We start from the raw sequence: 57,671 nt of genomic DNA, 5'->3' as shown, positions 1-57,671 counted from the left end.
TGGCTATTTTTTGTAACAGGTCAATATCTTTTTGTCCAATCACCAGGCCCATACGCTCCTGCGATTCGTTGCCGATGATCTCTTTTGCCGAAAGGGTAGGATCACCTACAGGCAGTTTATCCAGCTGAATCTTACCGCCATTGTCTTCTACCAGCTCGCTCAGGCAGTTCAGGTGTCCGCCTGCGCCGTGGTCGTGGATAGATACAATCGGGTTGTGATCGCTTTCCACCAAACCGCGCACGGTGTTGGCTGCTCTTTTCTGCATTTCGGGGTTAGAACGTTGTATCGCGTTTAACTCAATGCCCGAACCAAAAGCACCAGTATCCGCACTGGATACTGCTGCGCCACCCATACCAATACGGTAGTTGTCGCCACCCAGTATCACAATCTTATCGCCTTCAGCAGGCTTTTGCTTTTTAGCCTGGTCTGCCTTGCCGTAGCCTACGCCACCGGCCAGCATAATTACTTTATCATAACCCAGTATCCTGCCAGCTTCTTCATGCTCGAAAGTGAGTACAGAACCTGTGATTAAAGGCTGACCAAACTTGTTACCAAAATCGGTAGCGCCATTTGATGCCTTAATCAGGATATCCATAGGCGTTTGGTATAACCATTTGCGCGCAGTGGTAGCTTGTTCCCAGGCGCGGTCTTTTTCCAGTCGGGAAAGTGCAGTCATATATACTGCGGTACCTGCCAGTGGGATAGAACCTTGTCCGCCCGCCAGCCTGTCGCGTATTTCACCACCCGAACCGGTAGCAGCACCGTTAAAAGGCTCTACGGTAGTAGGGAAGTTGTGGGTTTCGGCTTTTACCGAAATCACCGAATCAAACTCTTTTACCTGGTAAAAAGAAGGCTCGTCTGCTCTTTGCGGGGCAAACTGCTGCACTCTCGGACCCTGTAAAAAGGCCACGTTATCTTTATAAGCACTTACAATGCTGTTGGGGTTGGCTTCTGATGTTTTGCGAATGAGTTTGAACAGGGAAGTAGGTTGTGCTTCACCATCAATAACAAAAGTGCCATTGAATATTTTGTGACGGCAGTGTTCGCTGTTCACCTGCGAAAAGCCAAATACTTCCGAATCGGTAAGCTTACGGCCCAGTTTTTCGCTCAGCTGGTTCAGGTAAGCCACTTCGTCATCGCTCAGGGCTAAACCTTCCTGTTTGTTATAAGCGGCAATGTCGCTTATTTCCAGCACCGGCTCCGGCTGTATGTTGATGGTAAAAATGTCCTGGCTCAGTTCAGGGTACTTCTGAAGCAACATGTGGTCGTAGCCATTAGCATCGGCTGTAACCGGTTCAAATTCCTCAATACGGATAATACCCTCAATACCCATGTTCTGTGTAATTTCTACGGCATTGGTACTCCAGGGAGTTATCATAGTGGCGCGTGGGCCTACAAAGGAACCTGCTAAGGTTGTTTCGGTTTTCACTTGTGCGCCTCCGAATAACCAGCTTAATTTATCGGTATCAGCTGCGGAAAGGCTACGGTTTACTTGTACAGCATAAATCCGCGATGGGATTTCGAAGAAGTAGATCCTGTTCATATATGGCCGCAAAGGTACCAAAAAGTAATAGTTAAGAAAATGGCAAACATGGATTTTGTAATAATCTTCCTGCCAGCCGCTTGCAGTGGAAAAAAAGCCAGCTTTCGGAGGGACGGAGCATATCAGCACATGGGGAGTTTTGAAAAAGCTTTTTTAGTATTAAGTGGTTAATTATTAGCTGATTACATCTTTTTATTGTAATTGTTGTATATGTGGTAAGGCGAAAACAAAATGAAGTAGCTGCTGTTAGAAAGTCGGTTCTTGGGGTGACAGTTATGGCATTATTGAGGGTGATTTACTCCAGAGGCGGCGCAAAAAATGCTGTTTTTCGGCTAAGGCCGCGAGAGGTGTGCTGTATACTGTTGATTACCAGTCGATGATAAAAAGGATAGGAGAGTCTGTAACGTTTGTCCGCTTCGCCGTGCTTTTTGGCCACTTCATACAGATTGCAAAAATCACACAGGTAGCCTGGGGTAGGTTTGTGTTGTTGAATAACAATATGAAGTCACAATACATTATCCTGGTTTTGTTTACCGCCGCCTTTACTGCCCGGGGGCAGGCCTTGAACACTACAGATACCAGTACTATTCATTACCTGGGGCAGGTGTGGGAGCAGGCCATACAGCACAACCCCACGCAGGCTATTTACCAGCAGCAGTTACAGCAGGCTGTTTACAACAGCAAAGCGGCTAAGGGTGTTTTTTACCCCAATGCTTCCGCTGCTTTTAACGCTACCGATAACCTGCATCTGGGTGTAACGCCTATTCCCGGCGAAATCATTGACAAACCCGGCACTACCTATTATGCCCAGTTTGGAAAAACGTATAACTACAACACGGGGGTGACTGTTACGCAAAACCTGTTTAACTGGACTAGTGTAATGCAGTCTAAAATTGCGCAAAGCAATGTGGAGTTGAGTCGTTTACAGCAGCAGCAGTACCAGCAAACATTGAAAGAGCAGGCAGCGCGATTGTATTTTACCGCGCTTATAGCACAGAATGCCTTGCAGATAAACAAGGCGGATAAGGCGTTGGCGGATAGTTTGCAGGTATTGGCCTGGCACAAACTACAGGAAGGAACGTCCGATTTACTGGCCAGTAACCAGGCTACTATTAATGTCAATAACATTATCCAGAACCAGGCGCAAAGCCAGCAGTTATATCACCAGAGTATTGCTAACCTGAAAGTGTTGCTGGGACAACAACCGGCATCCGAACTGGTGCTTACCGAAGCGCTGAGTATTGATTCTCTGGTGGCATTGCCCGTGCCCCAGGCGGGTCCCGACCATACCCTGGATGTGTTTAGCCAACAGATACAGATTGCCAATATGCAACGCCGGCAGCAAAGGGCGGCTGCTTACCCGGTAATAGGAGCCACCGGTTATTTTGGAAGCCAGCAATACCGTAACGATTTTGGGTTAACGTTTGGAAAAGACGACTGGCATGGCTACCGCTATATAGGCTTGAATGTGTCGGTGCCTTTATTCACCGGCTTTACCAACAGCAATAAATATAAAAGCGCGCAGGTACAGCAGCAGATAGCACAGTTGCAATATGATACTGCCCGGCTGCGCAGCGAAACCAACGATCTGTTGCAGGTGAAAAACTATAACGATTACCTGCAAATGGTAAAAAGTGCGGCGGATAATTTTCATTTGTATGGCGATAACCTGCAACTGAACCAGCAAAAATACCTGGAGGGTGTTATTGCTATGGATGTATATATCAAAGCATTCCAGGATTATCTCACTGCCGAAAACACCTATTTAAATAATTTATCCTTATTGCTGTCTACTAGGGCAACACTTTTATCACGACAATAATTGACCATTTATACCCGGTTATCATGAAATATATTCCTTTCTTATGTATAGCAGTCATCGTCACCGCTACCGGCTGCGCCAATAAAAACGAAACAAAGCCCGAACGCAAAACCATCGTGGATGCGGTATTTGGCAGCGGGCACCTGGAAAATGCCAGCCAGTATACGGTAATGGCCAATGCCGAAGGGTTTATTGCCAGCTCGTATGTGGTGGAGGGCGATACGGTGCGTGCCGGCCAGCCTTTGTTTCGCTTGTCTAACGAAGTGCAGCAAACACAGGTGGCTAATGCGCGGGTAAACCTGGAATACGCCCAGGGCAATGCTGCGCAAAGCAGTCCGCAAATACAGCAGCTACAGGCGCAGATTGTTCAGGCGCAGCATAAGGTGCAGGTAGATTCTACCAATTACGCCCGTTACAGCCGTTTGGTAAAAACACAGGCGGTATCGGCCAGCGATTACGAAAATGCCCGGTTAAATTACCAGAGCGCTTCCTCCAGCCTGGAGGTGCTGCAAAAGAACCTGGCCGATTTACAGCGTACCCTGCATTTGAATGTAGACAATGCCGCATCGCAATACCGTATTCAGCAGGAGAATAATAATTACTATACGTTGCAAAGCACCGGTGCAGGTGTGGTAATGAACATTGCTAAAAAAACGGGCGACTTTGTAAAGAAGGGAGAGCAACTGGCTTTGCTGGGGGCAGGCAACATTATTATGAAGCTGGATATTGCAGAGGAAGATATTGAGCGGGTAAAGCCCGGTCAGCGTGTGCTGGTATCTTTAAACAGCGATAAAAACAAAATCTATGACGCCCGCATCACTAAAATATACCCGGCCTTCAACGCTACCGATCAAAGCTTTATAGCCGAAGCGGTTTTTGTACACCTGCCTTTTCAGCCTTTAAATGGTACGCAGCTACAGGCTAATATTATCATTGGCGAAAAGCAACAGGCACTGGTAATACCTTCTTATAGTTTGCAGGATGGCGATTATGTGTATGTAGGCAAAGAAAAGAAGAAGGTGACGGTGGGCATACGCACACTGGAATATACCGAAATAACGGCTGGGCTTAACGACAATGATATCATCACCTTACCTAAAAAGAAATAACCATGGCTTCTGTTAACTTTTCTATAGCCAGGGTGCATTTAACTTCTAAAGTAAAGCAAACGATTGTGGCATTGCTGGGGGTAACGTTTGGCATATCCATGTACATTTTTATGAACAGCTTTATGGCAGGGGTAAACAATACACAAACCGACCTGGCTTTTACCTCTATGGCCCATATTAGAATTTATAACGATGGCCCGGCCGATAATACCAACCTGGTAAATAAAGTATATCCTGCCGGCACGTTAGCGCATATCAGCAATGCCAAGGTGATACAATATACCACGGGTATTAAAAACAGCGCCGCCATACAGGCGCTGGTGCAAAAGCAGCCCGAGGTAACAGGTGTAGCGCCACAGGTAAATATTAATGTATTCTTTCGCAACAGTGGTAATAAGCTAAATGGCACGTTAAGCGGGGTAGATGTAGAAAGTGAGGAGCGGTTGTTTCATATATCCCAATACATGTTACAGGGAAAATGGGACGATTTGAAGTACCGGCCCGATGGGGTGTTGCTGGGTGAAGATCTGGCGCAAAGCCTGAGTGTGAACATGGGGGATAATATCAATGTGCTTACTTCAGATGGCATCAGCCATAACTATAAACTTATTGGCACTTTCCGCACCAATGTAAAGCAAACCGATAAGGCTAAGGCTTATATCAACATCACGGCTGCCCGCCAGTTGCTTTCCGAAAACCAGCAGTATGTAACCGATGTGCAGATGAATGTGCAGGATTATGAGAAAACAGAAGCCCTGGTGCAACGCATAGCGCCGGTAGTGCCTTATAAGGTAGAAAGCTGGCAAACGGCTAACGAGCAATTGCAGGCTGGTTCCAAGCTGCGTAATATTATTGCTATGGCTGTTTCGTTAACTATTCTGTTGGTAGCCGGTTTTGGTATTTATAATATCATGAACATGACCATTAACGAAAAAATACGTGAAATCGCTATTCTCAAGGCCATGGGCTTTTCGGGTAAAGATGTTACGGAAATATTTTTAACCCAGGCTATTGTAATAGGCGTGGCGGGTGGCGCAGTAGGCATGACGCTGGGTTTTACCATTGCTAAAATAGTCAATCATATTCCTTTCCGTATTGCGGGGCTTAATACCCTGCCTATGACCTATCAGCCTAAAGTGTATATAATGGCTTTTGTGTTTGGGTTGATCACCACGTTTATAGCTGGCTACCTGCCGGCGCGCAAGGCTTCTAAAATTGATCCGGTAGAAATTATAAGAGGATAATCATGAGTAGTGAAACCGCCTTACAGGCACAACATATAGTCAAGTACTTTACCCAGCCCGAAAAGTTTCAGGTGTTAAAAGACATCAGCTTCGAGGTGAAGAAAGGGGAATTTTTATCGCTTACCGGTAAGTCGGGTTCTGGTAAATCCACCTTGTTGTATGTGTTGTCTACTATGGACACCGATTACCAGGGGCAGTTGATTATTAACGGTGAAAAACTTACCGGCTGCACACAAAATCAGCTGGCGGCTTTTCGCAACGAGCATATTGGTTTTGTGTTCCAGTTTCATTACCTGCTTACCGATTTTTCGGTGCTGGAAAATGTAATGCTGCCGGCATTAAAGCTGAACAAAAAAAGCAGGCAGGAAATAGAGTCTAAAGCCTATGCTAATTTGGAATTGCTGGGCCTGAAAGATCAGGCCCTTAAAATGGCTGGTAAATTATCGGGCGGGCAACAGCAGCGGGTGGCCATAGCGCGGGCCTTGATTAACGATCCATCCATTATTATGGGGGATGAGCCTACCGGCAACCTCGATTCAAAGAACACACAGGTGGTATTTGATATATTTAAACAGCTTACGCGCGAGCAGGGACAAACGATCATTGCCGTTACGCACGATGAAGATTTTGCCCGTAACAGCGACCGGGTTATTGATTTAAGTGATGGAAAAATACTGTAGTCCGTTATATTTACGAAGTGAAGAAGTACAATCTCGCCATAGGGATACCGGTTAGCCTGCTGATAGCAGCGTTGGTGAATTTGCCCCGTATATTTATAACAGGAAATACGGGGGAGTTTGTGCAATATACGCTGGCATACTTTGCATTCGCCTGTTTGTCGTGGATGGCTAATCAGTGGTTTATCCGCGCCGCCTGGTTTAAAAAGCCGGTATATGGCAAACTATTGTATTTTCTCATCCCGCTTATCACGGGTGTTTCGTTCTGTTATGTGTTCGACTATTCTTTCATACACAATTTTCATACTGTTTTTCATAACCCGCTTCTCGACAAAACCCGTAAGTTTTTAATTATTGTGTTACGGGGTACGTTATTTAATATGTTGAATGCTTTCCTGGTATTGCATATTCATAAGATGAAAGAGCATGAGCAGAGCAGGTTGGAGCTGGAGCAATTAAAGCGGGCACAACTACAGGCAAATATGGTGTTGCTGAAAGAGCAGTTAAGTCCGCATTTTATGTTTAACACCTTAAACACACTTACTACCCTTACAAAGGAACAAAAGGTGATTGATTTTGTAGAACAACTAAGCAATGTATACCGTTACCTGCTCAGTCATCAAAAGCACGACTGGGTGCCATTAAAAGAAGAACTGGAGTTTTTACAGTCGTACCTCTATATCATTAAAACACGGCTGGAAAATGCTATAGACATTTCTATAGAAGTGGGGCAGGAGGTGTGGGATTGCAAGATACCGCCGCTTACCCTGCAACTACTCATCGAAAATGCTGTTAAGCATAATATTACCGCCAGTTCGCGGCCTTTGCACATTCGTATATACACCACTGCGGAAGGATTAGTGGTGATTAATAACCTGCAGCTGAAGCAATCCGTGGCATCCTCCTCCGGTATTGGATTAAATAATATAGCACAGCGTTATCAGTTATTGTATAATGCTACTATCCAGATAGAACATACATCCGATCACCAGTTTAAGGTAACATTGCCTTTACTACTATGAAAGTATTGATTATAGAAGACGAATCGAGGTTGGCCCGGCAGCTGGCCGATATACTAATAGCCATCAATCCAGCTATAGAAGTGGTGGCTATGCTGGAATCGGTAGAGCAATCGGTACACTGGTTACAAACGCATACACAGCCGCAATTGATATTTTCTGATATTCAACTGGCGGATGGGATAAGCTTTGATATTTACCAGCAGGTGCGTTTGCAATGTCCCATTGTGTTTTGTACGGCATTTGATGAATACCTGATGAATGCTTTTGACACCAATGCTATCAGTTACCTGTTAAAGCCTATTACGGCAGCTAAGGTAAAGGGGGCGTTAGACAAGTTTACGGCCTTGCAGCAATCGTTTCAGCAAGAAAAGGCGGGACATGCCTTGCAGCAGGCGCTACAGCAAATAAAGCCGGCTTATAAAACCAGCTTGCTGGTAAACCTGCGCGAAAAAATTATCCCTGTTCAAATAAAAGACATCGCCTATTGTTACCTGGATAATACAGTGATAGAGTTATGCACCTTACAGCAGCAAAAGTATTTTACTACCAACAGCCTGGATGAACTGGAAAAATCGGTAAACCCGCAACAGTTTTACCGGGCCAACCGGCAGTTTCTCATCAACCGGCAGGCGGTGAGTAATGTAGAACGGTTGTTTTCGCGCAAACTGGCGGTGCAGCTGGTAGTAGATACGCCGGAAGAGGTGATGGTAAGCAAAATAAAGGCGGTTGAGTTTTTGCAATGGCTGGAAGGTGGCGAATAAAATAGGGCTGCCTGAACAGGCAGCCCGCACTTCCCGGCACATGAGAAAAGCCGGCGAAGCAAGATGTTTTAATTAGGATTAGTAACGGCTGCGCTGGTTGCGTCAGGTGCATTTAATTCTGTTTCATCGGCAGGCACATCCCAATAACTAAGAAAGTTATAGTTGATAATGGCGTGGGTGTTGAGTACACCGGCAGAGGTTAATACAACGGCATTACTACGGCCGCCTCCTGCAGACACGTCTTTAATCACGCCCCATCTTCTGGCATCATAAAAGGCCGTGCCTCTGAACACCAGGGCTACGCGTCTTTCCCGGCGCAGCTCTTCCTTAGCGGCGTCCAGGCTTAAACCGGTTCCGGCTACAGCGGGCAAATCTGCGCCCTGGTAGGCTCTTACGGCATCAATCAGGGCTAGCCCTTGTTCAATGCTGCCTGTGTATATCAGCGCTTCTGCCCTTGTTAAGGCATTTTCTTCATAGCTGCCGTTAATGTACAGTTCAAAGTTGCCTGGGGTAAGGTCGCTTAAAGTAACCGTACCCGAAATACCATTGCCTGCATCTTTTAAGTACCAGCGTGTGCTGAAGGTAAAACCACCTACCTGGTTGAGCACCGGGGTGCTGCGTTGCACATAGTTATTACTTAACCTTTGGTCGCCGGTTTTATATTCCTGTATCAGGCGTTCACTGATGGTAAAGGTTTTAGAAGGGCCGGTGCTCATAGCGGTAGCAGAGCCACTCGAGGCACTCATAAAGCCATTGGTGCTGGTGGTACGTGCGGTAAACACATAGTCGCCTTCTTCTATGCCATTGCTGGTAAGGGTAAGAAGGGTATTCCAGTCAGCACTGGTCATAGCGCTTACTTCTTTATTGGTGATCAGGTTTCTTGCTTTCAGTGTATTTATGTTGTGTAGCCACATGGTGGGTGTTAATACGCCGCCGTGATCAGCTATGGTAAACTCCGGAATCAGCTGTGTTAACAAAGCTTCATAATCATCAGTGTTGCTAATGCCTGATAGAATTGTAGCGGCCGCATCTAGGTTTCTGTTGGCCTCTGCAACAATGCTGTCATGCACTACATAGTGATTATTGGTAAGCAGGGCGGTGTTGTTGATAAGACCAGCATAGTACAGTGAGCCAATGCGGGAATAGGCATATCCTTTCCACCAGTAAGCCCATGCTTTCAGCGTATTGCTTTTGGTGGCAGCATCACCTGAAAAAGTAACATTGGGTATTACGGTGAGCAGGTTATTACAGGCATTGTTCAGGCTGTACATATAACCCCATTCGTAATAAAACGCGTTAGAAGGGCGCGCGCTTCTGGCGTTGGAGGTGCGCAGCAGGGTGCGTTGGTTGGAGGTATTGGTAATTTTAGTGTTATCGTCCAGTTGCACATAGGCAGGTAAGTTAATGGTATTAATGCTTTGGTTACTGGCGGTAGCGGCAATATTATCCGCCAGTAACTCCTGGTAGCCATAACACAGCGAGAAAAAGCTGCTGCCTAACCAGTTAAGTCCGCTAAGCGATACGCCATTAAAACCATTCTGGTATATCGCCCCTTTAGCCAGCAGGGTAATGCCGCTTTCTGTTTGTGCATCGCCCAGAGTGGGATTGTTGGGATTTTCTATATTCAACTGTTTTTTACAGGAAGTGCCTGCTGCAATAGCGCCCGAAGCCAGAAGTACAAAAAGATATTTATACGGTTTCATATTGTTGTTTTTGACTGTTAGAAAATTAGAACCCGATGTTTAAGGCAACCTGGTACGATCTTACGTTAGGCATAGAGTTATGATCTATCCCCCTGTCCCATGCCGAATTAGTACTGGAAGAAGAGTTGATCTCAGGATCGAAGCCACTGTATTTGGTAACAGTCAACAGGTTCCTGCCAGATAACACCAGTTGTAATTTTCTGAACGTTTTGATAGGAAACACCTGGGCAAGATCAAAGCCAAGAGCAATGTTTCTCAGTCGTAAAAAAGAAGAGCCTTCAAAGTAGTAGTCCTTAGTACCGTTACGTGCAGCACCGTTCAAATCGCCAAAATAGGCGGCATAGGCGCTTCTGTAAAAAGCTGTATAGGCTTGTGTTTGGCCGTTAATGGTAATAGGCTTGTCAAAGTCGCCATGAATACCATCCCTGTACATCCATTCTTTGGTTTGGTTATACAGGTGTGCGCCGTAAATCCAGTCAAACTGGAATGAAAAAGTCAGGAAATTTTTATAGGTAAAGCTGTTGATGAATGACATGTTGAATTTAGGAGTCGTGTTGCCTAAAGAAAACTTGTCGTTGGTAAACTGGATCGCTTTGGTGGTGGTGTCTACTAACATGCCATCTACAAAACCGTATTTGCCATAATCTTCCTTAGCGAGGTAAGATGTTCCATTCAATCTTTTTTCATCCAGGCTTCTGATCGCTTTATAGCCATAGATCTGGCCTATATTCTGACCTGGTGTTAACACCAGGCTGGTAGCGCCGGCGCTGGTAGTAAGTATAATGTCGCCACCTTTAATAGCATCTACTTTTGAAACCTGCTTATTAAAGTTGGTGGTGAAGTTCCAGGTAAAGTTTCTTGATTCAAATGCAGTTACATTTAAAGAAGCCTGCAAGCCATGTGAGACTAAAGTAATAGCGTTGTCTTTTACGGTATTGGCACCGGTAGAAGGGGCGGCACTTACATTGTAAATGGCATTATCTGTTTTTCTTTTCCAGTAAGTAGCGCTTACGTTCACCTGGTTCAGCCATCTGCCGGCAAGTCCTTTAATAGCAACGTCTGTACCCAATTCCAGCTCTGTAGATACTTCCACATCCAGGTTGGGGTTTTTTTGTGCCGTTGGTAAATAGAATGCGAGGCCGTTTCCTATGTTAGTGGTGCTCAGGGTTACATATCTGTCAAAAGGCTGTGGTTGAATACCTGCCTTGCCATAGGCACCACGCAGCTTAAATTCGGAAATAGTGTTTTTGATACCGCCATTTTGCCAGAAGTTAAAAGATGATAAGCGCACATAAGCATCACCACGCGGGAAAGTGAATAGTTTGGAACCTTGACCAAAAGCACTGGAATAGTCTCTCCTTACACCGCCCGAAAATCCACCATAGTCGCCGATGTCTACTTTTTGGTTAATCAGGTAACCGTATGTAATGAAAGGCGTGGTAAGATCGGATACTACCTGCTGCGAAGCAGTGGATCCCATATTGTATTTTTCATAGGTAGGAAGGCTATAGCCATAGGTGATGTATTCGGTAGAACGTGTTCTGCGGTGGTCAAAGGTTAACTGTGTACTGGTAGTGATAGGAACGTTCCAGCCAAAGTCTTTTCTGAAATCTGTTCGTATGTAAGCAGTGGCCAGGAAGTTCTGAAACAGGTCTCTGTAGTTGAAATTGTCAATCTCACCGGTATTGTCGCTACCGTTATAGTAGCCTGCCCATGAACTTTCATAGTTGGAGTTAATATTTCCTGTCTGGTTCTTGTAAATATAGTTAATGTCCTGTACCGTATAGTTCACGCCATATTTAGCATCCAGTTCCAGAAACTTATTCACTACATAGTTGGCCTGCAGGTTTTGAACAATGTCTATTTTGTTATCCCTGCTTTGGGTATATTGAAAGTCATAAAAAGGGTTATATCCGTTTACACTGGTAACGGCATTGTCAGGATAGTAGGCATAAGGATAGTTGCCGTCATCCAGCTTTTTAGTCAGGTCCACAAACGGCGCCACGTTCATCACGTTAAAGATGTTGCTGTTACCTGTGCCATAACCTGGGTGCAGTGTGTTGCGGGTATAGATCAGTTGTGTAATAGAGCGTAATTTAAATCCTTTGAAAAGTTCTATACCAATGTTAGAAGAGAGGTTGGTGCGGTCAACAAAACCATTTTGCGTTATAGCGCTGGTTTGATGGCTGTGTGACATACCAAAAGAATAGTCTACTTTATCACCACCACCCGTAATGATCACATTGTTGTTGATGGAATTGGCGTTGGCAAAAAGCTGCTTGAAGTGATCGTAATATTTCAGGTTATGATCATACGATTTATTATAAACGTTCAACGGGTTGGCCATCGCATGTGCATAGCTGCCTGCTGCATAAGCCCAGGTAACCCCCTGGTATACGCCGTTTTCATCCAGTTCTACAATGTTGCCCGCATTATCTATTACATTGCCGGAGGCATCTGTTTTAAAGCTATGTTTGGTAGCTTTATGAACTTTGCCTTTGTTAATGTAAGCATCAAAGCTAACGCTGTTATTTACATCAATGGTAAGAATACCTTTTTTCCCCTTTTTACTAAACAGTTGAATTACACCGTTGGCGCCCTGCGCTCCATAGATGGTGGCTGCACCTGCGCCCTGTACTACTTCCACGCGGTCAATGGCACTCGCGTCCAGGGTATTCAGGTCGGTAGAGTTTACCTGTATGCCATCCAGTAATATCAGCGGCTTTGTACCATTCTGAATGGTGTTAATACCACGTAACAAAATACTGGCTGGTGCGCCGGGTGTACCGGTTGTAGAAGAGATCTGTGCACCGGCTATCTTACCTACCAAAGCCTGGTCTAAAGAGTTGGTAGGTATTTGCGGTAGCTTGTCTGAGGATACCGTTTCTACTGATATGCCCAGCTTCTTTTTACTGGTGGCCACACCAATACCAGTTACTACTATTTCACCCAGTGTTTTAGTGTCTGATACCAGCGATATAGATCCTAATGAAGCAGTGGCGCTTACCTGTTTGTTCTCAAAGCCAACAGCCGAAATGATAATGGTGGCGCCTGGTTTAGCGCTAATGCTGAATGAGCCGTCGTTGCCGGTAGCAGTGCCTCCTTTCACGCCTTTTATCTGGATGCTGGCTGCAGGTATTGCAGCTCCTTTGTCGTCAGTAACAGTACCAGTTACCTTAATAGTATTCTGTGCAAGGGCATAAAGGTATAGCCCGAATAGTGCCACCAGGCACGAAATGAACCTTGTTCTCATGATTGTGCAGTTTTAATATATCAGGAATAATGAAAATGAGTGCATGTCCTGACAGCGGATGTGCAGTAGTTGTTGGTTGTGAGCATAAAATGGCCTCACAGGTGGCGTATGTAATAAGCCGCTGTTTTCTCATGTGCTTTAGTATGTGCATTACAGTATAAGATTCAGGATCTTATACGTGTTATAGTATCAATAGTGAATATGGCAGGAAAATCGAAGCAGTTAATTTGTATGCAGTGTCGGTTATAGGATAAACTTAATAAATGTTTTTAGTAAATAAAATAATTTAAAAAAAATATTATTTTATTTATTTCCTGATATTAGTGCTGCTGTGTAAAAACAGGAGTGCTTGCGTTTTGAAAGTAGTTGATTAGTAGAAGATGTGTTGGTTTATGGTTGTAACATCTATATTTTTGTGATGTTATATAATAGACCCCTAAACTTTTTAAATAAAAAAGCATGGACATACATAAAGATGATATCAGGTTTAGACTGATGGGCGAAGAGGTAATGGTAAGCCTTAAGTGGATGCGGGGAGCATCCCGCTATAATAACGGAGCCACCCGCTATGGCCGTAAATACCATTTACGACTGGTATTGGGTAGGGAAAAAGAAAGGCTCTATTTTAAAAAAATGCAGGGGAGTGAACAGTCCTAATAAGTTCACTCGCTTTTTTTACACAAGATAGTGCTGACTCAATAGGCATTGCGATTTCTATTCTTTTGAATGAGGGGTTTGAAAAATAAAATAAGCAAAGGGGGTAGCTTCAATAGTAGGAAGCTGGCCCCTTTGAGTTTTGATCACTGCTTACTGTTTTCGAATGGTCTGCTTTCGGTTGGGGCCTGTTGATATATAAGTAACAGAGACATTCAGTTCTCTTTCCAGAAAATGGATGTACTGTAATAAAGCCTTAGGCAACTGCTCCAGTTGGGTAGCCGCTGTCAGTTCTTCCTGCCAGCCTTCCAGTTCTTGTAAAACAGGGGTAGCTTTTGTGGTGATGATTTCGTAAGGCATATAATCAATAAGGGAACCATTATGCCGGTAGTGGGTACAGGCATATATTTTGTCTAGTCCACTAAGTACATCAGCCTTCGTTAGAACCAGTTGGGTTACACCGTTGAGTTGGATAGCATATTTCAGCGCTGGCAAGTCAATCCAGCCTGTACGGCGTGGTCGTCCGCTTACAGCACCAAACTCCCGGCCTTTACGGCGTAGCTCCTCACCGGTTTCATTCATCAGCTCCGTAGGGAAGGGGCCTTCTCCCACACGTGTGCTATAAGCTTTTGCAATGCCTATTACCTGTCCTATACTATGTGGCGACACACCTAAGCCGGTACAGGCGCCTGCTGTGGTGGTATTGGAAGAGGTGACGTAAGGGTAAGAGCCAAAATCAACATCCAGCATGGTGCCTTGTGCGCCTTCTGCCAGTATCTTTTTGCCCTGTTTCAGATAGTTGTTCACCAGGTGTTCGGCATCTATCAATGGAAACTGCTTTATCAGTTCCACCGCTTCAAAAAACGCTTGTTCTCTTTCACTAAAATCGGTAACCTCTCCATACAAAGCCTGTAGCAGGGAAGTATGTCTTTGAACCAGTTGCTGATAACGTTGTGTAAAATCGGGCAAATGTATATCGCCAATACGCAAACCATTACGGCCTGTTTTATCCGTATAGGCGGGGCCAATGCCTTTTAATGTAGAACCTATTTTGCGGTCGCCCATCTTTTTTTCGGCTGCCATATCCAGCAGCTGGTGGGTAGGCAGGATCATGTGTGCTTTCCGGGCTATCACCAGGTTCTTTTTGGCCAGCAGGTCGTGGCCTGCTTCGCGTAGCCTGGTAAGTTCCTGTTGCAGAGCTACAGGATCAATCACTACGCCATTTCCTATTACATTGATGGTGTTGGGGAAGAAGATGCCGGAAGGGATGGTGTTGAGTACAAACTTCTTTCCCTCAAACTCCAGTGTATGCCCTGCATTAGGGCCACCCTGAAAACGGGCCACCATATCATAGCCGGCACTCAGCACATCTACTATTTTGCCTTTGCCTTCATCTCCCCATTGGAGTCCTAATAAAACGTCAATAGCCATATGTATGTTTATTTTTTATTGCGGAATGGGCATGGCGTTGCCAGCCCGCTCTATCAGCAGGAATGTCTTTTTATGTAATAATGGTAAGAGGTATTTACAGAATGCTTTTCCGGATGCGGCTAAGCGAAGAAGGGGTAATACCTAAATAAGACGCCAGCATGGTAAGCGGAACACGATTGGCCAGGCCGGGATAGTATTCCAGAAAATGCAGGTAACGTGTTTGCGCATCTTGTACCAGCATGTTACTGGTAGCTCTTAACTTATTTTCCAGCACATAGGAAGTGATTTTGTAAAAAATGTCGCGCCAGCCGGGAATGGTATTAGAGAGTTCGGTAAAGTCTTCCCTGGAAAAGGCCACAACTTCACAATCGGTTATCGCTTCAATATATTCAGCAGAAGGCATATCGTCGCGAAAGCTGTTGATATCTACCACAAACCTGTTTTCATACACAAAATACCGTGTAAAGCTTTCCCCCGCTTTATCATAATAACAAACGCGGAATACTCCGTTGGTAACATAACCTATTTGCCGGGCCACCTTACCGGCTTCTGAAAAATAGCAGCCCCTGCCCACCGCTTTCAAATGCGCCCTGGAAAGTATCAGGTCGCACTGCTGCTGGTTCAGGTGCCCAAATTGCAATAAATAGGCAATCAGCTCTTTCATTACCCAAAATTATCACAATAGCGGGTACGGTAAATTGTCATTTGGCAAGTTCATGAACGGGAAAAGGAAATCGCTTAGGTATATGAAACGAAAGCGCCTCATGGGGGGGATGAGGCTGCTTTCTGCTCTAGTATCAATTGATTAACAAATCGATACGACAAAAATACGCGGCTGCCCTATGCTGCACAATCACTGTTTTCTGGTAATTTATAATGGTGTGTGTACAAGTGCCGGGGGATGTGGAAGTTTATACGGAAGAAATTGTAGTTGTGCAATATGCCGGTGTACCTGTGCATTATGGCCGGGAAGTTTGTACGGAGAATAATGTACTTGTGCAGTATGGTCCGGCACCTTTGCATAATTGTGCGTACAATGTTCCGCGTCGAGCGTACAATGTTACGGATGACCGGGAGGTTTGTACGGAAGAAATTGTACGGGTGTAATATGATTATGCACCTTTGCATAATTGCGTGTACAAAGTTACGCGTGGTGCGTACAATGTGCCGGATGACCGGATACTTTGTACGGGTAATATTGTACAGGTGTAAAATGATGCTGCACCTTTACATAGTGATGGGTACAAAGCACCGCGTCGTGCGTGCAATGTTACGTATCATGCGGAGGATGTTACGCGTGGTACGTCAGATGTGCAATGCGGTGCTGCACATCTGCATTATGGCGCGTACAAAGTATCCGGTCATACGGGAGTTTGTACGGGTAATATTGTACGGGTGTAAAATGGTGCTGCACCTGTGCATAATGATGGGTACAAAGTACCGCGTCATGCGTACCATGTTACGTATCATACAAAAGATGTGTAGTGGTATGCGGCATTTTTATTTTAGGGTATTGCACATCTTCCGTGTTATACGGCAACTATGCTACCGGCTCAACAAATTCCAGGCGCTCAAAGTGGCATTTTAAAAGTGAAGATGCCCGCGCGAATCCATACTGCCATGAATGCCTGAGATGACCTTCAGGTCTTCCAGAAAGATGCTGATAGGCTCATTATTTTAGCTGATTTGGTATATAATTGTACTATATTTAGTGTAAATATGTACTTTTATTCTCTAAAGATGTCTATAAGTGAACTATAATCTCCTTAAGCAAGTCATTTCTATGATAGAAGCCTTTGAATTGCAGAATATTCATGGGCAGCATTCTGGTGATATAGAAGGATGGGTATCCTGGCTGGTCAGCAATCACTTTCCTGGCAGTAAGCCAGTTTCCGAACCCAATTGGGAGGGGAAAGAAAGAGGTCGTAGTGCAGAAAGCATCATTAATACCTTGATAGTGCACTTAAACCGGTATGCGAGAACTTATTCCCGTTCGGCCATTGCAGATTCTGAATTTTCTACGCAGGAAGAGTTCATCTATCTTATTAACCTGAATGCATTCGGAGCTATGAGTAAAATGCAACTTATTAAAAAGAATATCCAGGAAAAGCCTGTGGGGATGCAGATTATCAACCGCTTGCTGGAGAAAAACTGGATTGAACAGGTGGATTCTGCAACAGACAAGCGAAGCAAGGTTATTTCTATCAATGAAAAGGGGAAAATGGTGTTAGCTATGCAGATGGAAAAAATAAAAAAGGCTTCCCGCATAGTAGCGGGCGACCTCAGCCACGCTGAAAAAATGGAGTTGATACGCCTGCTGGGTAAGCTGGAAGCATTTCACCAACCTATTTATCAGCAGAACCTTCCTGCCGAAACACTATTAGATACGGTAGCAGCACAACATGCCTTTCTTCAAAATTAAGCTACCATGAGAAAAAAGATAGCGGTTATTGGTTCTGGCTTTTCTGGCATTGCCGCTGCTGCGTACGCAGCGCAGGCCGGTAATGAAGTACATGTTTTTGAAAAAAACAGTACGTTAGGAGGAAGGGCCAGGCAGTTTACAACAGATAACGGGTATACGTTTGATATGGGGCCCAGCTGGTATTGGATGCCGGATATTATTGAAAACTTTTTTACAGATTTTAATACCAGTGCTGCCAGCTATTACCAGTTGGTAGCACTGAATCCCCAGTTTGAAATGGTGTTTGATGGCGAAGCTATGGCCATTCCGGAGCGCTACGAAGATTTACAGCTGTTGTTTGAATCTATTGAACCTGGTGCCGCTTTGCAGCTGGACAGGTTTATGAAAGAAGCGCAATACAAGTATGAAGTAGGCATGCGCGATTTTGTAAATAAACCCTGTCATTCCTGGTTTGAATTTGTATCGTTAAAAATTGCCAGAAGTGCGCTTAAGCTGGACTTGCTTACTAGCTTTCGTAAGCATGTAAGGCGCTTTTTCAGCGAACCGAAGCTGATTGCATTGATGGAGTTTCCTGTGTTATTTCTGGGGGCTATGCCCGAAGATATACCCGCGCTGTATAGCCTGATGAACTATGGAGGGTTGAAATTAGGCACCTGGTATCCATTGGGTGGATTCATCAAAATAATAGATGCCATGGCGGCTATTGCCCGGCAACAAGGTGTTACCTTTCACGTAAATGCTACGGTAGAAAAGGTGAATGTGCAAAATAATCGGGCGGTATCGGTAACGGTCAATAGCCGTGAAATTCCTTTTGATGCTATTATTGCCTCATCCGACTACCATCATACCGAGCAGCAATTGCTGGAAAAGCCCTACCGGAATTATGACGAAGCATATTGGGAAAAGAAAACCTTTGCACCTTCCTGCCTTATTTATTATGTAGGGGTAAAGGAGAGGGTTCCTGGCCTTACACACCATACCTTGTTTTTTGAAAACGACCTGCAGCTGCATGCGAATGAAATATACAAGGATAAAAAATGGCCTACGCAACCGCTTTTTTATGTGTGCTGTCCTTCTAAAACAGATAAGATGGTAGCGCCCGCCAACCACGAAAACCTGTTTTTGCTTATGCCCATAGCAACCGGTATTGAGGACAGGGAAGCCATCAGGGAAAAGTATTTTTTACAAATGCTGCAACGCATTGAAAAGCATACCGGGGCAAGGGATTTGTTGCAGAAGATTGATTATAAAAAAAGTTATTGCATTTATGATTTTACACATGATTACAATGCCTATAAGGGTAATGCCTATGGGCTGGCAAATACCTTACGGCAAACGGCGGTGCTTAAACCAGCCATCCGTAATAAAAAAATTAAAAACTTGTATTACACCGGCCAATTAACTGTTCCCGGTCCGGGTGTGCCGCCTTCCCTTATCTCTGGAAAAATTGCAGCAACAGCCATCAATAAACTAAAGATTTAACCGCATGAAGCAGCTTTTTGATGAATTGTCTTTTTGTATCAGCAAAGAAACCACTAAAAAGTACAGTACCAGCTTTTCGTTGGGCATACTGGCATTAAGTAGAGAAATAAGGCCGGCCATTTACGCCATTTACGGTTATGTTCGTTTGGCCGATGAAATAGTAGATAGTTTTCATGCTTACGATAAAACGGCCCTGATGAATCGGCTTCGTATGCAAACCGTTCAGGCTTTGGAAGAAAAAATTTCTATTAATCCCATCCTGCATGCTTTTCAGCAAACGGTGCATCAATACCAGATTGAATGGGAGCTGATAGATTTGTTTTTGAAAAGTATGGAAATGGATTTGCAAAAGATGGAATACAATCCCGAATTGTATAATCAATATATACTTGGGTCGGCCGAAGTGGTAGGGTTGATGTGCCTGCAGGTATTTGTGTATGGCAACAAAGCAGAGTATCTGCGACTGAAGCCTTTTGCTATGAAGCTGGGTTCAGCTTTTCAGAAGGTGAACTTCCTTCGCGACTTGAAAGATGATTACCAGGTGTTAGGAAGAACCTATTTTCCCAATGTAAACATGCAGCATTTTAACAGGGATGCAAAGGCTGCCATTGAAAAAGAGATCGCCCAGGAGTTTTCCGAAGCTTTGGCTGGCATTCGGCTATTACCCCGGTCGTCCCGTTTTGGCGTGTATCTTGCTTATTCCTACTATCTCTCTCTTTTCAGGAAAATACAGAAAACTCCTGCAAAAGCCATCATTCACCAGCGCATCCGTATTAATAACGGAAGAAAAATTTCGTTGATGATGAGCAGCTATTTGCAGTTTAAAATGGCATGGATATGAAACCGGTATTCCTCATTTTATTATTGCATAGCTTATCTGCCTTTCGCAGTAATCCGCCGTTGGATGAAATAAGGAGTCAGTATGCTTTATCTGTTACAGATAAGCAGGTATGCAAAAGAATGATAGTCATGTTACAGTCAACGACCCAGCAACCCGTGTCGCTTGCTTACCTGGGTGCTTTTCAGGCCATTTGGGCCAACCATACCTGGAATCCGTTAGAAAAACTGAGTTCTTTTAAAAAAGGAAAAAGGAATATTGAAAAGGCGGTGGCAACAGGTGGCAATGAGGTAGAAATACACTTTGTCCGTTTGTCTATTCAATACAACGTTCCTAAAATGCTCCGTTATCATTCAGAAATTAATGCCGATAAAAATTTTATACTCTCCCATTATGCAAGTATTCCCAACAGTAGTCTGCGACTATTAATTCTGCAATTCTTTCAAAAAACAGATTTGTTAACCGAAGCAGAGCTGTCCAGGCTTAGCCAACAGCAATCTGTGAAGCCGGTTCCCCTAACTACGGTAAAATAGCAGCAATATGAATATACTTATTATCATAATAACCTTTTTCTCCATGGAGGCACTTACCTGGGTAATACACAGATATGTGATGCATGGCTTTTTATGGTCGTTACATAAAGATCATCACGATAAAAGCAACGACAGTAAAGTGGAGCGTAACGATTACTTTTTTATAATATTTGCCATACCTGCCATTGTTATGATGTATTATGGTAAAACACATGGCTTTAATGGCTGGTTTTACATTGGTTTGGGTGTAACACTTTATGGTATGGCTTATTTTTTTGTGCATGACATATTCATTCATCAGCGCATTCCCTTTTTACGCAATACCCAAAATCCTTATTTGTTAGCATTGAGAAGGGCACACAAACAGCATCACAAGCACCTGGGTAAAGAAGAGGGCGAGTGTTTCGGCTTCCTGTGGGTGCCTTATAAATATTTCAAAATGTATTTTAAAAAGGCATAAAGAATGGCGCATTATACGTACCTGCTGGTTAATTTTTTAACAGTAATCTTTTGCTTTATTTTTTCTTTTCATCCTAAAATACATTTTAATCATTATTTTCTTCCCTATATTAAGTCAAGTATTATAGTAGCTATTCCCTTTATTATATGGGATGCCTGGTTTACCAAAGCGGGCGTATGGTGGTTCAATGATCGTTATCTTTTAGGCATTCGTTTGCTGGGGTTGCCCATAGAAGAATGGCTTTTTTTTATATGTATTCCTTTTTCGTGCCTGTTCACCTGGTTTGTTATTCAAAAGCACTGGCGGTTGCCTAAGTATACGGCCAGGTTTCAGCAATATTTCACCCTCATCGGGATATTTGCATGCCTGGTGATAACTGCCAGCTGTACAGGTAAAATATATCCTTTTGTTACCTTCCTGGTAGCTGCTGCCAGCCTGTTTTACCTGCAGTTTATAGCAAGGGTAAGCTGGATTGTTGAAATATCCTGCGTATACACCCTTTTATTGATTCCCTTTTTTATCGTAAACGGGGTGTTAACAGGCACCGGTTTGGAAGAGCCCATTGTAAATTATAATCCAGCTACTTTTTTCAATATCCGCATACTTACGGTGCCCATAGAAGATGCGGTATATGGCTACACACTGATTATATGGAATATCTATTTCTTTAAGCGAACTGCACAAATGCCTCATGGTAATATACACGCTGGATAAGGGTTTGAGCAAAAATAAAAACTGGACAAACGAAAGTGATTTCCATTTGTCCAGTGAGGTGGGCAGGAGAGGATTCGAACCTCTGAAGTCGAAAGACAGCGGATTTACAGTCCGCCCCATTTGGCCGCTCTGGAACCTGCCCTTTTGCAAGGCTTTACTACCTAAGCGGGGCGCGAAAATAGGGGATTCGATTTACAAACCAATAATTTCCTAAAAAAATATTAGCGTATCAGCACCACGGTGCCATAAGTGGTTTTGGTTTCACCCATACAATCGGTATAGATCACCACATACACATACGATGCTGGTAGCATATTGCCTTTATAATAGCCATCCCAGCCACATTGCGCATCGGTGGTATAAAACACCTGTTCGCCCCAGCGGTTATATACCCGGAAACTTTTTATGGTTACTTTATGGCTTATAATCCTGAACACATCGTTCAGGCCATCTTTATTAGGCGTAAAGGCACTGGGCAGGTAAATAGAAGCATCCTGGCAATACATGCTTTGCGTAAGCACGGTAATAAACACCGAATCGGTAAGCGTGCAACTATCTGGCCGGCTCAGCGCTTGTACGTATATCCATCCCGATGAGTCCAGCACGGCGGTGGTGCTGGCTTGAGTGGGTTGTTGTATCATGGCTTTGTTGCTGGTCCACAGCCAGGCTACTGCGTCACTGGCCTGTAGCTGCACACTGCCGCCTGTGGTAATAGTGGTGGGCGTAGCGCTCATCTGTATAGTGGGGGCAACGGTGGTAATGGTTAACACAACAATGCTGTCGCAGGTGGCGGTGGGCAATGTATCGGTATAGGTGCCTGCTGCGCTGATTTCCTGCCCGTTAAAGGTGATGGTTTCTTCCGGACATAAAGTAACCTGCACTGCACTGTGTTTAATGGGTAATACGCTTAAATGTAAGGTTACAATACTGTCGCAGGTGGCGGTGGGCAGGGTGTCGTGATAAATGTCTGCCTGGGTGAGTGCTTTACCGTGGAAATTATAGAAGCTATTCTCACATATCTGCCCGTAAATGTCTTTAGTGATCAGGTTTGCCGAAAGCACCAGGGTGGCTATGCTGTCGCAGGTGGCAGTAGGTAGTGTATCACTATATGTGCCGGCAACGCTGTAAGTTTTTCCATTGAACAGATAGCTGCTTCCCGGGCAAATGTTTTGGTGCAGCGTATCCCGTTGGGTGGGTAGCATGCTCAGGTGTAGTATTACAATACTGTCGCAGCCTGTGCTACCTGTTAGCGTATCGTAATAAGTGCCTGCGCTGGTATAAGTGTGGCTGCCTATTGTAATGGAATGGCCGTTGCAAATACTTTGTGATTGTTCGTATCTATTACCTGCCTGCAGGTGGTAGGTGGTATTGGCGGTGTCGGTACAGCCATTAATGTTGGTGATTCTTTGTATGGTATATGTGCCGGTGTCTGCTGGTGTTACCGGGCTAATAGTGAGCGTGTCTGTATTGTAAATAGTGCCGTCAGGGGCTTTCCAGTAATAGTTGTAATAAGCCGATGCGCCTAGGGTAAGTCGGGTGCTGTTGCAGGATGCAGGCAATAGGGTAACAGGTGGAAAGCTGATAGCGCTTACGGTAAACTGTGCAGCAGAAGCATTGCCACATACATCATATATTCTTACCGTATAGGTGCCGGGCAGGGAAGTGGTAAATACATTATCGTTCTGCAACGGAAAAAGCTGTGGCCCGTTAATCACTTCATAAGAAAAAGGAGGTACCCCTTTACTGCTGTCGGCTATTATTTCCAGGTAGGTATTGGTTTTGCATTGTATGTAATTGCGGGCATGGATAGCCGGTGTCTGATAGCCTTCAATAGTAATGGTGTCTGTTATTACCTGGCAGGGAATAGTGCTGCCGTTGGCTGGCCATCCTGAGCCAAAATATCCCTGGTAAGTAAATTGTACTTCATATTGTCCCGAAGCAAGATTCATCATGGAATCATGAATGGGATGGTCAAAGTCCTGCGAGTTGTAGTATTGTATTTGTTCAGCCCCGGTAGAGAGGTTACGTATATGCATCATGCCGCTGGTAAAAGAAATGTCATAATGTATTTCGTTCTTTCCCAGGCAGCCCTTTTTATAGGTGAAGTGATGACTAAAATGTGTAACATCAGCGGGGTGTATTACCAGGCTGTCAAACACTTCCGATCCGCAACTGTCTATTACTTTAAACTGGTACGTGCCTACCGTTAAATTACTGATATCAAACCGGTAATAAGGATCGCCGCCAGCGCTGATAGCAAAGGTGTCGGGATAGGAGTAGGGGCTACTGTAAGCATATCCTGGCTTGCTGCTACCTATAAAAGCCGGACCAGATAACAACACCAGTCTCGGCTGATTCTTGAAATTGTCGGCCGATATCAGCACAAAGGCGCTGGAATCGTTACAGCCGCTGGGGTAAAGGCTTTTAGAGTTGATAACGGGCTGGGGCGTTACCGGAACCGGTACATAAAACTGCTGCGTTGTAGTATTGCCGCAACTGTCTTTTATAACAATAGAATAGTTTTTGCCGGTAGCTAAATCATGGGTGACAAAGCCACTGGTATACGAAAAACCGTGCGTATCATATACGCCTTTAACCGTGTCTTTATCTGCTACAGTATTAGTGGCCATATCTGTAACTACATAAGTGAGCGGTGGCTGCACCGATGTGCTGGCCATGCTTCCATTATCGCAGGGCAGATTGTTAAGGTCAAAGCTGATGTTGATGTTATAATTACAGTTGTTGAAATGATACGTAGGAAAGGTGCAAAATGTAAAAGATTTGGAATGATAAGTGGGCGATGTTAACACATTGCCACAGTAATCGGTAATAGTAACCTGTACATCATCGCCATAGGTAAATGGGGTTAGTATCTGCTCTACTGTAAAATAACCGCAACAGCCGGATGTGCTGTCTATATAAGTAGGGGTAGTGGTGGTAAAACTACCCGCATTGGTGGTGAAGGTGAAGGTATACGGAAAGCGCATCACATCTGCATGCATACTAAGTGTTACCAATGCCGAATCGCACCCCTTCATTTTAATTCTCGGTGGAGCGTATATGGTAATATTGCTGGGTTGTGGATTGGTAAGCGTAGCTACCTGTGTGCGAAAACCACCACAGCCATCGGATAGACGTATGGTATAATTGCCGGCTGGTAACTGAGAAAAGGTATCGGATGCCTGCGGGGCAGTGGTTACAGGTGAAGGTGCAATCAATTGCCAGGTAAATGGTGCATTGCCGGTATTCCATATTCTGTTGCCAATGATGATGCCATCACTGCTTCCGATACAATAGGGATGGATAACAACAGGTCGAAAGTCGGGCTGCAAATAGTTGCCGGGTACCGTAATGCTTTGTGTTTGTGTTTGCAAAGCGCCATCTGAAACCTGCACCATATAAGTACCTGCCGGTAACGAGCTGAATGTGGCGGTAGTTTGTGTGGGGGAGGTAAACGGGCCGCTGATAAGGCTATACAACAACGGAGGTGCTGTTGTGGTAGCGTTTACGGTAATAGTGCCGTTATTGGCGCAGGTGCTAACAGTGCTATTTACCTGAACAATTTGTAATTGGGCGGCTGCATACAGCGGAAATAGAATAACTGCTATGAAAATCAGCGCATAAGGGTTGAGTGATGTCCGGGACATGGGAGGGAAGGTAACGAATTATATTTTGATATAATAAGTTTTTGATATTACACATGTGTTTAAGGGAAGCATTGGTACGGAAATTTATACATTAAAAAAGTGTTATGAATAATATGTATTCATAACACTTTAGGGGCGGGTTGCTTTATCCGTGAATGTTTACATGCCGTCCGAAACCATGGCGGCTACTATCTTCACATGCCGGTAACCATTGGTTTCGCTCCACTCTGTTTCGTAGTTTAAGCCGTATGGCCAGAAATGTCCGCCACCTGTGTAAATAATAGCGCCGGGGCCATCAAAAGTAGCCAGCATATCCACGGCATTGGTGCCTACAAAATAGCCGCCCGAAATGTTGGCGGTCCAGCCACTGGAAATCCCTACGCCATAGGTGTGCCCGATTTCATGCATGGCCGTGCGTATGGTTTGATAGCTGGAGCTGGCGCCAAAGCGGATATTGCCACTGGTGCTGCCATCGGCGGTGGCCACACCGGTGTTGTACTCCACGGTAAGCGTGCGTGCAGGCCAGTTGGCATTGGCGTTGTAGCGTGCTACTGCCCCGTTCATAGCCGCGGTGATACGGGTTTGTACATCTGATGGTACGCCGGTGGTAGTAAGTGTCCAGCCAAGCTGGCCGCTGAAAGTGGCTTGTAGTAATGCCCATTGCTGACTTTCAACGCCCAGGTAATCATACTGTTGAATGCTGTCGCCGTCATTGACTGACTGGCCCGCTACAGTCAGGTCTTTGCCACTGTTGCGGTTAATGATACGGTAATAGCCATTACCAAGACTGGTAAACTGCCACTGTTGGTGGGTGCCGCTGCTATAAGTCCATATGTCCGTGTTGGCATTGTTGGTAGTTAAGGCAGAAGCTATTTCCAGGGCCTTACTGCTTTGTACGCCAACAATAGAGTAATATCCACCGGTAAGTTGTGTTAATGTCCATCGCTGATTGGTACCGCCATTGCCGCTCCATTGCAATACTTTGGCGCCATTGGCGGTAGATTGCCCTGACACATCCAGTGGTTTGCCGCTTTTGCGGTTTACAATAATAAAAGTGCCATTGCCGGCGGTGAGTAACGTTTCGTTACCAGGTACTTTAGCTGCCGAATGCGGAACAGTTGTGCTGGCAGGCGTTGTTGTAGCTGTAGGGCTGGTGTCTTCTTTCTTACAGGAGGTGTTGCTGGTGATAATAACAATACAGAAAAGTGCAAAGATGCGTGTAGTGCCTGTTTTGTTTTTCATAAAAGGTTTTTGTTTAAATGGATTATATGCTGGTATTAGCCCGTTGAAGATAGCGTGCAGCCAGCAGTAGCTGCATGGGTAAATTCTTACAATGTAGGGGTTAAATTAAGCGAGAGGATAAAAAAACATCAGCGGCACGCCGCTGATGTTTTACCTGCCTATAAGCAGGATGAGGGATGTATCTGGTTATAATAATGCCATTATAAAAAATGATACGTGGCACCGGCAAAAAACACCCTTCCGGGTTGTGAAGGCACTTTGGGATCAATAAAGTTTAACAGGTTTTCCGCTGTAAACCTTAGAGATAAACGGCGGTGTATCAGTTTCTTTTCCACGCCGGCGTTGAGCAGATAGTAGCCTTTTACAAACGTATCAAATCGATCGATATAGCCATTGTTGTTCTTGTCACTGAAAGGATATTTGCCACGGTAGTTCACCCTTACGTTTACGCTGGCATCCCAGGGACGGTAAGTATAAAATACATGCGTGTTGAACATGTGACGGGAACGGTTTTCAATGCCCCAGTAATCTTTAGCAGTAGGGTGGTAGTTCACGTACCCGGTGGCAGGATCGAACAGCGGTGTATAATACTTTCCGCCTTCTTTTATTTCCTGCTCTACGGTTTTGTCTTTAGCCACCAGGTATTGATAGCCACCGCTGATGGTAAGGGCGGTAACAGGCGTAAACCGCACCGAAGCTTCCACACCTTTATAATACGCTTTAGCGTTGTTGCGGTAAGAGTATAATGCACGGTTGTTGATGTCGGTGCCAATTAAAACCGGGTTTATCTGGTTGGTGATGTTGTGGTAAAACACGCCGCCTTCCAGCTGCAGGCGTTGTTGCAGTGTTTCCCAGTGTATGCTCAGGTTGTACGATTTGCTCATTTCTGCCAGCAGCATTTTACCTTTAATTTCATCATACACAGGCTCCAGTTCATATTTGCCAATTTGCCCGGCAGCCAGCATCTGGTTAATAATGTTGCGTATTACAGAACTGCCCACCACCATATAGTTGTAAGAGGGATTGTAAAACACCTGGTACAGCTTTTTCATATCAGGCGCTTTAAAGCCTGTTCCATAGGCTGCTTTCAGGCTAAGGCCGGGAAGCACTTTGTATTGTAGGGCCATGCTGGGGTCCAGCCGCCAGCCGTAGGCAACAATATGGTCATAACGCAACCCCGCAGTAAGCTCCAGTTGCTGTAGCGGACGCCAGTTGGCTTGTGTGTAGCCGAAGTAAGATTTAATGCTGTTGATATTGGTAAGCAGGTTCTGATCTATATGTTCCAGGTTGCCGCCAATACCGCCTACTACATCCAGTTGTTTATTGAGTGTGTAAGAAACCTGTTGCTCTGCCCGGTGCAGGGTTTGCCCAAATACGGTTTGGCTCACACTGTCGCCCTGGGTAATGGCAATACTCATGTCAGCAGTGTAACGGGTAAAATAATACCGTGTCATGCTGCGCCAGCGGCTGTTGAAGTGATGGTCGAATGCTGCACTTAGGTTCAGGTCTTTTTCGTCCAGCACATCTTTGGTAATGTAGCTGGCGCCATAATCTTTGGTCATAAAGCTGCGGCGCAAACCAAAACGGCCGCTGATGCTAAGCAGGTTGTTATCGTTAAAACGGTAGCGAAAGCGTCCCTGTGCAGCATAGTTGTTGTAAGGAGGAGCGGTTGTGCCTTTGATGGTGCCTGTGCTGGTGTTAAAGCCACCGGTATGGTAATAGTTGGTGCTTAACGCAAGGCTTCCTTTCTTTTGCAGCACCGGGGTTTCGGCTTCTGCCGAAATATCAGCTGTCTGGTTACTGCCATAGCTTACGGCTGCCATAGCCTGAGTGCTGGTAACATTGTGCTTGGTAATGATATTGATAGTGCCGCCCAATGCATCGCCGCCATAGAGGTTAGAAGCTGCACCCTTGGTAATTTCTACCCTTTCTATATTGGCCACACTAATGCGCGATAAATCAAAGTTGCCGCTATTGCGTCCAATCATAGGCTGCCCGTCAATCAGCACCATCACATACTCGCTGCCAAAGCCCTGCATTTGTACGCCTATCGATCGCGAGCCGCCGCCAATATCATTTACAATAGCCACGCCGGTTTGTTCTTTCAGCACCTCGTCTAATCGCCGGCTGCCCATCAGTTCAATCGTGCGCTTATCTACAATAGTCACCGGCATAATGCTGTTCTCTATTTTAATAAGGCTTTCGGCATTTGCGTTTCCTTTGGCGTTGCCGGTTACGGCTACCCGTTGCAGGTTGTTACTGCTGGTGCGCAATTGCATATGATGTATATAGCTGCCAGCTTTAACATTGACTGTATCGGTATAAACAGCGTAGCCCATCATATGGGCGGTGATCATAACGGTGCCGGGTGCAACGCCTGTAAACACATATACACCCCTGTTATTGGTAGTGGTGGTTTTACCGGATGGCTGTAGTGTTACCGTTACACCAGGTAACCTGTTGCCTTCTGCATCGGTAATGTTGCCTTGCAGGGTGGTGGTTTGTGCCTGTATGCGTGTAAGGGCGGTGAAGCAAAGCATCAGCACTATGGTCACTTTCATCAATCGGGATATCATGGTTCGGGCTTACTGTTTTGTTTTCAAATTGCGGCTGCCATCCGGCTGTATATAGTAGCGGAAAGTAAAATAAGGCGAAGGCCAGTTGTAATCGGTTACCACTTCCGGCGCGCCTTTATATATGCTGATGAGTTGCAGCTTGCCATACTTATAAGTGCTTTGGCCGGTAGCCGGGTTTATTTCCTGTAAACGCAGGTAGTAGGCCCGGTAGGGATAAGGTTGCGCCAGGTGGGTGGTGGTACTGTATTCGTACCAGGCATTGACGCCTGTTCCAAACTCCGAAGCAAAACCTATTTGCATATTACTGGCCGGTACGGCATCAAATACACTGTCGGCCGGGGCTTCGCTCATAAAGTCATAACCGTATTCATACATCACCAGCGATGTTTTGGTAAGCGGACTGCCATACCCGGGATTTTTGGCGTAGCCTGCATTATTCAGCCAGATGATGCTGTTGAAATTATCGGTAAAGGCAATGTCCCAGTCGCTGGTTTTCAGGTAGCGCGCGCTATCCGCTCCGTCGCGTATGAATTGCTGCTTTTTATCGCTGAAGCGATACAGGAATATATTGTACTTGCCGCTTTCTTTACCGCTACGGCTGTATTGTACCTGTATGAATTTTGTATTGCTGCGGTAGTTGGCCATGTTCACCATCATTACCCAGGCTTTCCCATTATAGCGGTATACCCGTTGGTTATCGCTATCACCATATGCCCAGTCAACAACCGGACTGGCCGGTGGGGTTTTAGCATAGCCCACCCAGTTGATGAAAAGACTATCGTTCTCTTTGCGGTAAGGTTCTATACTCAACTGGTACCAGGCACCGCTGCGGTAAATATAGTCTCTGTTATCTGCTGTGTTGCTATAGGCTTCGTTTTCATGCGGGGTAGCAGGGTGCGTAGTGGCAGCAGGTAGCCAGGTAATGGCTGCTTCCGTATTGCCATCCACATGCAATGCTGCGTTTATTTTTTCGTTACCCCAGGGAGTAATGCGTATTGAGTCGGTCCAGGTAGCATTGTAATAATGTTGCCTGATATAGGTGTCGCCCGTTTCGTAGGTGTTTTCCCAACCATCACTGGCCAGCGTGTCGCCGGCCAGGTTGTAAATAACGGTACTGTGCTGGTCTTCGTAATTTACGCTGTTGTCTTCCTGTTTGTAACAAGCCGTAAGCATTATACAAATGCTTACGGCTATATAAAATTTATGTTGCATCAACTTCTGTTACTGTTTAACCGACAGAATAGGTAATTGGTCTGCGGTGGGAAATACGCTTATATTATAAAGGCCGAAGAAAGGAGTGATATAATAAATAGTGGGATAGAATGGCCATCTGTTAATGGGAGTCTCCGGCAGTTTAAATCTGATGGTGCTGTCTGTTTGTGCCAGATCTTCAAAATTAAACACCAGGTTTTCCAGCAATATTTTCTGGAATTTTTTAGCATACCACTTGGTAACGTTTCCATTATAGTCGTCCCAGAATTTAATGGTCATACTATCTCCGGCAGCTAAATGCTGTCCTGCTTGCGGAAATGAAAAGTGTATCATGCCATTGAAATTGATATCGGGAAAACGGATGTTGATGGTCTTTTCTTCCGATACCCGGTTGCCAATCTTTACACGAATTCTATGCAATCCTGTATCCTGCATATTGTTGTAAGCGGGCAGGCTGGCTGTTATGCCGGTCATAGTAATGGTGCTGTAGTCAATAGGCATATCAAATTCATAACCATCGCTTATGCGTTGGGCATAAACATGCACATCCGAAGTGTCACCTGCCAGGAAGTATTCACCGGTTACGGTTAATGTGGCATCAGCGATCCATTGAAGACTGGTGGTGTTGATGGATATAATCACCGGAACAGGTTGATGGAGCACCGGTTTCAGGTAGTACTTGTGTTGCGATCCGTCTTCGGCCGTTACGGTATAGATGGTTTTTTCGCTGAAGGCTACTTCTGCGCCAGACGCAGGTGAAATAGTAGCGCGTTCCGATACGGCAATCACTGGTTTGATAGTAGCAGGTTGTGGTGCTTCTGCTGTCCAGTAAACAATCAAGGTGTCTTTGTTAATGGCAGCGTTGATGCTATCACCTGTATAACCTACCAGCTTAAAGGATGCTATATCCTTATAAGGCATTTTCTCGTAATTGTATTCCTTTTTAGAGCAAGCCGTAAGCAGGGTGGCCACTGCTACAGCTAGCGCCAGCGCTTGTTTTTGTATATGTGTAGTAAATTTCATTATTGCTTAGGTTTAACGGTGAAATAGAGTCCGGTGTTAGAAAGCGGGTTGTCAATGCCCCATCCGGTGCTGTCATCAAAATCAAAATAGAACCCGATACCTGGTTTATCCAGTTTTACTGCCCATTGGTAAGAGCCTACGGCGCCTGCGGGTATTTCCGGAAACACCACTTTTACCTGGGTGCGGTTCCAGCTGATGATTTTCATTTCCAGCTTCTGCCCCCATAAACTGTCGGGGAAGGTGGCAGGGTAAACGCCGCTATAAGTAAACCCGCTTTTCCAGAACATCATATAGGCCCTTTTTAAACCGGTGATAACACCGTTGCTTTTATCTGTAGTGCTTAATCCGTTTGCGGTAAACGTAAGCGTATCGCCGGCAGCATAGGCCGATAATGATTTTACATTGGCAAACAGGGGTTTGTTATACACCAGGTGAATACCAGGCAACTGGGTGGTACGGCCCTGGTGCTTCATAGTTACTTTGTAGTAGCCACTGTCTGCATTGGCATCAATATCCACCAGCATGGTGTAATAATTGGCGCCAGGGGTAACGTTGTAAGGTTTAAATATATTAGTGTATTCTTTACCGGTAGCCTGGTTGGTAAAGGTGAACTTTACATTGGTGCTGGTGCTGCCAAAGTTGCCATAGATGGCCATACGGCCATTGATATTGCGTTGAACAGCAGTTGCGGTGTCAATAGTGCTTGTGCCGCTCACTAATCCAAAGCCTGCTTTCAGGTTTTCAGCACTGGGTGCTATTTCTATTACCAGTGTGTAAGTACGCTTTACACTATCGCTGCTCCTAACGGTGTAGGTATACCCTGTGGTGTCTACAGGCACAGGGGCAATGCCGCCATCCAGGTTAATAACTTTTCCCGAAGCATCTAACAGTTGGGAAGTTTTGTCAATGGTTATGGCCGGAACTATATAGTCTATGCCTACATAGTAAGGGATATATAAGGTAATGGTGTTTTTAATGTTGTCAATAGCGCCGTATACGGTGTCGGGAATGTTGGTAACCTTATATTCCTGTATCGTATTATTGGATAGGCGATCGTAGGGGATGTTTTCTGTTTTTTTGCAGGAAAACACGAATCCCAGCAGGGGAAGTAGCAGCATAAGCAGTAACCATGATGCAAACCCGGTTGATTGTTGTTTCATTAGTATATATGTTGTAGAATGATTTACAGTTTAACAGTAAGCTTAGGCCTGGTAATCTGGAAACCAAAGCGGCGTTCAGATGCCGGTATGATTACGTAACGGAAACTATATACAGGATAATGTACATCGTTGCCCCGGTGCATATCCATAGGATTCATAATGTCCTGGTATATACTTTGGGTTTCCAGTTTGGCAAAATTGCCTTTTGCTGTTTTAATGATCAATGTGCGTGGTTTTAAGGGATACACATCTTTAAACATATTTACCAGTTCCTGCGACAGGCAATACATCATATGCTTGTACGAGTCTACTTTAGCCTGAACAGCAGGGTCGGCGCTATTGTCGTCTTTCATAATATCCGGGCGTAGCTGGTTGCCAAAGAAGGTATATAAAATATGGCCGCCTGGCTTGCCAAAAGCTCCCTGGTCATCCAGGCCGGATAAGCCGGGATAAGTAAACTGGCTGTCGTCAGGTATATCTGTCACCTCATCAAAGCCTGCATCCAGCCACGCTATTCCGCCTATAGCAGAGGTGCCATAGCCAAAGCCTTGTTTAGTGCCATTGTTGGCGGAAATTTCAGTGCGGTAATACCCGCTGAAAGCAATATCCCAGCGGTCGGTGCTTCGGTAACCGATAGCCACAGAGTTGAATTTCTCCAGGCTAAAGAACATCGGGTCTTCATCATCAGCAGGCACATGCCCTTCCGGCAAATGCGCACCCAGGTTCAATATCTGAATCTCCCGGTTAAAAACAGAATCACTGGGCGGCGTGTCAGGCTGCCAGTCCATGCCGTTTACATCATATATTTTACCACACGAGCTGCTCAGCAATACTGCTGCTGCAATGCCCATTGCCGTTTTAAATTTCATAGTTGTAATGAAATCGTTTATTGTTTACTTATATACACGCGTGCTTGCCTGCGTTGCATACAATGTTTGTTGTGTTTTAATAACTGCTGAAGAAAGCCTGTTGATGACACAGGCCAAAGCGGAGTAAATGGAGGTGCAAGATTAGTGCATTACGGGATGCTACACTTTACGAGAAGAGAAAATGCATTATTAATTTTTTGTATAAAAAAACTGCTGTTAAAATTGACTTTTTGTGTTGTTTCGATAGGGGAATTTAGCGGGTGTTGTACTTTTGTGGATTTCTGTTATACTTTTCCTGCAATGAATATTTCCTGATTTCGTAACAGGTAGTAGAGGGCATAAAAAAGCTGCGCCTGTTTACTGGCGCAGCTGGTAAGTAGGGTGTTTTTATGAGCCTAACAGTCGCTTAAAAAAAGGTTTCAGCTCATTAGCCATTATCTGGTGGTCGGCCACATCGGGGTGCCCTGTACAGCCATGCGGCTCCAGGGGAGTAAAAAAGAACACGGCTACTTTTTTACCGGAAGGGTATAAAGCGTCTACCTGGTTTTTAATAGCAGTAAGGCAGCGTTGTAAAAGTGCCCCTTCGGCGTTCTTCACCATCGGGCTTGATAGCAAAGCTATCTGTGCATCCGGGTGATATTGTTTAATGTGTTGTATAAACTGTACATAAGCGGAAATAAAACGGGTGCTGTCAAAAGCTTCCCGCGCCGATCCATCGCCATGGCTCAAGTCGTTTGTACCAAGGGCTATGCTGATGATCTTAGGTTGGTAAGTGGCATGGTTCCATTTACGGGTACTGTTCACCTGAAAATCGAGGTTGTCATATACCTGTGGCATATTGGGGCTTTCCCGGTTCCAGGTGCGGTAGATGCCTATACCACTTACACTGGAAACAATATAGTTGCAATAGAGCATGCGGGCTACAGATGGGCCATAGGCTTTGTAAGCATTATGCTGATCGTGATACTGCCCGCTGCCGCAGGGTATTTCGGATGCGTCAGCCGCTGCGCCGCAGGTAATGCTGTTGCCAATGAATTCAATAAGGGGCTGCAGTGGCACCGTAAGCGCTTTGATGTTGCCGGCTACTATTTTACTAAATACCAGCGCTCCGGTATGTGCTTCTGTGGCCTTATATATCCATACCTGGTGCTTGCCACCTATGGGGGCGTTAATAATAATAGGAGCTGTAGGCTTGCCTTCTACACGTATGCGTTTCTGATACACACCATCCAGCTCGTATTGCAGGTAGTTGTAACCGTCCGGATTATCCGCTTTCACATACACGGTACAGGTGCTACCGGTAAAACTAACACCGAAATGCGCGGCAGAGGTAACCAGTTCTAACTGTTTGCTTGTATTTAACAAGGTACGGCCTATGGGGTGTAGCTGCCTGGCTAACAAAGTATCATTGGCAGGGATACGGGCTGCACCAGGATTACTGTATAGCAGGCATCCCAGTAAAGCAATCGACTTAGTAATTCTCACATTGGAAGATTTAGAAGCTCAAAATGCACCGGTTTGCAACCAAAACCAAGCTTCGGATAATTTAATTCAAGGAATGGATAAGAAAATACACCTATTAGCAGGTATTGGGGCTGTTATGTATATAAAAGAGCCGCTCTGTTATATACAAGGCGGCTCTTTTATGATGTGTAACAAAAATACTGTTATACAAACTTTTTAAACACCACAATGCTATTATGTCCTCCAAAGCCAAATGTATCACTCATTGCTACTGACACCGGCGTTTCTATTGCTTCTCCCGTTACAATACGCATATTGCCAGGTATGGCGGGGTCTAATACGGTGGTATTAATAGTAGGTGGAATTACCTGGTGCTGAATAGCCATAATAGAAGCGATAGCTTCAATAGCGCCTGCAGCGCCCAGCAGGTGACCGGTCATGGATTTGGTAGAGCTGATAAAAGGGGAAGGGGCCGTTCCGGTAATGCGGGATATGGCATTGATTTCAGACAAATCACCTACCGGGGTAGAAGTAGCATGTACGTTTATATAATCTACATCCTGTATCGTAATGCCGGCTTCCTGTAACGCCAGTTCTATCGCTTTGGCTGCACCCAGGCCTTCCGGGTGGGTGGCTGTCATATGATAGGCGTCGGCAGTCATAGAGGCGCCAGTTACTTCTGCATAAATGCGTGCTCCTCTTTTAACGGCATGTTCATATTCTTCTAATATCAAAGCACCAGCGCCTTCGCCAATAACAAAGCCATCTCGGTCTATATCAAAAGGACGGGAAGCTTCGGCAGGAGCGTTGTTGCGGGCCGACATCGCCTTCATGGCGCTGAAACCACCTACTGATGCAGGGGTAACCGGGGCTTCAGAACCACCTGTTACGGCTATTTTCATCTTGCCAAGGCGGATGTAGTTAAACGCATCCATGATGGCCGTATTGGAGGTGGCGCAGGCCGATACCGTGGTATAGTTAATACCCATGAAACCATAGCGGATAGAGATCATACCCGAAGCCATGTTAGGGATCATCTTAGGCACAAAGAACGGGCTAAACCGGGGTTGCCCGTTGCCGGTGGCATATTCAGTAACCTGTTGCTCAAAAGTTTCCATACCGCCTTGTCCCGAGCCCCAGATAACGCCCACATCAAACGGGTCCATCTGTTTCACGTCAAAGCCGGAGTCTTTAATGGCTTCTTCTGCCGCAGCCAGTGCATATTGGGTAAATGTGTCTGTTCGTTTTACCTCGGCTTTGTCCAGCAGGGTCGAAGCGTCAAAACCTTTCACCTCACAGGCAAATTGAGTGCGAAACAGCGATGCATCAAAATGTGTAATAGGGGCTGCTCCGCTTTTGCCTGCTACCAGGGCCGTCCAGAAGGTATTTACATTGTTGCCCAGTGGAGTGATGGCCCCCATACCGGTGATTACTACCCTTTTCATAAAGATTGTGTTTGCCTGTGGTTGTTTTTAAGAATAAAGTTGTTGCTGTTTGAAAGTTCAAAGGTAGGGTGGTTGTTGCAAATTGCAATAGCTTTTATCTTTTCACTAACAGCAGGGGGAGTTATAGTGCTGTATATTTCTTCAGCTCTTTTTTCAGTTGTGACTGGTAATATAGAATACTGGCGGCTTTGTCTTTCAATAAGGGTTTTAGCTGGTAGGTATCGCCTACAGTGTTATGTTTTAAGCCAAATGAGATCATTTCTATCAGTATGGGCACCAGGTCTATGGCTTTGGCGGTGGCAATATACAGATAGCTGGATTTATTGTCGGGAGACACCTGTTTGGTTACAAAATCATACTGTTCCAGGGTGGCAAGCCGGTTGGCCAGTATATTACTGGCAATTTTTTCGTTGCAGGCCAGGAATTCAGAATATGTTTTCTTGCCAAACAACAGCAGATCACGCAGCACAATCAGCGTCCATTTATCGCCCAGGAAATCCAGGGAGAAGCTAATAGGACAATCTGAGCGTGGTTGAATGGTCTTCATGTCCGCAAAAATAAAAATTCCTTTATTTATAGGAAAGGGCAGACGTTTTTTATTTGTATAAATTACTTATATTCACTTCAAAGATTTACTGGCAATTCAATTGGATTAAGTTTTTGTCCGTTTTTAGTCCGAAAGAAAAGGTGAATTGGAAGGGCTGGCCGCTGAACCAGCCCTTTTACTTTTCTTCTAATAAAGACAGTATATTGCCCGCCGGATCTTTAAACCAGGCTATTTTAGGGCCGCCGCCGTGGAAAATGCCCTTCTCATCTGTTACAAATCCTTCTTCCTGGTATTTTTCGGTTTCAATGCCCAGTTGGCTCAACTGATCTACCGCCTGCTCAACATTGGCTACCACAAAGTTTAATACGGTATGGGTGGCAGGCACATGGTTTTGTTTAGGGTAAATAATTACCCGGTGGCCGCCCACCAGGTTTAGCTCCAGGATTCCCTCCATGCCATCGTGCACGTTCAGGCCCAGCAAATGGCCATAAAAGTGCTTGGCTTCAGTAATATTTCCGGTACTGAAACTACTGAACGCTTTACTGCTTGTTAACATCATCGCCTCCTTGTTTTTATGGTTCACCGGGTATGCTGCAAATCGGCTGCCATGTATGGTCATGCTTTTATTTGGGGATTAATATAAAATGTATTATTTATGCAAAGTGTAACCGATTGCACAAAGAGTTGTCTCACTGCACAACGCTTTGAAAATGAAGTCATGCCATATGACCTTTCCGGATGAAAAAATATTGCTGGAGCAACTGGCGCAGGGTAGCGAACCTGCTTTTGCCATGCTGCTGGATAAATATGGAAATAATATTTATTCACAGGCGCTGGTGTACGTTAAAAACACCCAGGAAGCACAGGATATTGTGCAGGAAGTGTTTATGAAAATATGGGAGAAAAGAGCCGATTTAACAGCGGTTACCCATTTCCGTTCCTATCTGTTTATTGTTGCCCGAAATCATATTATCAGTGCGCTGCGCAAAAAATTACAGGTGAGTATGGCTACCGATACCCTGGAGCTGGAAGATGTGGGGTATGTTCCGGATTATACCTGCCGGCATCGCGATTTGTCGCGTATGGTAACGGCAGCTGTGCAAATGTTACCGCAACAGCAACAAAAAGCTTACCTGCTTAGCAGGGAGCAGGGGTTGAGCCATGACGAAGTGGCTGCGCGCATGCAGGTTACACGGGAAGCGGCTAAAAAAAACATCTCCCGGGCTTTGCATTTTGTACGCACCTTTTTGCGTTCGCATTACGACGTACCATTATTATGCATCTCTCTATTGTGCTATTAAAAAAATATTTTTCAAAGCTTGTCCCTCTTGAAACATTCGTTGCGTCTTTAATAGCAGACGAATTATTACAAGGCTGTTATTGTTTACCATATGAGTGGAAATACATTCCGGCAATTATTAAATAAATACCTGGAAGGAACGTTACAGGAGAACGAACGGCAACAGCTGAAAGCGATGCTGGACAATCCGGAACACCTGGGTGAACTGGTGCAGCTGATAGATGCAGAGCTGGAAAGTGGAGTGCATGCAAAAGTGCCTGATACTGCTGCTTTACTGCAAATAAAGCAGCAATTGCATCAGCAGATAGCAGGGAATGAACCTGCCGATAACAAGCTGTTCCGGATAGGGAAAAGGCTGGCAGTAGCGGCAGCGGTGTTGTTACTGGCCGGAGGAGGTTACTGGTGGTGGCAAACTACAGGTAATGGCGAAAGCAAATCGTTGGCAAAGCATACAAAAAATAATAAAGATAGTATAGCGCCTGGCGGCAACAGGGCATTGTTAACACTGGCAGATGGCAGTACTATTGTGCTGGACAGTGCTGGTAGCGGACAGCTGGCTACGCAGGGAAAGGTGACTGTAATAAAGCTGGAGGATGGCCGTATAGCTTATCATGGCAAGGATGCCGGTACAGCTATGGCATACAATACTATTGCCACGCCTAAAGGCGGGCAGTACCAGCTGGTGCTGGCCGATGGCACAAAGGTGTGGCTGAATGCTTCATCTGCACTGCGTTTTCCGGCAGCATTTTCCGGCAAAGAGCGTCGTGTGGAGCTAACAGGCGAGGGCTATTTTGAAGTAGCACAGAATACGGGCATGCCTTTTCATGTGCAAACCGGCAGGGTGGATGTAGAAGTGCTGGGCACTTCGTTTAACATCAATGCCTATGCCGATGAAGCAGGGATCAGCACCACATTGCTGGAAGGCGGTGTGCGTATAGGAGACGGTAACAGCAACACACAGCTGAAGCCAGGCCAGCAACTGGTAGCATATCCGGCCGGTAGCAGTAAATTGAACAGTCACGTAGATGTAGAAGAGGTGATGGCCTGGAAAAACGGGCGTTTTCAATTTAAAGGCGCTTCGGTGGAAGCAATACTTCGACAGGCGGCACGATGGTACGATATTGACTTTGAATATAAGGGCGGCATAACAGAAGTGTTTTCAGGACAGATTTCGCGCAACGTAAATGCAGAACAGCTGCTGCATATACTGGAACTAACGGGACTTGTAAAATTTACCATTCATGGAAAATCTGTGCTGGTGCAGCCACAGTAAACAGATACACTGTTATAAATGATTTAAACCAGAGATTACATTATGGAACCGATTGCTTGTGAGCGTGCATTGCCATTGCAATGCCGGCGGGCCACTGCTTGCCGTTTGCGTACTGCCACCTTGTTTGTATTGCTATTGCTGGCAGGTATTGCGCCGGGCTTAGCCCAGAAAGTAACCCTGAATGCAAAGGGGCAACAGCTGGAAACCATATTCCAGGATATTACCCGGCAAACGGGTTATACCTTTTTTTACCCGGAAGGCTTTGTGAAAAAATTACCTCCTGTAACAGTTACCGTTAACAACGAAGCTTTAGAAAAAGCATTAACTGCCTGCTTTGAACAGGCGCCACTTACTTTTTCCATAGTAGAGAAAACCATTGTGGTAAAAGAAAAGAAAAACGCTGCCACGCCGGCTTTGCAGGCCACCAAGGCCCCCCCTCCGATAGTGATCAACGGCAACATCATTAACGTTAACAAAGAGCCTTTACTGGGGGCCAGTGTGCATGAAAAAGGCGGTACTGCCAAAGTGCTTACCAAAGCAGATGGCAACTTTGCATTAACTATCAGCAAACTGCCGGCTACCCTGGTGGTATCGTACATCGGCTACCAGGTAAAAGAAATAGCTGTTACACAGGAAGTACCTGTTACGGTAGCGTTGGAAGAAATGAATAAGAGTATGGAGGATGTGGTGGTGATTGGCTACCAGGCGGTGAAAAGAAAAGATTTAACGGGTACTGTGTCTTCGTTAAGCGGGGCGCAACTGGAAAAAATTCCGGTATCAAGTGCAGCGGAAGCGCTTACCGGCCGTTTGCCCGGCGTGCAGGTAACTACGGTGGATGGACAGCCCGGTGCAGAGGTAGTGATACGGGTGCGCGGTGGTGGTTCCATCACAGGCAGTAACGATCCGTTATATATAGTAGATGGTTTTAGGGTAAACAGCATCAATGATATTGCCCCGGCAGATATTGCTACCATTGATATTCTGAAAGATGCAGCTACTGCAGCAATCTATGGTGCAGCAGGTGCTAACGGCGTTATCATCATCACTACCAAAAGTGCGAAGGGGGGTAAAACTTCTATTAATTACAATGGTTTTATGCAGTCCCGGCAACTGCCAAAGAAACTGGAAGTGTTATCGCCCTACGAATTTGTGTTGGCGCAGTATGAGTATGCGCGTTTGAAAAGCCAGACGGATGTAGATAATTTTACCAAGTACTTTGGTGATTATGAAGACCTGGAATTGTATAAATACCAGAAGGGCACCGATTGGCAACAGCAATTGTATGGCAGCCCGTCTTACTCACAACAGAACAGTGTAAGCCTTACCGGCGGTAACGATAAAACAAAGGTGGCGCTCAACTTTACCCACAACAAAGAAGCGGGTTTAATTGCCAGCAATAACTTCAAACGATATTACCTCAACTTCAAGCTGAACCACGAAATTTCCAAAGCGTTGAAGTTTGATATGGCTATGCGTTATACCAACACTATTATCAATGGTGCGGGTTCTTCGGGCAGCTCTAACTTTAGAATTGGCGATGGTATTACCACAAGGCCGGTAAATGGTATTGCGGATATGGTGATCATAGATCCCGGTGCCGGCGATGATTATGAACAGTTTTTATCCAGCCTGGTAAACCCGCTGAAATTAACCGATCAGGATTACCGCAAAAGAACCGGGCGCTTGTTTAGCTTCAACGCCGGTTTGTCGTGGAATATTAATAAAAGCATTACGTATCGCACAGAAGCCAGTTATGGCCTTAGTTATGCACAAAACCGCCGTTACTATGGCCCGCTTACCAGCACTGCCCGTAACGAAGGAGGTAACCTGCCTATGGGTGAAATTACCCAAACACAAACAGAAGATTACCGCCTTACCAACACGTTGCGTGTGGCCGTGAAAAAGAATGCCAATCACGATTTGAATGTATTGTTAGGGCAGGAAATACTTTCGCGCAACAAAGGCTTTGAAGAATATAACCGTGCTAAATATTTCAATGCGGATATCTTACCCGAAAAGCTGTTTGCCACTATGAGCCTGGGCACACAGGATCAGCATACCACCACAGAAATGGCGGCCGATAAAACTGCTTCTTTCTTTGGTCAGGCTATTTACCAGTTTCAGAAGAAGTATATATTAAACTTTACCATTCGTTATGATGGCAGCACTCGTTTTGCTCCCGGCAAACAATGGGGCGCCTTTCCGGCAGCTTCTGCGGCATGGCGTATCTCTTCGGAGGACTTCATGAAGAATTTCACCTTTATCACCGATTTAAAACTGCGGGCCAGTTATGGTGTAGCGGGTAATAACAATATCAGCTCTGATCAATGGCGGGTGTTGTTTACGCCAAGCGTTACCAGACCTTATGGTGCAGGAGATGTAGCCAATCCGTATTATACCTATGCCAGCTCGCAATTGACCAACCCTGATGTAAGATGGGAAACCACCATTACCCGTAACATTGGCTTAGACTTTACCCTGTTTAACAAAGTAAACGGTACGCTGGATTTTTATCATAACACTACCAAAGACCTGCTGGTGCAGTCGGCTATACCGCCTACTACCGGCTTCCCTACGCAACAGCGTAATATTGGCCAAACCAGCAACAGGGGTATTGAGCTGGCTTTGAATGCTACCGTTGTATCGAAGAAGGATTTAAATGTGGAGCTGAACTTTAACATCGGTATTAACAGGGCCAGAATTGATAAGCTGGATGGGGTGGATGAAAGATTGTTCAACAGTAACTGGGCAGGTACGGATTTAAAAAGCCAGGATGATTACCGCCTGTATGTAGGCCAAACCATCGGCTTAATGTATGGCTATGTAACAGATGGCATGTACTCGGTGGATGATTTTGATTCTTACGATGCTTCTACCCGCAAGTATATTTTAAAAAGCGGTGTGCCTTCTGCCGACCTGGGTGGTATTGGGGTAAGGCCGGGTACCTTGAAGTTGAAAGACCTGGATGATTCCGGTGATATCACTGCCGCCGATCGCAAGGTAATAGGTAACGCATTGCCTAAAGCTACCGGCGGGTTTGGCGTAAGTGCTTCTTATAAAGGTTTTGATGTCACTGCTTTCTTTAACTGGGTATATGGCAATAGTGTATATAACACCGGTAAAATATCCTTTAACATGTTGTACCGTACCAGCTATGGTAACATGTTGAACACTTCTAACTATGACAACCGTTTCCATTATATCAATAGTGCAGGCGAGCTGGTAACAGATCTGAAACAGCTGGCGGCTTTAAATCCCAATCCTAAAATATGGTCGCCTTTTTCTATGGGCACGGCTTCGCCTTATTTCCATTCCTGGGCTGTGGAAAATGGTTCATTCCTGCGGTTAAATACTTTTTCTATCGGTTACTCCGTACCGTCTAAGCTGATCAAGGCTATTTATATGACCAAGCTACGTGTGTATGCCACAGTGTATAACGCCTTTCTTATCACCGGTTATAGCGGCTACGATCCGGAAGTGAGCACCACGCGCAGCAGCGGCTACAGCCAGCTGACACCGGGTGTGGATTACAGCGCTTATCCTAAAAGCAGATCGTATACCGTGGGTGTGAACGTAACCTTTTAATTCTTCCAAAGCCTTAATTCGTTTATCATGAAATGTTCGATATATATAGGGGTAGTGATGGCAGCGCTGCTGCTGGGGGGCTGTAAAAAATTCCTGGAATCCGATTCGCCTTCCCGCTTTCCCGAGGAGTATGTGTTCAGCTCCGAATCAGACGCCCGTAAGTCGGTGTATATGGTATATGCCCTGTTTAACCAGGATGCATTTACGTCGCGCGTGTCTACTTTGTTTGCTGGTAATACCGATGTAGAAGTGGGTTTGACAGTAGGCGCTTCGCCCGATGGGGCCAGAAGAGATCTGTGGTCGTTTGAAGCCACTACTTCCAATGCCGATTTGCTTACGGTATGGAACAATGCCTATAGTGCTATTAACCGGGCCAATGAGTGTGAATACGGCTTAACTACCATAGCGTTGCCTAAAGCACCTAATAATGTCAATTACCTGAATATGCTGGGCGAAGTAAAAGCCCTGCGTGCTTACTGGTATATGCTGCTGATGCATCACTGGGGCGATGTGCCTTTGAATACCAAGCCTTCGCGTGCCGGCGATAATTTTTACCTGCCACGTACCGGCCGCGATTCTATACTTACTTTTTTAATCAATGACCTGATAGCGATTGAACCTAAAATGCAATGGGCCGATCAGCTGACAAACGGCATTGAAATTATCAACCGCGAATTTGTAACCGCGTTGATTGCCCGCCTGGCACTGATGCGTGGTGGTTACTGGCTGTATCCGGATATGGAAATGAAGCGCAAAGAAGATTATCTGGATTATTACAAAATAGCGAACACCTACTGTAAAAAGCTGGTAGAGCTGAAGCCAAGGGCGCTGACAGATTTTGCTACCGTGTTTATGAATGAGAACAAATACATTAAACCGGTGAACGATGATATATTGTATGAAGTGGCCTATCCTCCGGGATATGGTGATGTAGGTTGGTGTACAGGGGTGGGGGTAACCAATGGTACAAGTTACCATTCTTTTGGTTCTACTACCATACAATTCGGTTTTGCCCCAAGCTATTATTACTCGTTCGATACTACCGATCTGCGTTTGCCGGCCACCTGCTCGCTCATCAGTTATAACGATACCCTGGCGCAGGCCCCGGTAGCCGTAACCTCTATTACCATCAACAAATGGAACCGCATACTGGTGCCTACCCCGTTAGGTCCTGCATCGGCCAAGGGTACCAGCATTAACTGGCCGCTGATGCGTTACGCAGATGTGTTGCTGATGCTGGCAGAAAGCGAGAATGAATTAAATGGTCCTACGGAAATAGCGAAAGATGCCTTACGTAAAGTAAGACAACGCGCTTTTCCGGTAGCGCAATGGGGCGAGAAGGTAGAAAATTATCTTGCTACACAGGCATCGGGCAAAGTGGGTTTCTTCAATGCTATTGTAAATGAACGTGCCTGGGAGCTGGGCGGTGAAATGATCAGGAAGTTTGACCTGGTGCGCTGGAACCTGTATAGCCGGAAAATAGCAGATACCCGTAACCTGTTAAACCAGATGGGACAAGATGCGGTGGCAGGTGTAGGCACTTATTCCAATTTGCCGGATTATCTGTATGCGAAAAGAAACGCCGATAAGAGTGTTACTTTCTTAAACCGCTTTCAGAAATACACTGGTGCTGTGCCGGCTGAATATAGTATCAAAACCACGTGGATGCGCGGTTTATGGAATACTACCACCAACAGCCCGGCCAACTACAACCTGTGGCAATGGCGGGGTTATACCGATAACACGGGTCAAACGCCTGTACGATACGTGTTGCCGCTGCATGGTTCGGTAATTACTGCTGCACAGGGTTCGTTAAGCAATCAGTACGGTTATTAACATTTCAGGATTGTAAACAAAGAAGTATGAAAAAATTACTCGCAATAGCAATGGTGGCAGGAGTGATGATAACCGCCTGCAAAAAACATGACGATGTGGAAGCGCCACGCTTGTTCCGGCCAGTATCTGCCGGTGTATTGTCTGCCGATTCCAATACCATTGAAGTAGGCTGGCAAAAGATTGGGGGAGCAGTGCAATATGAACTGCAGTTAAGTAAAGATGCTTTTGCCACTGTGGATGTTACGGTGGCAACCGACACCAGTTATGCAGTGGTTACCAAACTGTTGTTTAGCCAGTTGTACCAGCTGCGGGTAAGAGCCATTGCTGCCGATACTGCCCGCAATAGTAAATGGGCTAAGCTGGGTGAGATTAAAACGTTATCGTCTATTTTAAAAACACCGGGGCTGGAAGATATTACCACCAACTCTGTTCGCATAAGGTGGAGCACTAAAGGCGCACCGGTAACAGCAGTGAAAATATTGAAAGCCGCCGATAGCACGGTGGTAAAGGAAGTAACCCTTACCGCAACGGATGTTACCAATGAGTATGTGGTAGCTACAGGTCTGGAGGCAGGCACACCGTACATCATTGTTTTGTACAGTGGCAGTGATGCCAGGGGCAGCGCCAACTTTTCTTCCAAAGCGCCTTTTGCGGGCACTATTATAGATTTATCCGGTATCACTGGTAAGCCTTCCGTTTTGCTGGATACCTTGCCCAAAGTAACATCCGGCAGCGTGATACTGTTACGCAGGGGCGAAACCTATAACATGAACGCGGGTTATGCCATAGATAAATCATTGATCATCATGAGTGCCCCCGACCTGGAAAATACCACACAGGCGCACCTGTATTTTACCAGCAACCTCAGCTTTGCTGCCGCCGCTGCCATTGATTCTGTTGAGTTTAACGATGTACACATGTATAGCGATAACTATGCTTCGCGCTATATATTCAATAACACCAACAGCGCCAATGTGGGCAAGCTCAAGTTTGTAAACAGCCGCATGGAAATATTCCGGGGTATGGTGCGGTTACAGTCCGGAACACTGAATATGGGCACGTTTGTAATAGATAACTGCATTGTAGACAGTATTGGTAACTACCAGGTGCTGAACATTGCTGCCACCTGTAAAATTGATAACATCGCTATTACCAACAGTACTATTTATAAAGTAGAGGGAGTGGTAGCCAGTGCATCTGCTGCTAACACGGTGCTGGTAGATGCCTGCACTTTTAATGAAGCGCCATTAGGTAACAGTAAAAATTATTATTTCGATTATAATACCAATATGATTGCCAATGGTATTACAGTAACCAATTGTCTGTTTGGTATTGGTAAAAACAGCGCAGGGGCGCTTACCGTGCGGGATGTGCGTATGGGAAGTGGAACGGTGATATCGCTGGCTAATAATTACCGCACATCCGATCACACATCGGCCGGTAACGATTTTCCGGTTATCACCACTTATACACGTCCATCCAACCAACTGTGGGTGGCCCCGCTGGCAGGTGATTTTAAGATAGCCGATAATGCTTTCCCCGCAAAGAACACCGCAGGCGATCCACGCTGGAGATAACACTAACACCATAAAACGATTGTATGCTATTTCTGAAAACAAAAATGCTTACAGCAGGTTGGCTAACCTGCCTGCTGTTGGGCAGCGCCCTAACGGCACAGGCGCAACTGCCTGCCTTTCCCGGTGCGGAAGGAGCAGGTATGTATACCACCGGTGGACGTGGTACGGCATCCATTCCCACCACTGTGTTGGAAGTAACCAACCTGAGTGATGATGGTTTGCCGGGTAGCTTACGGTATGCATTAACCACTACAGCCACTTACCGTACGGTAGTGTTTAGGGTGGCGGGCACTATTCATTTAACCAGCTCGCTGGGTATTAAAGCCAACACCACTATAGCCGGACAAACAGCGCCGGGCGATGGCATTTGCGTGGCAGATTACCCGGTGCATATCAGCGGAGATAACGTGATTGTACGTTACATGCGTTTCAGGCTGGGCGATAAAAACCAGCAGAAGCTGGATGCCAATGGTAACCCGGTGGACGGCAGCGGTGGTGATGATGCATTTGGTGGCACTGGCCCTAGTAACATTATTATAGACCATGTTACTGCCAGCTGGAGCAATGATGAAGCGTTGACCATTTACCGTGGCGATAATTTGACGATACAATGGTGCCTGGTGTCAGAGCCTTTGAACTATTCCTATCACTTTGAAACCGGCGATACGGATTACGAACGGCATGGCTATGGCGGTATATGGGGCGCTAAAAGAGGTACGATGCACCATAACCTGGTGGCACATTGCCGCAACCGTAACCCGCGTTTTTCGGGCATTAGCACCTATACACCTAATACAATAGGCGTAGAGAATGTAGACTTTCGCAACAATGTAATTTATAACTGGGGTATTAACACGGTATATGGCGGAGAAGGGGGGAATTATAATGTAGTGAACAACTATTACAAGTATGGCCCCAACACCGGCAGCGGTGTACGTTACAGGGTTTGTAATCCCAGTTATTCTGATAATACGCCTTATGGCAAATGGTATGTAGCGGGTAACTATGTAGATGGTTCGGCTACTAACACGGCCGATAACTGGGCGGGCGGTGTTAGTCCGCAAGGAGGCACGGCAGATATAGCCACAGTAAAAGCCACTACACCTTTTAGTCTGGGTTATCCGTTAAACACGCAAACTGCTACAGATGCTTTTGAAGCAGTATTGCAAGGGGCAGGTTGTTCCCTACCCAACAGGGATACGCTGGATGCGCGTATTGTTGCCGATGTGCGCAACCGCACCGGTGCTATTATAGATGTACAGGGTGGTTATCCGCATGGTACGCCTTATGCACAAACCGTGAATGCCTGGCCTGCGTTGAATGCCGGTAATGCTGTAACAGATACCGATCATGATGGGATGCCTGATACCTATGAAATAGCCAACGGGTTAAATGCCAACGATGCATCTGATAGAAATGCAGTTGCATCCAATGGATATACCCAGCTGGAAAATTATCTCAATAGTATTACAGGTGTAGCCACACCCACCACGCCTGTGGTGTATGCCAATGCTACTTTTACCGCGTTTGCGCAATCATTAGGCACGCCTTCTGCACAACAATCGTTAGCCGCATCGGGCTACAACCTTACTGCACCCGTTACTATTATTGCTACGGCAGGTTTTGAATTGTCGGCCAACGGAACCAACTGGAACGATACATTACTGTTAACGCCTGTGAATGCCCAGGTAGCTGCGCAGCAGATAAGCGTGCGGCTGAATGCCGTTGCTACCGGCACCTATAGCGGCTCTGTCACTATCACCAGCACGGGCGCTACAGCAACAGTACTTGCTGTGAATGGCACTACTATTAACGGCAGCCCTTTAACCGAAAACCGTAAGCAGCGTATTGGTGTTTTTCCGGTGATGGAAGGTGGGTTTGAAAATCAGGCAACCGGCAACTTGTCTACTACTGCTCCGGCGCAGGGTGTTAACCTGACACAACAGGTGTGGACCACTTCCGGCTCGGGCAGTATAGTAAAAGATGGTACCAGCCGAACCGGTAATCAATATTTCACTTATACCAGCACCAGTGCCAGCACTAAAAACCTGTATTCGCCTTCGGTAACAGACAGTGTTTTTCGCAACAGTACCAAATATATTGTACAATACTATTTTCGTGCAGCACAGCCAGCCACCGGTAATGTGGTGGGCGGCCTGCTGGCGGTGGCCGATAGCGCCAGCTTTACCACACAATACAGCACGGCTACCTGGGCCACTACCAACGGAGGATGGGCAAAGGCGGCTATGCCGTATTCGGTAAATCCTGCCTATACGCCACAGGTAGCCTTTGGTGGCATGCGTTTTAACGGCGGTGGCTCGTCTATCGTAAAGCCTTTTGATGTGGATGACCTGGTGGTTTATCCGGCCGATAACCAGGCCAGTCCTGTAGCAGATACTATGGCACCTGCCAGCGTAGATAGCGCCTGGGCAGTGGCCGATAATGCCACAGCCAGCATTACAGTGAGCTGGGCTGCACCCGCCAGTGGCACAGATGGCGGTGGGTATGTGGTAGTAAGAAATGCTACCGCTACTACACCTGCACTCAATGCCAACGGTATCTATGCCATAGGCAACAAAGCAGGCGCTACAGATACAGTGATCTATATAGGCACCGCTCATAGTTTTGTAGACAATGGCAATGTGCTGCCTGTGTTATCCGGTACTACCTATCATTATTATATATATACTGCCGATAAGGCTTTTAACTATGCACAGCCGGTGGCAACGCAGGCTGCTGTGAGCAATAGCACTACGCCCGTTAATCCCATTACGGTATATAATGCAGACAATGCCAATGTGGTGGTAGCCAAAGATGGCTCCGGTACTTACACTACCTTACAGGCTGCTATTGATGCGGCGCCTGCTGGTAGCACAGTGCCGTATGTGATATTTATTAAAAATGGTTTTTATCGCGAGAAAGTAAACGTCCCTTCCAATAAGCCTTTTATTCACCTGGTAGGGGAAAGCGCTTCCAACACTATTATCAGCTGGAACTCTTATTCCGGAAAAGTAGAGGATGGAGTTACTATAGGCACCAGCACTTCTGCTACGCTCACTGTGAAAGCGAGCGATTTTTTTATGTTAAACATTACAGTGGAAAATTCCACAGGTTATGCAGGCGATGGCCCGCAGGCTCTGGCTATTGCTGTTAATGGCGACAGATGTGTATTTACCCACTGCCGGTTTATTGGTGGTCAGGATACTTTTTATCATAGTGGTGATAATCGCCATTATCTACTGAATTGTTATATAGATGGCAATACCGATTTTATCTTTGGCTCCAGCACACTGGTGATGGATTCCTGTATCATTTTTCCGAGAGACAGGGTAGATGGCAGTGCGGGAGGTTTTGTTACGGCGGCTGCCACCTCAGCAGCAGTGAATTATGGCGAAGTATTTCGCGATTGTCTGCTTACGCAAAACAGGGGCATCACCAGTTACACCCTGGGCCGTCCCTGGCAAAACCAACCTAAAACAGCTTTTCTTAACACCCGTATGGGCACTTCTATACAACCTGTGGGCTGGAGCAGCTGGAATATAGATACCGCCAATGTGTTTTACCGCGAATACAAAACCCGCAACTTTAGCGGCGGCCCGGTAGATGTAAGCAAACGCATTAGCTGGTCTAAGCAATTGAGCGATAGTGAAGCCGCAGCTTTTTACAACAATACCAACCTGTTTGGCAGCTGGAACCCTTACACTGCATTCCCGGCTATTAATGGCCCGGTAACTGCCGAGCTGAGTGTGGCCAATTTTCGTGCACAACGCATCAGCAATGCTACGGTGATCAGCTGGAACCTGTGCTGGCCGGTGGCAGAGGTAACCTATGATGTATACAGAAGCAGTGACAGCATTCATTTTACCAAAGTGCAAACCCTATCTGGTGTGGCCGATTCAGTAGTAGCCTTTAGCACCAAAGATTCGTTACCTGCCAGAGGCACGGTGTATTACTATTATGTGCAGGCTTCCAAAGCGGGCTACGCGGCTACACGCAGCTATTATGCAAAGATTGACCCCAGTGTGCCTTTGAATGGAGATTTCCGTTCGCGGGCTTCGGGTGTATGGACTAATAACACAGGTAGTGTGAGTGTTTGGGAAAAGTATAACAGCAGCACACGTACCTGGGATTCGGTGGCATTGGGCACCAGTGCTTCGGGTAATGTAACCATTGCAACAGGGGATACCATCCGGTTGAATGCGCTGGTAGGTATCAATAATCTGACTATTGACTCCGGTGGTGTTTTTACCACAGATGGCACTGGCAGAAACCTGCGTATCAAAGGAGATGTAAACAACGCCGGGATATTTGGCGGTACAGATGCCAGCGTGAATAAGATAACGCTGGAACTGGATGGCACCAATGGGGAGTACACTATTGCCGGAGACGGTATCTATAACTTTGCTTCCATACGCGCATTAACAGGCGTGCAGGCCATCACTGCCCGCATTAAAGCCAACCTGGTGTTAAGTGGTAATTTGCAGGGTTGGTATGGCAGTGCTTCTGCTACGGATTATGGTAATAATAAAGTAACTATTCATATCGCTAAAGGTTATACGGTAAAAGCGGCGGCTTTACATAGCACTGCTGGCACTAACACCGCTGCTTCTTTTGGTAATTATACCTATGCTATAGCCGGTGTGCTGGATTTAAGCGGCAGCACCACATTGTCCGGATTGGTGCCCAACGCTACAGCCCCCAACAGCAGTATTACATTGCAGGTGTCGGGATTGTTGAAAACAGGTACACAGTTTCGTGCAGTAAGCACGACGCCTGGCAGCAATGAAGGCAAGGTGCAATTGTTCATCAGCGATTCGGGTAAGGTAGATGCCAGTAAAGCGATAAACATGTTTGAAATATTACCCCGCTTTTTTGTGGTAAGTGGCAATGGCGCAATGCAGCGTTATGTGGGCAGCAGTGCAGTCACTTATCCCGTAAGCACCGGCAGCCAGTATTATACGCCCATCATACTTACCAACAGCGGCACAGCCGGTGAATGCGTGGTTACGGTACAGGATACTATAGATTACCTGTTAACAGATACTACAGCAGCTGTGCAAAAACAATGGGGTATTCAGTGGGCTGCGGGCGCTAACATCAGCGCTACATTGAGCTGGATTACTACACAGCAGGGCAGCACGTTTGCGCCGGACGAACCGGTGAACATGTTCCGGTATAACCAGGGATGGCAGCAAAGGAAGGCTACTGTGAGTGGAAACGGAACGGTGAACGATCCTTATAAAGCCACTGCAACAGGGTGGGATAGTGCAGGTGTTTTTTATGTGGCCAACCGGCGTATCAGCTGCACACAGGTAGCAGTGGTGATACCGGATGTGGCTTCTGTATATGACTCTACCGTAACCAATACCATTTACCAGGGCTATGGAACAGGGGCGGTGACCCTGCGTGCATTAGTTACCGGTGCTGCGCCTTATGCCTATACATGGAGCAACGGTGCGGTGGCCGATACCTTAAATGTTACACAGGCGGGTACTTATTCTGTTACTATAACAGATGTGAATGGATGCAAGGCTACCGATTCCATCACTATCACCACCACTGATGTGCGCTGTGGTTTTAAAAACGAAAAAGTGCAGTTATGCCATTGCGGGCAAACGCTTTGTGTAGCACCGCAGGCGGTAAAAGCGCACCTGGCGCATGGCGATAAACCGGGAGCTTGTAAAGAACCCGCTCATGAACCGGATAAGATAGAAGTGTATCCTAACCCGGTGAAAGACTGGCTGTATGTGCGGTTTTCCAAACTCAATAAAAACGCGGTGATTCAATTGTTTAACAGCAGGGGCATATTGCTATATGCTGCCAGGGCCAATAATCAGCTGGAGCGTATTCCGGTGTACCGGTATGTTCCGGGTATTTATTATGTATTAGTAACCAATGGGGAAAGACACTTTACACAAAAAATAGTAATATTAAAATAGAAAATGTTGCCAGGAGAGACTGTTGATGGGTAAAGGTTGTTGTTGGTAACTGGTAATGGAAAAAAATATAGAACGATGATGCTATTATGGAGAAAGGCTATTGGAAGTGTTATAGTGCTGCTGGCGTGTAACCACCTGCAGGCGCAAAACCTGCCCTATCAAAACCCAAACCTTCCGGCAGAGGAACGCGCCCGTGATTTGTTAGGCAGAATGACTTTAACCGAAAAGATCAGCCAGACAATGAACGGGTCGCCTGCCATAGAACGGTTGGGTATTCCTGCTACTGACTGGTGGAATGAAGCCTTGCATGGTGTGGCCCGTGCGGGTAAAGCCACGGTTTTTCCGCAAACGATAGGACTGGCTGCTACCTTCGACACTGCTGCTGTATATACTACTTATAGCATGATCAGTGATGAAGCCCGTGCCAAGCATCATGAGTTTGTGCGCAATAACCAGTTTAAAAGATACCAGGGCTTAACTTTCTGGACGCCCAACATTAATATATTCAGAGATCCACGCTGGGGCCGTGGTATGGAAACCTATGGCGAAGATCCTTTTTTAACCGCTTCTATGGGGTGCATGGTGGTAAAGGGTTTGCAGGGAACCGGTTTGGGTAAATACGATAAAACGCATGCCTGCGCCAAGCATTATGCGGTGCATAGTGGCCCGGAATGGAGCCGCCATAGTTTTGATGCTAAAAATATTTCGCAGCGCGATTTATGGGAAACCTATCTGCCTGCATTCAAAGCACTGGTAACAGAAGCGGATGTAAAAGAAGTGATGTGTGCTTACAATCGTTTTGAAGGAGAACCCTGCTGCTCAAACAAACAGCTGCTGGTAAAAATATTACGCGAGCAATGGGGCTTTGATAATGTAATCGTTTCCGACTGTGGTGCTATCCGCGATTTCTACGCCAAAGGCAAACACGAAACCCATGCTACAGCTGAAGCGGCTTCTTCCGATGCCGTATTGTCTGGTACCGATCTGGCTTGCGATGGTTCATATGCGGCATTGGAAAAAGCAGTGAAGGAGGGATTGATCAGAGAATCGGATATTGATAAATCAGTGCTTCGTTTGCTGCGCGCCCGCATACAGTTGGGCATGCTGGATAACGATTCGCTGGTGTCGTGGAGTAAAATACCTTATTCTGTAGTGGAGAGTAAAGAACATGTGCAGCAGGCGCTGGACATGGCGCGCAAAAGCATCGTGTTACTCAGCAACAAAAACAATACGTTGCCGCTCAGCAAGTCCATTAAAAAGCTGGCGGTGGTGGGGCCTAATGCCAGTGATTCCGTGATGCAATGGGCCAATTACAATGGCTTTCCTTCGCGCACGGTTACCATACTGGAAGGTATTCAAGCAAAGCTGGGCAGTAATGCAGTAGTATATGAAAAAGGATGTGAACTGGTGAGTGATACTGTGTTTAACAGTTATATGGGAGCAGGTAGTTTTGAAGGCAAGCCCGGGTTTAAAGCCAGCTTCTGGAACACCCGCGATTTTACCGGCGCCGTAGCTGCTACTGACCAGGTGGCCAAACCTTTTAACTATGATGCAGGTGGTAATACGGTGTTTGCACCAGGTGTAAATCTTACCGATTTCTCCGCCCGTTTTGAAACGGTGTTTACCGCACCGGCCAGTGAAGAGTTGCTGTTGAAAATTGCAGCAGATGATGGCTACCGCATTCGTGTAAACGGACAAGAGGTGCTGGCATACTGGAACATAGGCAAGCAGCCACGCAAAACCTATCGCCTGCAAACCGAAAAAGGAAAAACGTATCAATTACAAATAGAATACTTTCAAAGCGCTGGCAGCGCTACACTACAATTTGATATGGGCGTGAATAAAGCCGTAGCGCCGGAACAGGTAGCTGCCCGCGTAAAAGATGCAGATGCTATTGTGTTTGCAGGAGGTATTTCGGCTGCACTGGAAGGAGAGGAAATGAGTGTGGACTTACCAGGTTTTAAAAGAGGGGATCGCACCGATATAGAACTGCCACAGGCACAAAAGAAACTATTAAAGGCATTGAAAGCCACGGGCAAGCCTGTGATATTTGTATTGTGCTCCGGTAGTACTATGGCCTTGCCCTGGGAAAGCCAGCATCTGGATGGTGTTATAGAAGCCTGGTATCCCGGCCAGCAAGGCGGCACGGCTGTGGCGGATGTGTTGTTTGGCGATTATAACCCCGCCGGACGTTTGCCATTGACCTTTTACGCTACCATCAACGACCTGCCCGATTTTGAAGATTACGAAATGGCCAAGGGCAGAACCTACCGTTATTTCAAAGGTAAACCTGTATATCCTTTTGGTTATGGTTTAAGTTACACACGTTTCACGTATGGCAAAGCTCAATTAAATAAGGCCACTGTCAAAGCGGGGGATGTCGTAACCATTCAAATACCTGTAACCAACGCAGGCACACGCAATGGCGATGAAGTAGTGCAGGTGTATATTAAAAACCTGCAGGATGCGGCCGGCCCTATTAAAACGTTGCGTGGGTTTAAACGGGTGGGTATTACTGCCGGCAAAACGCAGCAGGTAAGTATTGAATTAGGTAAGGCGGCGTTTGAGTTTTTTGATACAGAAAGTCAGGGCATGCAAGTGAAGCCGGGGAAGTATGAGTTGCTGTATGGCGGCTCTTCTGCCGATGCGGCTTTGCAGAAGCTGGCCATCACCTTACAATAGATATAGGTAAATTACTATAGTGCACGTCGCCATTACAACAGTGGCGACGTGTTTGTGTTATTACTTTTACCTACATATTTTTCAACATATTAAACGCAATATCCTTTTCTACCCGTGCTTTTTCTTCCAGCTTCTTGCGCAGGCGGTACCTGGCTTTGCGGATAGATTCGGGAGAAATGCCCTGCATGGCGGCCATTTCTTTGGTGCTCAGGCCCAGCTTGGTTAAAGCCAGCAGTCGTATTTCGGCCTGGGTTATGTCGGGCAGTTTCTCTGTAATGTTAGAGAAGAAATTTTTATATACTCTTTCAAACAGTAGCTTAAACTGTTGCCAGTCGTCTTCGGTAAGAATGGTTTGGTTGCGTAATGTTTTAAATATGTCTTCAATTTCGTGTTCAATATAATCCGGCTGGTTTTTCAGCTGCTGCATCTCGGCTTTAAACTGTTCTATCAGTTGGTTCTTCTCTACCAGTGTGTTGGCATAATCTACCAGCAGGGCTTCGTTGCTGGCATTCACGCGTTTTAAACGGTACAGTGCTTGTATAGCCACTACTATTACCAGCAGGCAAATAACAATAAGGGTGTTACGCAGTAATATGTTCCGCTTTTCTTCACTGCGCAACAGCTGCACCTGGTACTGGCTGCTTTCTTTAATCAGGTTAATTTGTATGTGCGCCTGCTGACGGGATTCTTTCGTTAGAAAAAGACTGTCGTGGTATAGCAGCAGCGAATCCTGGGCTTTTACCAAAGCAGGCAGGTTGTTTTGCTGCCGGTATACATCTGCTTTCACTTCATACATATAATTGCAGATAGTATAAATAGCTTTCAGGGTCAGCTCTTTCCGGTTGTTTTTTAATATCACCTGGGTTTGTTGCAGGTATTGCATCGTGCCGGGTATATCGTGCTGAATCAATGATATACGGGCCAGTACCGGCAGTAGCATGCAGGCGCTTTTATAATTGCCGGTGAGCATGCTTAGCTGGTAGTCTTTGAGGGTGAGTATTTTAGCCGAATCGTATTTGTGTTGCAGTAGATGGTTGTAGCCGATATTGCCGGAAACATCACCAATAAGCAAGGTGTCGTGGCTGGCTTCTGCCAGTTGCAATGCTTTGTAAAAATAATAGTAAGAAGTGTCCATACAGCAGCTGGAGCGGTATAGTAATCCCATCATATTATGCGTAAGGATAGCGGTTTCGTAATCGGGCATAGTGTATTGCAGGGCGGTACGTATATAATGCTGCGCGGTGTCAAAATCTTCATAATAATAGGCAAAGGCATAACCGAGGTCGTAGAGATAGGCGGCCATGTCGGGAAAATGGCTGATGCCTGCCTGGTTCATCTGGGTATTGGCTTTAATCAGCCTTTCCAGGCCTGCGGCATACTGGTCCTGCTTGTAATAAGAAATACCCAGCAGGTGCAGTAGGGATGGTTGCATATAAGTCAGCTTCTGTTCATTGGCCAGTTGCCAGGCTTGCTGGTAGCAGACAACGGCACTGTCGGTTTGATTGTGCCCGGTATAGTATTTTCCCATAAAAGCCCAGGCAGCAGCGCGGGTATCCGGGTCCGGTGCGTTTTGCGTCATTAGCCGGTATTGTTGCTGTGCCGCAGCAATGGGGGCGTTGGTAAAATGGCGGTAATATAACCGGTTTACATAGGGTATTTTATCTTCCTGGCGCAGATGGGAAAGGCTGTCCCTTTCCTGACCATGCAGGTTTATCTGGCATAGTAGCAAAAAAAATAATACAACAAAATCTCTCATAAGCGTACCCTTTTAGGGGCAGATAGCCGCAATTTATGGCTTTTAGCGGGAAAAGCATGGTAAATAGTTTGTCTACAAAGCGTGGACAAGGTGGTGTAAGTTTCTGTAAATGAATTTATTACAATGTCCCTTTTTAGGTTATGCTATAATTATGGTAAGTGCAGGTGGTTTCAATAGTTTGCAAATACAAACTAATTAAAACGGCACTGATTATGAGAATGTTTACACTGCAATGCAGGAAGAAAGCATGGCTGCTGGCTTTCGCTGCAATTTTTTCCGGTGGGGTAGCCACTGCCCAGTGGACGCCTACAGGAGTTAACAACGGAATTACTTTTACCGGCAATGGAAGTGGGGTTACAGCGGGAGTAGATTATCATGTTCTTGCTATGGATACTGCTACGGGCACCCTGTACTCGGCAGGGGAAGATATTGGCAACAGTTACAAAGTGATTGTAAAACGGCTGGAAGGAACGGAGTGGAAAACATTGGGCACCCCCTGGTTTTCGGTAGGGGCGGCTATTTACATCAACATGGCTATTTCCCCTTCGGGTGTGCCGCACGTGGTATACCGCGATGGTGGTGTTTTTAGTAAACTGGTGGTAAAAAAATTCAACGGCACTAACTGGGTGCTGGTAGGGAAGGAAGGATTTTCGCCCGCTAATTACGATAACGCCCGCAGCCGGCTGGCCTTTGCTCCGGATGGTACTTTATATGTAGCCTATACCGATTATGCCACAGGCATGAACGGCAAGCTTTCGGTAATGAAATTTAACGGTACGGATTGGGTGGGTGTAGGTTCGCCCGGGTTTACGTCGGGTGCAGTCAATGCCAATGATATTGCAGTGGACCCTTTGGGCAGACCACTGGTAG

The 57,671-nt window shown here is 45.9% G+C and carries 38 protein-coding genes and 1 tRNA gene (2 of these 39 only partly in view); 21 read left to right on the top strand and 18 right to left on the bottom strand.

All coding sequences use genetic code 11. The features are described from left to right. On the bottom strand, nt 1-1,543 hold the 5' portion of the coding sequence (gene purL / locus FLA_RS16980) for a phosphoribosylformylglycinamidine synthase (protein WP_076381472.1). Its footprint begins 2,120 nt before the window's first position; 1,543 of the gene's 3,663 nt are visible here — the first part of the coding sequence; it begins with the start codon at nt 1,541-1,543; the stop codon falls past the left edge of the window. 499 nt (nt 1,544-2,042) lie between these two features. Between purL and FLA_RS16975 the strand changes: the two genes are divergently transcribed. From FLA_RS16975 to FLA_RS16950, 6 genes are read left to right on the top strand one after another with little or no spacing between them, the layout of a single operon-like run. Beyond that, the gene (locus FLA_RS16975; protein WP_159445167.1) at nt 2,043-3,365 is read left to right on the top strand and encodes a TolC family protein; all 1,323 of its coding nucleotides are present in this window, start codon (nt 2,043-2,045) and stop codon (nt 3,363-3,365) included. Nucleotides 3,366-3,388: 23 nt separating this feature from the next. Next, nucleotides 3,389-4,474, top strand: a complete 1,086-nt coding sequence (locus tag FLA_RS16970; RefSeq protein ID WP_076381474.1) for an efflux RND transporter periplasmic adaptor subunit — start codon at nt 3,389-3,391, stop codon at nt 4,472-4,474. Between the two features lie 2 nt (nt 4,475-4,476). Beyond that, nucleotides 4,477-5,718, top strand: a complete 1,242-nt coding sequence (locus tag FLA_RS16965; protein WP_076381475.1) for an ABC transporter permease — start codon at nt 4,477-4,479, stop codon at nt 5,716-5,718. 2 nt (nt 5,719-5,720) lie between these two features. After that, nucleotides 5,721-6,398 carry an ABC transporter ATP-binding protein gene (locus FLA_RS16960; protein ID WP_076381476.1) on the top strand — a complete coding sequence of 226 codons (678 nt, stop codon included), beginning with the start codon at nt 5,721-5,723 and terminating at the stop codon, nt 6,396-6,398. Between the two features lie 17 nt (nt 6,399-6,415). Then, nucleotides 6,416-7,417 carry a sensor histidine kinase gene (locus FLA_RS16955; RefSeq protein ID WP_144264128.1) on the top strand — a complete coding sequence of 334 codons (1,002 nt, stop codon included), beginning with the start codon at nt 6,416-6,418 and terminating at the stop codon, nt 7,415-7,417. Beyond that, nucleotides 7,414-8,178, top strand: a complete 765-nt coding sequence (locus FLA_RS16950; RefSeq protein ID WP_076381478.1) for a LytR/AlgR family response regulator transcription factor — start codon at nt 7,414-7,416, stop codon at nt 8,176-8,178. Before FLA_RS16955 ends, FLA_RS16950 begins: the two co-directional genes overlap by 4 nt. 68 nt (nt 8,179-8,246) lie before the next feature. Here FLA_RS16950 and FLA_RS16945 read toward each other — a convergent pair whose 3' ends face one another. Together FLA_RS16945 and FLA_RS16940 are read right to left on the bottom strand one after the other, a co-directional pair. After that, nucleotides 8,247-9,881, bottom strand: coding sequence for a RagB/SusD family nutrient uptake outer membrane protein (locus FLA_RS16945; protein WP_076381479.1), 1,635 nt, complete (start codon nt 9,879-9,881; stop codon nt 8,247-8,249). Between the two features lie 25 nt (nt 9,882-9,906). Continuing rightward, entirely contained in the window at nt 9,907-13,134 is a 3,228-nt protein-coding gene (locus FLA_RS16940; RefSeq protein ID WP_076381480.1) for a SusC/RagA family TonB-linked outer membrane protein, read from the bottom strand. A 459-nt stretch (nt 13,135-13,593) separates the two neighbouring features. Here FLA_RS16940 and FLA_RS16935 point away from each other — a divergent pair, with 459 nt between their 5' ends. Further along, complete coding sequence (locus tag FLA_RS16935) at nt 13,594-13,791, top strand: hypothetical protein (protein WP_076381481.1); 198 nt, start codon at nt 13,594-13,596, stop codon at nt 13,789-13,791. Nucleotides 13,792-13,941: 150 nt separating this feature from the next. Here the strand turns inward: FLA_RS16935 and FLA_RS16930 are convergent, their stop codons facing one another. Together FLA_RS16930 and FLA_RS16925 are read right to left on the bottom strand one after the other, a co-directional pair. Then, nucleotides 13,942-15,219 carry an adenylosuccinate synthase gene (locus FLA_RS16930; RefSeq protein WP_076381482.1) on the bottom strand — a complete coding sequence of 426 codons (1,278 nt, stop codon included), beginning with the start codon at nt 15,217-15,219 and terminating at the stop codon, nt 13,942-13,944. Between the two features lie 94 nt (nt 15,220-15,313). Continuing rightward, a complete protein-coding gene (locus tag FLA_RS16925; protein WP_076381483.1) occupies nt 15,314-15,883 on the bottom strand; it encodes a Crp/Fnr family transcriptional regulator in 570 nt (189 codons plus the stop codon). Between the two features lie 1,119 nt (nt 15,884-17,002). Here FLA_RS16925 and FLA_RS16910 point away from each other — a divergent pair. The 6 genes from FLA_RS16910 to FLA_RS16885 are packed head-to-tail and all read left to right on the top strand — an operon-like array spanning nt 17,003 to nt 21,668. Then, nucleotides 17,003-17,641 (top strand): MarR family winged helix-turn-helix transcriptional regulator, encoded by a 639-nt coding sequence (locus tag FLA_RS16910; protein WP_197705801.1) that lies wholly within the window; start codon nt 17,003-17,005, stop codon nt 17,639-17,641. A gap of 6 nt (nt 17,642-17,647) precedes the next feature. Further along, nucleotides 17,648-19,123, top strand: a complete 1,476-nt coding sequence (locus FLA_RS16905; RefSeq protein ID WP_076381486.1) for a phytoene desaturase family protein — start codon at nt 17,648-17,650, stop codon at nt 19,121-19,123. Between the two features lie 4 nt (nt 19,124-19,127). After that, nucleotides 19,128-19,964, top strand: a complete 837-nt coding sequence (locus tag FLA_RS16900) for a phytoene/squalene synthase family protein (RefSeq protein WP_076381487.1) — start codon at nt 19,128-19,130, stop codon at nt 19,962-19,964. After that, on the top strand, nt 19,961-20,494 hold the full coding sequence (locus tag FLA_RS16895) for a hypothetical protein (RefSeq protein ID WP_144264129.1): 534 nt from the start codon (nt 19,961-19,963) through the stop codon (nt 20,492-20,494). The genes FLA_RS16900 and FLA_RS16895 overlap by 4 nt, the downstream gene beginning before the upstream one ends. A gap of 7 nt (nt 20,495-20,501) precedes the next feature. Next, nucleotides 20,502-20,954 (top strand): sterol desaturase family protein, encoded by a 453-nt coding sequence (locus FLA_RS16890; RefSeq protein WP_076381489.1) that lies wholly within the window; start codon nt 20,502-20,504, stop codon nt 20,952-20,954. 3 nt (nt 20,955-20,957) lie between these two features. After that, the gene (locus FLA_RS16885; protein WP_076381490.1) at nt 20,958-21,668 is read left to right on the top strand and encodes a lycopene cyclase domain-containing protein; all 711 of its coding nucleotides are present in this window, start codon (nt 20,958-20,960) and stop codon (nt 21,666-21,668) included. A 59-nt stretch (nt 21,669-21,727) separates the two neighbouring features. On the opposite strand, the gene FLA_RS16880 is transcribed toward FLA_RS16885, so the two are convergent. From FLA_RS16880 to FLA_RS16820, 12 genes are all read right to left on the bottom strand, one after another. Beyond that, nucleotides 21,728-21,810 (bottom strand) — tRNA-Tyr (locus tag FLA_RS16880). 79 nt (nt 21,811-21,889) lie between these two features. Then, a complete protein-coding gene (locus FLA_RS16875) occupies nt 21,890-25,315 on the bottom strand; it encodes a gliding motility-associated C-terminal domain-containing protein (protein ID WP_076381491.1) in 3,426 nt (1,141 codons plus the stop codon). Nucleotides 25,316-25,474: 159 nt separating this feature from the next. Then, nucleotides 25,475-26,557: an RICIN domain-containing protein gene (locus tag FLA_RS16870; protein ID WP_076381492.1), complete on the bottom strand. Its 1,083-nt coding sequence runs from the start codon at nt 26,555-26,557 to the stop codon at nt 25,475-25,477. A 200-nt stretch (nt 26,558-26,757) separates the two neighbouring features. After that, nucleotides 26,758-29,133, bottom strand: a complete 2,376-nt coding sequence (locus tag FLA_RS16865; RefSeq protein ID WP_084206448.1) for a TonB-dependent receptor — start codon at nt 29,131-29,133, stop codon at nt 26,758-26,760. Nucleotides 29,134-29,142: 9 nt separating this feature from the next. Beyond that, entirely contained in the window at nt 29,143-30,345 is a 1,203-nt protein-coding gene (locus tag FLA_RS16860; RefSeq protein WP_076381493.1) for a hypothetical protein, read from the bottom strand. A gap of 9 nt (nt 30,346-30,354) precedes the next feature. Further along, nucleotides 30,355-31,368, bottom strand: a complete 1,014-nt coding sequence (locus tag FLA_RS16855; protein WP_076381494.1) for a hypothetical protein — start codon at nt 31,366-31,368, stop codon at nt 30,355-30,357. Continuing rightward, complete coding sequence (locus FLA_RS16850) at nt 31,368-32,528, bottom strand: hypothetical protein (protein ID WP_076381495.1); 1,161 nt, start codon at nt 32,526-32,528, stop codon at nt 31,368-31,370. Before FLA_RS16850 ends, FLA_RS16855 begins: the two co-directional genes overlap by 1 nt. A gap of 23 nt (nt 32,529-32,551) precedes the next feature. Next, nucleotides 32,552-33,397 carry an HmuY family protein gene (locus FLA_RS16845; RefSeq protein ID WP_076381496.1) on the bottom strand — a complete coding sequence of 282 codons (846 nt, stop codon included), beginning with the start codon at nt 33,395-33,397 and terminating at the stop codon, nt 32,552-32,554. Between the two features lie 387 nt (nt 33,398-33,784). Beyond that, complete coding sequence (locus FLA_RS16840; RefSeq protein WP_076381497.1) at nt 33,785-34,882, bottom strand: SGNH/GDSL hydrolase family protein; 1,098 nt, start codon at nt 34,880-34,882, stop codon at nt 33,785-33,787. 182 nt (nt 34,883-35,064) lie between these two features. Then, a complete protein-coding gene (gene fabF, locus FLA_RS16830) occupies nt 35,065-36,306 on the bottom strand; it encodes a beta-ketoacyl-ACP synthase II (RefSeq protein WP_076381499.1) in 1,242 nt (413 codons plus the stop codon). 121 nt (nt 36,307-36,427) lie between these two features. After that, a complete protein-coding gene (locus tag FLA_RS16825; RefSeq protein WP_076381500.1) occupies nt 36,428-36,853 on the bottom strand; it encodes a winged helix-turn-helix transcriptional regulator in 426 nt (141 codons plus the stop codon). Between the two features lie 175 nt (nt 36,854-37,028). Continuing rightward, nucleotides 37,029-37,412: a VOC family protein gene (locus FLA_RS16820; RefSeq protein ID WP_231940276.1), complete on the bottom strand. Its 384-nt coding sequence runs from the start codon at nt 37,410-37,412 to the stop codon at nt 37,029-37,031. A gap of 151 nt (nt 37,413-37,563) precedes the next feature. Between FLA_RS16820 and FLA_RS16815 the strand changes: the two genes are divergently transcribed. The 7 genes from FLA_RS16815 (at nt 37,564) to xyl3A (ending at nt 55,045) form a co-directional block, all read left to right on the top strand. Continuing rightward, on the top strand, nt 37,564-38,154 hold the full coding sequence (locus FLA_RS16815; protein ID WP_084206449.1) for an RNA polymerase sigma factor: 591 nt from the start codon (nt 37,564-37,566) through the stop codon (nt 38,152-38,154). 90 nt (nt 38,155-38,244) lie between these two features. After that, on the top strand, nt 38,245-39,426 hold the full coding sequence (locus FLA_RS16810) for a FecR family protein (RefSeq protein ID WP_076381502.1): 1,182 nt from the start codon (nt 38,245-38,247) through the stop codon (nt 39,424-39,426). 42 nt (nt 39,427-39,468) lie between these two features. Continuing rightward, complete coding sequence (locus tag FLA_RS16805) at nt 39,469-43,011, top strand: TonB-dependent receptor (RefSeq protein ID WP_084206450.1); 3,543 nt, start codon at nt 39,469-39,471, stop codon at nt 43,009-43,011. 27 nt (nt 43,012-43,038) lie between these two features. Continuing rightward, nucleotides 43,039-44,847, top strand: a complete 1,809-nt coding sequence (locus FLA_RS16800) for a RagB/SusD family nutrient uptake outer membrane protein (RefSeq protein ID WP_076381503.1) — start codon at nt 43,039-43,041, stop codon at nt 44,845-44,847. A 26-nt stretch (nt 44,848-44,873) separates the two neighbouring features. Further along, nucleotides 44,874-46,424, top strand: a complete 1,551-nt coding sequence (locus FLA_RS16795; protein ID WP_084206451.1) for a DUF5123 domain-containing protein — start codon at nt 44,874-44,876, stop codon at nt 46,422-46,424. Between the two features lie 23 nt (nt 46,425-46,447). Then, nucleotides 46,448-52,363: a pectinesterase family protein gene (locus tag FLA_RS16790; protein WP_076381505.1), complete on the top strand. Its 5,916-nt coding sequence runs from the start codon at nt 46,448-46,450 to the stop codon at nt 52,361-52,363. 75 nt (nt 52,364-52,438) lie between these two features. Continuing rightward, a complete protein-coding gene (gene xyl3A, locus FLA_RS16785) occupies nt 52,439-55,045 on the top strand; it encodes a xylan 1,4-beta-xylosidase (protein WP_231940275.1) in 2,607 nt (868 codons plus the stop codon). Between the two features lie 70 nt (nt 55,046-55,115). On the opposite strand, the gene FLA_RS16780 is transcribed toward xyl3A, so the two are convergent. Next, on the bottom strand, nt 55,116-56,801 hold the full coding sequence (locus FLA_RS16780; RefSeq protein WP_076381506.1) for a helix-turn-helix transcriptional regulator: 1,686 nt from the start codon (nt 56,799-56,801) through the stop codon (nt 55,116-55,118). A gap of 212 nt (nt 56,802-57,013) precedes the next feature. On the opposite strand from FLA_RS16780, the gene FLA_RS16775 reads away from it, so the two are divergent. Continuing rightward, nucleotides 57,014-57,671 carry the 5' portion of an Ig-like domain-containing protein gene (locus FLA_RS16775; RefSeq protein WP_084206452.1) on the top strand. Its footprint extends 1,238 nt past the window's final position, so the window shows 658 of its 1,896 coding nt (coding positions 1-658); its start codon is at nt 57,014-57,016; its stop codon lies off the right edge, out of view.

Origin of the sequence: Filimonas lacunae (assembly GCF_002355595.1) — a bacterium.
GTDB classification, from domain to species: Bacteria; Bacteroidota; Bacteroidia; order Chitinophagales; family Chitinophagaceae; genus Filimonas; species Filimonas lacunae.
This window is presented reverse-complemented; position numbering and strand designations above follow the sequence as displayed.

Excerpts from the sequence above, each read along its gene's own strand:
- FLA_RS16885 (WP_076381490.1), top strand. The coding sequence starts at position 20,958 with ATGGCGCATTATACGTACCTGCTGGTTAATTTTTTAACAGTAATCTTT.
- FLA_RS16800 (WP_076381503.1), top strand. The coding sequence starts at position 43,039 with ATGAAATGTTCGATATATATAGGGGTAGTGATGGCAGCGCTGCTGCTG.
- FLA_RS16845 (WP_076381496.1), bottom strand. The coding sequence starts at position 33,397 with ATGAAATTTAAAACGGCAATGGGCATTGCAGCAGCAGTATTGCTGAGC.
- FLA_RS16825 (WP_076381500.1), bottom strand. The coding sequence starts at position 36,853 with ATGAAGACCATTCAACCACGCTCAGATTGTCCTATTAGCTTCTCCCTG.
- FLA_RS16820 (WP_231940276.1), bottom strand. The coding sequence starts at position 37,412 with ATGATGTTAACAAGCAGTAAAGCGTTCAGTAGTTTCAGTACCGGAAAT.
- FLA_RS16960 (WP_076381476.1), top strand. The coding sequence starts at position 5,721 with ATGAGTAGTGAAACCGCCTTACAGGCACAACATATAGTCAAGTACTTT.
- FLA_RS16945 (WP_076381479.1), bottom strand. The coding sequence starts at position 9,881 with ATGAAACCGTATAAATATCTTTTTGTACTTCTGGCTTCGGGCGCTATT.
- FLA_RS16805 (WP_084206450.1), top strand. The coding sequence starts at position 39,469 with ATGGAACCGATTGCTTGTGAGCGTGCATTGCCATTGCAATGCCGGCGG.
- FLA_RS16810 (WP_076381502.1), top strand. The coding sequence starts at position 38,245 with ATGAGTGGAAATACATTCCGGCAATTATTAAATAAATACCTGGAAGGA.
- FLA_RS16950 (WP_076381478.1), top strand. The coding sequence starts at position 7,414 with ATGAAAGTATTGATTATAGAAGACGAATCGAGGTTGGCCCGGCAGCTG.
- FLA_RS16890 (WP_076381489.1), top strand. The coding sequence starts at position 20,502 with ATGAATATACTTATTATCATAATAACCTTTTTCTCCATGGAGGCACTT.
- FLA_RS16970 (WP_076381474.1), top strand. The coding sequence starts at position 3,389 with ATGAAATATATTCCTTTCTTATGTATAGCAGTCATCGTCACCGCTACC.
- FLA_RS16930 (WP_076381482.1), bottom strand. The coding sequence starts at position 15,219 with ATGGCTATTGACGTTTTATTAGGACTCCAATGGGGAGATGAAGGCAAA.
- FLA_RS16780 (WP_076381506.1), bottom strand. The coding sequence starts at position 56,801 with ATGAGAGATTTTGTTGTATTATTTTTTTTGCTACTATGCCAGATAAAC.
- FLA_RS16860 (WP_076381493.1), bottom strand. The coding sequence starts at position 30,345 with ATGCAACATAAATTTTATATAGCCGTAAGCATTTGTATAATGCTTACG.
- FLA_RS16895 (WP_144264129.1), top strand. The coding sequence starts at position 19,961 with ATGAAACCGGTATTCCTCATTTTATTATTGCATAGCTTATCTGCCTTT.
- FLA_RS16910 (WP_197705801.1), top strand. The coding sequence starts at position 17,003 with ATGATAGAAGCCTTTGAATTGCAGAATATTCATGGGCAGCATTCTGGT.
- FLA_RS16900 (WP_076381487.1), top strand. The coding sequence starts at position 19,128 with ATGAAGCAGCTTTTTGATGAATTGTCTTTTTGTATCAGCAAAGAAACC.
- FLA_RS16855 (WP_076381494.1), bottom strand. The coding sequence starts at position 31,368 with ATGAAATTTACTACACATATACAAAAACAAGCGCTGGCGCTAGCTGTA.
- FLA_RS16850 (WP_076381495.1), bottom strand. The coding sequence starts at position 32,528 with ATGAAACAACAATCAACCGGGTTTGCATCATGGTTACTGCTTATGCTG.
- FLA_RS16865 (WP_084206448.1), bottom strand. The coding sequence starts at position 29,133 with ATGATATCCCGATTGATGAAAGTGACCATAGTGCTGATGCTTTGCTTC.
- FLA_RS16975 (WP_159445167.1), top strand. The coding sequence starts at position 2,043 with ATGAAGTCACAATACATTATCCTGGTTTTGTTTACCGCCGCCTTTACT.
- xyl3A (WP_231940275.1), top strand. The coding sequence starts at position 52,439 with ATGATGCTATTATGGAGAAAGGCTATTGGAAGTGTTATAGTGCTGCTG.
- FLA_RS16815 (WP_084206449.1), top strand. The coding sequence starts at position 37,564 with ATGAAGTCATGCCATATGACCTTTCCGGATGAAAAAATATTGCTGGAG.
- FLA_RS16925 (WP_076381483.1), bottom strand. The coding sequence starts at position 15,883 with ATGAAAGAGCTGATTGCCTATTTATTGCAATTTGGGCACCTGAACCAG.
- fabF (WP_076381499.1), bottom strand. The coding sequence starts at position 36,306 with ATGAAAAGGGTAGTAATCACCGGTATGGGGGCCATCACTCCACTGGGC.
- FLA_RS16790 (WP_076381505.1), top strand. The coding sequence starts at position 46,448 with ATGCTATTTCTGAAAACAAAAATGCTTACAGCAGGTTGGCTAACCTGC.
- FLA_RS16875 (WP_076381491.1), bottom strand. The coding sequence starts at position 25,315 with ATGTCCCGGACATCACTCAACCCTTATGCGCTGATTTTCATAGCAGTT.
- FLA_RS16905 (WP_076381486.1), top strand. The coding sequence starts at position 17,648 with ATGAGAAAAAAGATAGCGGTTATTGGTTCTGGCTTTTCTGGCATTGCC.
- FLA_RS16940 (WP_076381480.1), bottom strand. The coding sequence starts at position 13,134 with ATGAGAACAAGGTTCATTTCGTGCCTGGTGGCACTATTCGGGCTATAC.
- FLA_RS16870 (WP_076381492.1), bottom strand. The coding sequence starts at position 26,557 with ATGAAAAACAAAACAGGCACTACACGCATCTTTGCACTTTTCTGTATT.
- FLA_RS16965 (WP_076381475.1), top strand. The coding sequence starts at position 4,477 with ATGGCTTCTGTTAACTTTTCTATAGCCAGGGTGCATTTAACTTCTAAA.
- FLA_RS16935 (WP_076381481.1), top strand. The coding sequence starts at position 13,594 with ATGGACATACATAAAGATGATATCAGGTTTAGACTGATGGGCGAAGAG.
- FLA_RS16795 (WP_084206451.1), top strand. The coding sequence starts at position 44,874 with ATGAAAAAATTACTCGCAATAGCAATGGTGGCAGGAGTGATGATAACC.